This is a genomic window from Comamonas sp. JUb58, assembly GCF_004364775.1.
In the GTDB taxonomy this organism is placed as follows: Bacteria; Pseudomonadota; Gammaproteobacteria; order Burkholderiales; family Burkholderiaceae_C; genus Comamonas.
Window position 1 is genome coordinate 1 of the sequence record NZ_SOAL01000020.1, and the last position, 56,685, is coordinate 56,685.

At 64.2% G+C, this 56,685-nt stretch carries 52 protein-coding genes (1 of these 52 only partly in view); 30 read left to right on the top strand and 22 right to left on the bottom strand.

The features are described from left to right. Positions 1-130: 130 nt before the first annotated feature. From gshB to EDF71_RS19520, 7 genes are all read right to left on the bottom strand, one after another. Positions 131-1,084 (bottom strand): glutathione synthase, encoded by a 954-nt coding sequence (gshB, locus tag EDF71_RS19490; RefSeq protein WP_133858223.1) that lies wholly within the window; start codon positions 1,082-1,084, stop codon positions 131-133. Between the two features lie 98 nt (positions 1,085-1,182). Then, complete coding sequence (locus EDF71_RS19495; RefSeq protein WP_133858224.1) at positions 1,183-2,364, bottom strand: benzoate/H(+) symporter BenE family transporter; 1,182 nt, start codon at positions 2,362-2,364, stop codon at positions 1,183-1,185. Positions 2,365-2,433: 69 nt separating this feature from the next. Then, a complete protein-coding gene (locus tag EDF71_RS19500; protein WP_243854367.1) occupies positions 2,434-4,311 on the bottom strand; it encodes a potassium transporter Kup in 1,878 nt (625 codons plus the stop codon). A gap of 159 nt (positions 4,312-4,470) precedes the next feature. Continuing rightward, complete coding sequence (gene gshA / locus EDF71_RS19505; RefSeq protein ID WP_021026705.1) at positions 4,471-5,760, bottom strand: glutamate--cysteine ligase; 1,290 nt, start codon at positions 5,758-5,760, stop codon at positions 4,471-4,473. 116 nt (positions 5,761-5,876) lie between these two features. Then, a complete protein-coding gene (locus tag EDF71_RS19510) occupies positions 5,877-7,343 on the bottom strand; it encodes a potassium transporter TrkG (protein ID WP_133858226.1) in 1,467 nt (488 codons plus the stop codon). 9 nt (positions 7,344-7,352) lie between these two features. Then, entirely contained in the window at positions 7,353-8,843 is a 1,491-nt protein-coding gene (trkA, locus tag EDF71_RS19515; RefSeq protein ID WP_133858227.1) for a Trk system potassium transporter TrkA, read from the bottom strand. 120 nt (positions 8,844-8,963) lie between these two features. Further along, positions 8,964-10,244 carry a glutamate-5-semialdehyde dehydrogenase gene (locus EDF71_RS19520; protein ID WP_243854368.1) on the bottom strand — a complete coding sequence of 427 codons (1,281 nt, stop codon included), beginning with the start codon at positions 10,242-10,244 and terminating at the stop codon, positions 8,964-8,966. 126 nt (positions 10,245-10,370) lie between these two features. Here EDF71_RS19520 and EDF71_RS19525 point away from each other — a divergent pair, with 126 nt between their 5' ends. Further along, the gene (locus EDF71_RS19525) at positions 10,371-10,658 is read left to right on the top strand and encodes a hypothetical protein (RefSeq protein ID WP_230781124.1); all 288 of its coding nucleotides are present in this window, start codon (positions 10,371-10,373) and stop codon (positions 10,656-10,658) included. A 46-nt stretch (positions 10,659-10,704) separates the two neighbouring features. Here EDF71_RS19525 and EDF71_RS19530 read toward each other — a convergent pair whose 3' ends face one another. After that, positions 10,705-11,625: a phosphoribosylaminoimidazolesuccinocarboxamide synthase gene (locus EDF71_RS19530; protein WP_133858230.1), complete on the bottom strand. Its 921-nt coding sequence runs from the start codon at positions 11,623-11,625 to the stop codon at positions 10,705-10,707. A gap of 483 nt (positions 11,626-12,108) precedes the next feature. Here EDF71_RS19530 and raiA point away from each other — a divergent pair, with 483 nt between their 5' ends. From raiA to hprK, 3 genes are all read left to right on the top strand, one after another. Beyond that, entirely contained in the window at positions 12,109-12,441 is a 333-nt protein-coding gene (raiA, locus tag EDF71_RS19535) for a ribosome-associated translation inhibitor RaiA (protein WP_116927826.1), read from the top strand. 136 nt (positions 12,442-12,577) lie between these two features. Beyond that, positions 12,578-13,063: a PTS sugar transporter subunit IIA gene (locus tag EDF71_RS19540; RefSeq protein WP_021026711.1), complete on the top strand. Its 486-nt coding sequence runs from the start codon at positions 12,578-12,580 to the stop codon at positions 13,061-13,063. Between the two features lie 115 nt (positions 13,064-13,178). After that, entirely contained in the window at positions 13,179-14,135 is a 957-nt protein-coding gene (gene hprK, locus EDF71_RS19545; RefSeq protein WP_021026712.1) for an HPr(Ser) kinase/phosphatase, read from the top strand. A 24-nt stretch (positions 14,136-14,159) separates the two neighbouring features. On the opposite strand, the gene EDF71_RS19550 is transcribed toward hprK, so the two are convergent. The 3 genes from EDF71_RS19550 to fur form a co-directional block, all read right to left on the bottom strand. Further along, on the bottom strand, positions 14,160-15,368 hold the full coding sequence (locus EDF71_RS19550; RefSeq protein ID WP_133858231.1) for a DUF1501 domain-containing protein: 1,209 nt from the start codon (positions 15,366-15,368) through the stop codon (positions 14,160-14,162). Between the two features lie 12 nt (positions 15,369-15,380). Beyond that, a complete protein-coding gene (locus tag EDF71_RS19555; protein WP_133858232.1) occupies positions 15,381-16,991 on the bottom strand; it encodes a DUF1800 domain-containing protein in 1,611 nt (536 codons plus the stop codon). Between the two features lie 146 nt (positions 16,992-17,137). Continuing rightward, positions 17,138-17,560: a ferric iron uptake transcriptional regulator gene (gene fur, locus EDF71_RS19560; protein WP_021025553.1), complete on the bottom strand. Its 423-nt coding sequence runs from the start codon at positions 17,558-17,560 to the stop codon at positions 17,138-17,140. A 100-nt stretch (positions 17,561-17,660) separates the two neighbouring features. Between fur and EDF71_RS19565 the strand changes: the two genes are divergently transcribed. The 6 genes from EDF71_RS19565 (at position 17,661) to EDF71_RS19590 (ending at position 23,452) form a co-directional block, all read left to right on the top strand. Then, positions 17,661-18,227, top strand: coding sequence for an outer membrane protein assembly factor BamE (locus EDF71_RS19565; protein ID WP_133858233.1), 567 nt, complete (start codon positions 17,661-17,663; stop codon positions 18,225-18,227). A 115-nt stretch (positions 18,228-18,342) separates the two neighbouring features. Continuing rightward, positions 18,343-19,179 carry a 4-hydroxy-tetrahydrodipicolinate reductase gene (gene dapB / locus EDF71_RS19570; RefSeq protein WP_133858234.1) on the top strand — a complete coding sequence of 279 codons (837 nt, stop codon included), beginning with the start codon at positions 18,343-18,345 and terminating at the stop codon, positions 19,177-19,179. 46 nt (positions 19,180-19,225) lie between these two features. Further along, the gene (locus EDF71_RS19575; protein ID WP_133858235.1) at positions 19,226-19,960 is read left to right on the top strand and encodes a MotA/TolQ/ExbB proton channel family protein; all 735 of its coding nucleotides are present in this window, start codon (positions 19,226-19,228) and stop codon (positions 19,958-19,960) included. A 27-nt stretch (positions 19,961-19,987) separates the two neighbouring features. Then, positions 19,988-20,416 carry a biopolymer transporter ExbD gene (locus EDF71_RS19580; protein WP_133858236.1) on the top strand — a complete coding sequence of 143 codons (429 nt, stop codon included), beginning with the start codon at positions 19,988-19,990 and terminating at the stop codon, positions 20,414-20,416. A 190-nt stretch (positions 20,417-20,606) separates the two neighbouring features. Next, complete coding sequence (locus EDF71_RS19585) at positions 20,607-21,608, top strand: DUF2157 domain-containing protein (RefSeq protein ID WP_166656590.1); 1,002 nt, start codon at positions 20,607-20,609, stop codon at positions 21,606-21,608. Then, positions 21,608-23,452 (top strand): GDYXXLXY domain-containing protein, encoded by a 1,845-nt coding sequence (locus EDF71_RS19590; protein WP_133858238.1) that lies wholly within the window; start codon positions 21,608-21,610, stop codon positions 23,450-23,452. The genes EDF71_RS19585 and EDF71_RS19590 overlap by 1 nt, the downstream gene beginning before the upstream one ends. A 13-nt stretch (positions 23,453-23,465) precedes the next feature. Here EDF71_RS19590 and EDF71_RS19595 read toward each other — a convergent pair whose 3' ends face one another. After that, complete coding sequence (locus EDF71_RS19595; protein WP_243854369.1) at positions 23,466-24,728, bottom strand: mechanosensitive ion channel family protein; 1,263 nt, start codon at positions 24,726-24,728, stop codon at positions 23,466-23,468. A gap of 256 nt (positions 24,729-24,984) precedes the next feature. Here EDF71_RS19595 and leuS point away from each other — a divergent pair, with 256 nt between their 5' ends. The 8 genes from leuS (at position 24,985) to EDF71_RS19635 (ending at position 32,923) form a co-directional block, all read left to right on the top strand. After that, positions 24,985-27,684 (top strand): leucine--tRNA ligase, encoded by a 2,700-nt coding sequence (gene leuS / locus EDF71_RS19600; protein WP_133858239.1) that lies wholly within the window; start codon positions 24,985-24,987, stop codon positions 27,682-27,684. A gap of 5 nt (positions 27,685-27,689) precedes the next feature. Continuing rightward, entirely contained in the window at positions 27,690-28,202 is a 513-nt protein-coding gene (gene lptE / locus EDF71_RS19605) for an LPS assembly lipoprotein LptE (protein ID WP_133858240.1), read from the top strand. Between the two features lie 40 nt (positions 28,203-28,242). After that, complete coding sequence (gene holA / locus EDF71_RS19610) at positions 28,243-29,295, top strand: DNA polymerase III subunit delta (RefSeq protein ID WP_133858241.1); 1,053 nt, start codon at positions 28,243-28,245, stop codon at positions 29,293-29,295. Between the two features lie 163 nt (positions 29,296-29,458). Then, on the top strand, positions 29,459-30,277 hold the full coding sequence (locus tag EDF71_RS19615) for a MetQ/NlpA family ABC transporter substrate-binding protein (protein WP_133858242.1): 819 nt from the start codon (positions 29,459-29,461) through the stop codon (positions 30,275-30,277). A gap of 2 nt (positions 30,278-30,279) precedes the next feature. Beyond that, the gene (locus EDF71_RS19620) at positions 30,280-31,344 is read left to right on the top strand and encodes an ATP-binding cassette domain-containing protein (RefSeq protein ID WP_133858243.1); all 1,065 of its coding nucleotides are present in this window, start codon (positions 30,280-30,282) and stop codon (positions 31,342-31,344) included. Further along, a complete protein-coding gene (locus EDF71_RS19625) occupies positions 31,328-31,981 on the top strand; it encodes a methionine ABC transporter permease (protein WP_133858244.1) in 654 nt (217 codons plus the stop codon). The genes EDF71_RS19620 and EDF71_RS19625 overlap by 17 nt, the downstream gene beginning before the upstream one ends. A gap of 16 nt (positions 31,982-31,997) precedes the next feature. Further along, positions 31,998-32,516 carry an OsmC family protein gene (locus EDF71_RS19630; protein ID WP_133858245.1) on the top strand — a complete coding sequence of 173 codons (519 nt, stop codon included), beginning with the start codon at positions 31,998-32,000 and terminating at the stop codon, positions 32,514-32,516. An 11-nt stretch (positions 32,517-32,527) separates the two neighbouring features. Further along, positions 32,528-32,923, top strand: coding sequence for a VOC family protein (locus EDF71_RS19635; protein ID WP_133858307.1), 396 nt, complete (start codon positions 32,528-32,530; stop codon positions 32,921-32,923). Here the strand turns inward: EDF71_RS19635 and EDF71_RS25310 are convergent. Genes EDF71_RS25310 through EDF71_RS19660 form a run of 5 tightly spaced genes read right to left on the bottom strand, consistent with a single transcriptional unit; the run spans position 32,920 to position 36,830 of the window. After that, positions 32,920-33,537, bottom strand: a complete 618-nt coding sequence (locus EDF71_RS25310) for a hypothetical protein (protein ID WP_208301094.1) — start codon at positions 33,535-33,537, stop codon at positions 32,920-32,922. The two genes, EDF71_RS19635 and EDF71_RS25310, sit on opposite strands and share 4 nt — an antisense overlap. Continuing rightward, positions 33,537-34,055: a carboxymuconolactone decarboxylase family protein gene (locus EDF71_RS19645; RefSeq protein ID WP_133858246.1), complete on the bottom strand. Its 519-nt coding sequence runs from the start codon at positions 34,053-34,055 to the stop codon at positions 33,537-33,539. The genes EDF71_RS25310 and EDF71_RS19645 overlap by 1 nt, the downstream gene beginning before the upstream one ends. Before the next feature lie 15 nt (positions 34,056-34,070). Beyond that, positions 34,071-35,057, bottom strand: coding sequence for a tripartite tricarboxylate transporter substrate binding protein (locus tag EDF71_RS19650; RefSeq protein ID WP_133858247.1), 987 nt, complete (start codon positions 35,055-35,057; stop codon positions 34,071-34,073). Between the two features lie 30 nt (positions 35,058-35,087). Next, the gene (locus EDF71_RS19655; protein WP_133858248.1) at positions 35,088-35,921 is read right to left on the bottom strand and encodes an SDR family oxidoreductase; all 834 of its coding nucleotides are present in this window, start codon (positions 35,919-35,921) and stop codon (positions 35,088-35,090) included. 21 nt (positions 35,922-35,942) lie between these two features. Then, entirely contained in the window at positions 35,943-36,830 is an 888-nt protein-coding gene (locus EDF71_RS19660; protein WP_133858249.1) for an amidohydrolase family protein, read from the bottom strand. A 93-nt stretch (positions 36,831-36,923) separates the two neighbouring features. Here EDF71_RS19660 and EDF71_RS19665 point away from each other — a divergent pair, with 93 nt between their 5' ends. The 3 genes from EDF71_RS19665 to EDF71_RS19675 all read left to right on the top strand — a co-directional run bounded on the left by EDF71_RS19665 (position 36,924) and on the right by EDF71_RS19675 (position 41,335). Beyond that, on the top strand, positions 36,924-37,811 hold the full coding sequence (locus tag EDF71_RS19665) for a LysR family transcriptional regulator (RefSeq protein WP_133858250.1): 888 nt from the start codon (positions 36,924-36,926) through the stop codon (positions 37,809-37,811). A 266-nt stretch (positions 37,812-38,077) separates the two neighbouring features. After that, a complete protein-coding gene (locus EDF71_RS19670) occupies positions 38,078-40,516 on the top strand; it encodes a membrane-bound PQQ-dependent dehydrogenase, glucose/quinate/shikimate family (RefSeq protein ID WP_133858251.1) in 2,439 nt (812 codons plus the stop codon). Positions 40,517-40,651: 135 nt separating this feature from the next. Beyond that, positions 40,652-41,335: a TetR family transcriptional regulator gene (locus EDF71_RS19675; protein WP_133858252.1), complete on the top strand. Its 684-nt coding sequence runs from the start codon at positions 40,652-40,654 to the stop codon at positions 41,333-41,335. Positions 41,336-41,469: 134 nt separating this feature from the next. Here the strand turns inward: EDF71_RS19675 and EDF71_RS19680 are convergent, their stop codons facing one another. Then, on the bottom strand, positions 41,470-42,840 hold the full coding sequence (locus tag EDF71_RS19680) for a hypothetical protein (RefSeq protein WP_133858253.1): 1,371 nt from the start codon (positions 42,838-42,840) through the stop codon (positions 41,470-41,472). Between the two features lie 150 nt (positions 42,841-42,990). On the opposite strand from EDF71_RS19680, the gene EDF71_RS19685 reads away from it, so the two are divergent. The 8 genes from EDF71_RS19685 (at position 42,991) to EDF71_RS19720 (ending at position 50,272) form a co-directional block, all read left to right on the top strand. Beyond that, positions 42,991-43,908, top strand: coding sequence for a LysR family transcriptional regulator (locus EDF71_RS19685; RefSeq protein ID WP_133858254.1), 918 nt, complete (start codon positions 42,991-42,993; stop codon positions 43,906-43,908). A gap of 4 nt (positions 43,909-43,912) precedes the next feature. Next, complete coding sequence (locus EDF71_RS19690; protein ID WP_243854370.1) at positions 43,913-44,905, top strand: tripartite tricarboxylate transporter substrate binding protein; 993 nt, start codon at positions 43,913-43,915, stop codon at positions 44,903-44,905. 323 nt (positions 44,906-45,228) lie between these two features. Next, positions 45,229-45,954 carry an OmpW family outer membrane protein gene (locus EDF71_RS19695; protein WP_208301095.1) on the top strand — a complete coding sequence of 242 codons (726 nt, stop codon included), beginning with the start codon at positions 45,229-45,231 and terminating at the stop codon, positions 45,952-45,954. Positions 45,955-46,170: 216 nt separating this feature from the next. Further along, positions 46,171-46,755, top strand: coding sequence for a DJ-1/PfpI family protein (locus tag EDF71_RS19700; protein ID WP_133858255.1), 585 nt, complete (start codon positions 46,171-46,173; stop codon positions 46,753-46,755). A 69-nt stretch (positions 46,756-46,824) separates the two neighbouring features. Next, a complete protein-coding gene (locus EDF71_RS19705; RefSeq protein WP_133858256.1) occupies positions 46,825-47,262 on the top strand; it encodes a hypothetical protein in 438 nt (145 codons plus the stop codon). 109 nt (positions 47,263-47,371) lie between these two features. Then, on the top strand, positions 47,372-48,166 hold the full coding sequence (locus tag EDF71_RS19710) for a MetQ/NlpA family ABC transporter substrate-binding protein (protein WP_133858257.1): 795 nt from the start codon (positions 47,372-47,374) through the stop codon (positions 48,164-48,166). Between the two features lie 91 nt (positions 48,167-48,257). Beyond that, positions 48,258-49,037, top strand: coding sequence for an enoyl-CoA hydratase-related protein (locus tag EDF71_RS19715; protein ID WP_133858258.1), 780 nt, complete (start codon positions 48,258-48,260; stop codon positions 49,035-49,037). An 8-nt stretch (positions 49,038-49,045) separates the two neighbouring features. After that, positions 49,046-50,272, top strand: coding sequence for a CaiB/BaiF CoA-transferase family protein (locus tag EDF71_RS19720; RefSeq protein WP_133858259.1), 1,227 nt, complete (start codon positions 49,046-49,048; stop codon positions 50,270-50,272). On the opposite strand, the gene ftrA is transcribed toward EDF71_RS19720, so the two are convergent. Continuing rightward, positions 50,269-51,234 carry a transcriptional regulator FtrA gene (gene ftrA / locus EDF71_RS19725; RefSeq protein ID WP_133858260.1) on the bottom strand — a complete coding sequence of 322 codons (966 nt, stop codon included), beginning with the start codon at positions 51,232-51,234 and terminating at the stop codon, positions 50,269-50,271. The two genes, EDF71_RS19720 and ftrA, sit on opposite strands and share 4 nt — an antisense overlap. Before the next feature lie 92 nt (positions 51,235-51,326). On the opposite strand from ftrA, the gene EDF71_RS19730 reads away from it, so the two are divergent. After that, positions 51,327-51,725 carry a rhodanese-like domain-containing protein gene (locus tag EDF71_RS19730; RefSeq protein WP_133858261.1) on the top strand — a complete coding sequence of 133 codons (399 nt, stop codon included), beginning with the start codon at positions 51,327-51,329 and terminating at the stop codon, positions 51,723-51,725. Positions 51,726-51,791: 66 nt separating this feature from the next. Here EDF71_RS19730 and EDF71_RS19735 read toward each other — a convergent pair whose 3' ends face one another. The 3 genes from EDF71_RS19735 to EDF71_RS19745 all read right to left on the bottom strand — a co-directional run. Beyond that, entirely contained in the window at positions 51,792-52,772 is a 981-nt protein-coding gene (locus EDF71_RS19735) for an ABC transporter substrate-binding protein (RefSeq protein ID WP_133858262.1), read from the bottom strand. A 74-nt stretch (positions 52,773-52,846) separates the two neighbouring features. Next, on the bottom strand, positions 52,847-54,892 hold the full coding sequence (locus EDF71_RS19740) for a ligand-gated channel protein (protein ID WP_133858263.1): 2,046 nt from the start codon (positions 54,890-54,892) through the stop codon (positions 52,847-52,849). 395 nt (positions 54,893-55,287) lie between these two features. Continuing rightward, positions 55,288-56,685: the 3' portion of a ligand-gated channel protein gene (locus tag EDF71_RS19745; protein ID WP_243854371.1), read on the bottom strand. The gene runs 684 nt beyond the window's last position; only the last 1,398 of its 2,082 coding nucleotides appear in the window; its start codon lies beyond the right edge, outside the window; it ends in the stop codon at positions 55,288-55,290.

The following is a 56,685-nucleotide window of genomic DNA, read 5'->3' on the forward strand; positions in this document are numbered from 1 at the left end:
AAACAAACCTTGCGAACCGCCCTCTTTCGAGTCTGGCAGCTTTGCAAGGCATCGTGCTGTCGATAGACGCTATTGTATAGGCGTTTTCCCGGGGCTCCAGGAAAACGTCAGTGTTTTTTGCAGGCGTGTGTCAGACGGCTTCGGCAACGGCCTTTTCCAGCGCTTCGACGAACATGTCGCCGACCGGGAACCCGGCCTGCTGTTCGATCTCCTGGAAGCAGGTGGGACTGGTCACATTGATCTCGGTGATGCGGTGGCCAATGATGTCCAGACCGATCAACAGCAAGCCACGTGGCGCCAGGCGCGCGCCGATGTACTCGGCAATGGCACGGTCTTCCGGCTCCAGCGCCTGTGCCACACCCTTGCCGCCAGCGGCCAGGTTGCCACGCACCTCATTGCCTTGCGGAATGCGCGCCAGGCAGAAAGGCACGGGCTGGCCGCCAATGATCAGCACGCGCTTGTCGCCCTTGGTGATTTCAGGCAGGTACTTCTGCACCATCACGCTTTGGGCGCCGTCGAGGTTCAGGGTTTCGATGATGCTGCCCAGGTTCATGCCATCGGCACCGACGCGGAAGATGCCCATGCCGCCCATGCCGTCCAGCGGCTTGAGGATGATGTCCTTGTGCTCGGCATGGAAGTCGCGGATATCTTGGGCACTGCGGGTGACCAGGGTCACGGGCGCGTATTCGGCAAACTCCATCACCGCCAGCTTTTCGGGGTGGTCGCGCAATGCCGCTGGCTTGTTGAAGACCTTGGCGCCTTCGCGCTCTGCCTGGCCCAGCAAATGGGTGGCATAGAAGTACTCGCTGTCGAAGGGCGGGTCCTTGCGCATGACGATGGCGTCAAACTCGGCCAGCTCGGCACGGCGGCCGGGTGCTTCGTCAAACCAGCGCGATTCGTCGCCGGTCAGCACAATGTCGCGCACCTGGGCCGAGACCTTCTCGCCGCTGATCCAGCGGATATGCCGTGGCTCACAAACCGTGATGCGGTGGCCGCGCGCCTGGGCGCTGCGCATCATCGCGAAGGTACTGTCCTTGTAGATCTTGAAGGACTCAAGCGGATCGGCAACAAAGAGGATATGCATGGTGTGGGTTGGCGGCCTGGTGGCCGCCCTGTGTATTCAATGGCCTTGCATGCCCACCAGTGGGATATGCAAGCAGAAACGGACAGAACTAGGCGCGCTCAAGCCGAGCGGCGCTTGCCGTAATGTTGCACAAAAAGCGCAAGGCTGCCTGCGACCACACCCCAAAAGGCCGATCCCACTCCGGCTATTGTTACGCCGCTCACCGCCACCAGGAAGGTGATCAGCGCCGCTTCCCGGTACTGCTCGCCTTGCAAGGCCGTATGCAGACCGCCGCCGATGGTTCCCAGCAGCGCAATGCCGGCGATCGCCACCACCAGCTCATGCGGGAATGCGGTCAGCAGGCCTGCAATGACGACACCGAACCAGCCAATCAACACATAGATGACGCCGCAGACCACGGCAGCGGCATAGCGCCTGGCCTTGTCGGGGTGGGATTCCGGCCCCATGCAGATCGCCGCCGTGATGGCCGCCAGATTGATGCCAAAAGCGCCAAAGGGTGCCAGCAGCAAGGTGGCCAGACCCGTCATCGTGATCAGCTTGGAGATGGGCAGGTCGTAGCCGGAGCCCCGGATGATGGCCACGCCGGGCAGGTTCTGCGAGGCCATGGTGACAACAAACAGTGGCAGCGCCAGGCTGATGGCGGCCTGCCAGCTGAAGCTGGGCATGGTGAACACCGGCATCGTCAGCCCCGGCTGCACGGCAGACCACTGGATCTTGTGCTGCAGCAGCGCCACCACAATGCCAACGGCCAAGGTGAGCATGACCGCATAGCGCGGCAGCAGGCGCCGGCCCAGCAGGTAAGTAACCAGCATGGCCACTACCAGCCAGGTATTGGTCTGCGCAGCGGCGAAGGCATCCAGGCCAAACCGGGTCAGCACACCAGCCAGCAGTGCCGAGGCGATGGCGATCGGGATGCGGTTCATCAGGCGCTCGAACCAGCCCGTCATGCCCACCACCGCAATCAATACGGCACTGATGATGAAGGCGCCAATGGCATCGCCCATGGCGAATGCGCCGGTGGCACCGGCCGTGGCCAGCACGGCCGCCCCGGGGGTGGACCAGGCCACCACCACGGGCTTGCGCAGCAGGATGCTGGGCACCCAGCAGCACAGGCCCACACCAATGCCGAGCGACCAGACCCAGGATGAGACCTGCGCGGGCGTGGCGCCAAAGCTTTGCGCCGCCTGGAACACAATCGCGATGGAGCTGGTCAGGCCCACCAGCACCGTGACAAAGCCTGCGATGAGCGCCGATGCGCTCATGTCCTTGAAAAACCGCATACACCCTTTCGCGCCGCCACGGTGTTCGCTGGCTTGGGGTGCGCGCAGCGGATCCAAAGCCCTGGCTGGTTAAATTTCGATTTTGGAGCCCAGCTCCACCACGCTGTTGCTCGGCAACAGCAGGAACTCTGCCGCACCTGCTGCATTGTGGTGCATCTGGGCAAACAACTTCTGCCGCCAAGGTGCCATGCCGGCGCTGGCCTTGTCCGTAGGCACAAACACATCGCGCGAGAGGAAGTAGCTGGTCACCATCTGCCCGGTATCGCAGCCATGGCCGCGCAGCTGGTGCAGCGCATTGGGCACATCCACATCGTTCTTGAAGCCGTAGTTCAGCTGAACGCGCCAGCAGTCGCCGCCCAGCGGCTCGATCACGGCACGCTTTTCCAGGCCGATCCAGGGCACCTCGTGGTAGACGATGTTGACGAACATGTTCTGCTCATGCAGCACCTTGTTGTGCTTGAGGTTGTGCAGCAAGGCCGTGGGCACCACATGGGCGTCGGATGTCAGGAACACCGCCGTGCCCGGCACCCGCGTGGGCGGCGCCTGCAGCACCATCTGCAGGAAGGACTGCAGATCGATGCCATCGGCATGCAGCTTTTCGTAGACCAGCTCGCGCCCGCGCTTCCAGGTCATCATCACGACGAACAGGCACAGGCCAATGGCCAGCGGGAACCAGCCTCCATCAAACAGCTTGAGCAGGTTGGAGGCGAAGAAGGTGATATCGATGCAGAAGAAGAACACCGTCGGCGCCAGCGCCATCCAGAGCGCATATTTCCAGCCGTAGCGCAGCACAAAGAAGGTGAGCACCGTGGTGATGGTCATGTCCAGGGTCACCGCGATCCCGTAGGCCGCCGCCATATTGCTGCTGGACTTGAACAGGATCACCGCCAGAACAATGGTCAGGAACAGCGCCCAGTTCACGAACGGGATATAGATCTGCCCGGTATCGCGCACGCTGGTGTGCAGGATCTGGATGCGCGGCAGGTAACCCAGCTGGATAACCTGCTTGGTGACGCTGAAGGCACCGGTGATCAGCGCCTGCGATGCAATCACCGTCGCCATCGTCGCCAGCAGCACCAGGGGCAGCAACGCCCAGCCGGGCGCCAGCATGAAGAAGGGGTTCTTCACCGCCTCGGCGTTCTCCAGCACCAGCGCGCCCTGGCCAAAGTAATTCAGCACCAGGGACGGCATCGCAATACTGAACCAGGCCAGGCGAATGGGCTTGCGGCCGAAATGGCCCATGTCGGCATACAAGGCCTCTGCACCAGTCACACAAAGGACCACAGCACCCAGAATGATGAAGCTGATGCCGGGATGGCGGCCGATGAAGCCCAGCGCATGGTGCGGGCTGAGCGCCCTCAGCACTTGCGGGTGGTCCACGATGTTCCAGATACCCAGGGCAGCAATGCAGAGGAACCAGACCACCATGATGGGGCCGAAGAACTTGCCGATGCCCGCCGTGCCCCGCTTTTGCACCCAGAACAGCAGCAGCAGGACCACCAGGGTGAGCGGAATCACCCAGGACTTGAAGCCGGGCGAGACCACCTCCAGGCCCTCAACCGCCGAGAGCACCGAGATAGCCGGCGTGATCACGCCATCGCCATAAAAGAGGCAGGTGCCGAAGATGCCGACCAGCATCAGCACCGAGCGCAGTTTGGGTTTGTCTTTGACCGCTTGCGAGGCCAGCGCCAGCATGGCGATCAGCCCGCCTTCGCCGTTGTTGTCCGCCCGCAGCACCAGGACCACATATTTGAGCGAGACGATCAGGGTCAGGGTCCAGAACAGGATGGACAGGACACCGTAGACATTGTCGTGGGTGAAAGGCACATGGCCGGAGCCGAACACCTCTTTGAGCGAGTACAGCACGCTGGTGCCGATATCGCCATACACCACCCCGATGGCGCCAAGCGTCAGCCCGGGCAGTGCAGATTTATTGTTGTGTTGCACATCAAGCCTTTGTGCCATGCCGCATCAGGCATGCTTGTAGTGGATTGGTTTGCATTGTGCGCCTGTTGTTGCGCCCGCAGTGAGGCCGCGCATCCGGACAAGCCCGAATGGCGGATCAGCAGCGAGCGAATCAGAAGTTGCAGGAGAGCCGCAATCGGCTCAGTCGTAGATTTCGGCGTCCGGATCGGTCGCCTCCAGCTCATAGCTGGCCGCCAGCATCGCCAGGCGCGCCACCACACCATACATATAGAAGCGGTTGGGCGCGCTGGCCCCGACCGAGTCGCCCGGCGAGATACCGTGCTCGAACGACAGCGGGATGAAATGCGCGCCCGGCACATTGAGGTTGTCCTCGGCGCCCTTGTCGGAGTGGGCGCGGTAGTAGCCGCCCACCACATAGCGGTCAATCATGTAGACCACCGGCTCGGCCGCTTCCTTGTCCATGCGCTCCACGGTCTGCACACCCTCCTGGATGATCATGTCATGGACCTGCTGGCCGTCCTTGACCAGCGACATCTGGTTCTTGGTCTTGACCGACAGCTGACGCAGCTCCTTGGCGTCATGCACGCTCATCACGCCCATGCCATAGGTGCCGTTGTCCGCCTTGACGACGACAAAGGGCGTTTCCTTGATGCCGTATTCCTTGTATTTTCGGCGCACCTTGGTCAGCATCACGTCGACATCTTCACGCAACTCATCGAGTGCATGCTCGCTGCCATCGGTGAAGTCTACGCCCTTGCGGCTGCTGAACATGGGGTTGATCAGCCAGGGGTCGATCCCCATCAGCTTGCCAAAGCGCTTGGCCACCTCTTCGTAGCTTTGGAAATGGCGGCTCTTGCGGCGCACGCTCCAGCCCGCATGCAGCGGCGGCAGCACAAACTGCTCGTAGACCTCTTCCAGAATGCCGGGCGCGCCAGTGGACAGGTCGTTGTTCAGCAAGATGGTGCAGGGGTCGAAATACTTCAGGCCCACACGGCGGCCATGGCGCAGCGCCGGCTCAATCACCAGCTCCTTATTGCCGACCTTGAGCTTGATGGTCTCCTTGACCTCCGGGTCGATCGAGCCGATGCGCACATTCAGGCCCGCCATCGAGAAGATGTGCTGCAGCTGCACCAGGTTGGCCAGGTACTGGGGGTTGCGCGTCTGGTTCTCGGGAATGATCAGCAGGTTGCGCGCCTCGGGGCAGATCTTTTCAATCGCAGCCATTGCCGATTGCACGGCCAGCGGCACCATCTCTGGCGTCAGGTTGTTCCAACCGCCGGGGAACAGATTGGTATCAACCGGTGCGAGCTTGAAGCCGGCATTGCGGATATCCACCGACGAATAGAGCGGAGGCGTGTGCTCCATCCACTCAAGACGGAACCAGCGCTCGATCGCGGGCATGGCATCGAGCATGCGCTGTTCCAATTCGTTGATGGGCCCCGTTAGGGCTGTTATGAGATTCGGGACCATAAATGAATACTGTTTGAGGGCTCAAAAAAAACGAGCAAAAAACAATTGAGTACCAATTGTAGAGAGTTGAGGGCCAAAGTCACCAGAACTTTGCAGCCGCTCCACCTAGCAAGCCCTCACCTTCGCCAGAAAGCCGGCGTCAACAGGGCCAGAAAGCTGAGGATCTCCAGCCGGCCCATCAGCATGCCCAAGGTGGTCACGCTCAGCTGGAAGCTGGTCAGGCCGGCAAAATTGTTGCTGGGGCCCAGATCGCCCCAGCCTACACCGGCACAGTTCACGCTGGCAAGCACGGCGCCCAGCGCGTTCTGCAAATCCATGTCGGTGAACAGCAAGGCCATGGTCAGCACCGCAATGGTGGCGCAGTACACCAGCATGAAGGCCAGCACCGAGAAGATCACCCGCTCATCCACCGCCAGGCCGCCCACCGTCACCGGCTGCACCGCATTGGGGTGCACCAGGCGGCGCATTTCGCGCCGGGTTTGCTTGAGCAGCAGCAGCATGCGGATCATCTTGATACCGCCACCGGTCGAGCCCGCACTGGTGGCCACGCCCGACAGCAGCAGCATGAAGACCGGCGCAAAAGGCGGCCACAGCCCAAAATCGACGGCCGCATAGCCGGTGGTGGTGGCCACCGATACCGTATGGAAAACACCCATTCGCAGCGATTCCAACGGGCCATACACGCCCTTGAACCACAGCAGTGCCGCCACCAGCAGGCCACCACCCAGCAAGGTACCAATGGTGGCGCGGAACTCCGGCTGCCGGTACAGCACCCAGACATTGCGCTTGCGGATGGCCACAAAATACAGCGCGAAGTTGCAGCTGGCCAGCAGCATGAAGACGGTGCAGATGCCCTCGATCAGCGGTGAATTGAAATAGGCAAAGCTGGCGTCATGGGGGGTGAGGCCGCCCAGACTTACCGTGGTGAACATGACCATCACCGCATCCAGCGGCGTCATGCCGGCCAGCCAGTAGGCCAGCGCGCAAAGCACGGAGAACAGGCCGTACACGCCCCACAGCCCCTTAGCGGTTTCGGCCATGCGCGGCGTGAGCTTGGTGTCCTTCACCGGGCCGGCGGCCTCGGCACGAAAGAGCTGGCTACCGCCCATGCCGATCATCGGCAGGATGGCCACGGCCAGAATCAGGATGCCCATGCCGCCCATCCACTGCAGAAAGGTGCGCCAGATGTTGAGCGACACCGGCAAGGTATCCACATGGTTGAGCACGGTGGAGCCGGTGGTCGTGAGGCCCGAGACCGCTTCAAAATAGGCATGCTGCCAACTCAGCGCCCGGTCGATGCGCTCAAAGCCCAGGTAGAGTGGCAGCGCCGCAAACAGCGGGAACACCATCCAGACAAAGGCGACCAGCATGATGCCGTGGCGCGCCTGCAGCTCGCGCTGCTCATGCCGCGCCATCCACCACAGCACCGTGCCGCAGGCCCAGGTGATGCCCATGGTCAGCGGGTAGACGCCAAACACCCCATCGTCCGTCCACAGCGAGGAGATCGCGGGCACGGCCATCGTGCCGCCAAACATCAGCAGCAAAATGCCCAATACGCGCAGCACGGGTCGAAGATCAGTCATCGGCCGGGCCTAGAAAAAGGTCACCCCGACACGGAACAGGGCCTCGACCTCATGCACCAGGCGCTTGTTCGGCAAGAAGAGAATGACATGGTCATTGCTCTGGATGATGGTGCCGCTGGTGGGCACGATCACCTCCACCTTCTCGTCATCGCGTTCGTCTTCATCACGCTCGGCCGTCTCGCTGCCATTGGTGTTGCGCGCATCGGGCTCGGGCAGGCCGCGCACGATCATGCCGATGTGCACATCGCGCGGCAGGCGCAGGCTGCCCACGCGCCGGCCCACGGCCCGCGAGGTCTTGGCGTCGCCGCGCGCCACAATCTCGATCGCCTCGGCCACGCCACGGCGCAGGCTGTGCACGGCCTGCACATCGCCCTGGCGCACATAGGCCAGCAACTCACCCAGGGTGGCCTGGGCGGGCGACAGCGCAATATCAATCTGCGTGCCATGCATCAGGTCGGCATAGGTGCGGCGGTTGATCAGCGCCAGCACCCGGGTTGCGCCCAGCTTCTTGGCCAGCAGGCAGGACATGATGTTGTCTTCGTCGTCATCGGTGATGGCCACGAACAGGTCCACATCCTCGACGTTCTCGTTCTCCATCAAGGTCTCGTCGGTCGCATCGCCCTTGAGCACCAGCACATCGGACGGCAGGCGCGAGGCCAGATAGACGCAGCGGTCCTCGCTTTTCTCGATGATCTTGACCTGGAAACGCCGCGATTCCTTGGTCAGCGCGCGCGCCAGGCGCATGCCTACGCGGCCGCCGCCGGCCACCATCACGCGGCGCACCACCTCGGCCTGTTCACCCACCTGGCGGTTGAAGGCCGCCAGCACATCGCCCAGCTGCTCCTTGTCCGACAGCACAAACACCTCGTCGCCCGGCTCGATGCGGGTGCTGCCCTCGGTGGGCACCAGGCGGTCGGCCTCATGGTGAAAGCGGCGGTACACGCCCACCACACGCACCGTGCCATGGGGCAGGTTCTGGCGCACATCGGCCACGCTCAAGCCCACCACCGGCGCGCCGCCGCGCGCACGCACCGATGCCAGCGCCACATGGCCCTGGGCAAATTCGCGCACCTGCAGCGCCTCGGGGTAGGTCACCAGCTTGCCGATGTAGCCCATCAGCGCTTCTTCGGGGCAGAAGGCATGCGTCACCCCAAAGCCGGTGTCGGACAGCAGCTCGGCATGGCTTTTGAGCGCCACCGAGCGCACGCGCACGATGCGGGTGGGGATGTTGAACAGCACCTGCGCGATCTTGCAGGCGGTCAGATTGGTTTCGTCCTGGGAGGTGCAGGCGATCAGCATGTCCGTGTCCGCCGCACCGGCCTCGGCCAGCACTTCGGGGCTGATGCCATTGCCCACGACGCCGCGCAGATCGAAGCGGCCTTCGAGATCGCGCAGGCGCACACCATCCGTGTCGACCACGGTGATGTCGTTTTTTTCACTCAGCAAGCTCTCGGCGACACTCTCGCCCACGCGGCCTGCGCCGAGGATCAGAATTTTCATATCATGAGGCGCCAGCCGCTAGGGAGCGGCTTGGCATGGCCGCATCATAACGTGGGCGGGAGGCGGCCGGTCTGCAAAGATCGGCGCCCGGCCAGCCGCAGTGGCTGGCCGCTACCGGGCTCAGCCGCGCACTTCGCCTTCGCCCAGCACAATGTATTTCAGCGAGGTCAGGCCCTCGATGCCCACGGGGCCCCGGGCATGGAACTTGTCGGTGCTGATGCCGATTTCCGCGCCCAGCCCATATTCAAAGCCATCGGCAAAGCGCGTGCTGGCGTTGACCATGACGCTGGCCGAGTCCACCTCGCGCAAAAACCGCTGCGCATGCATGTGGTCGCGCGTGATGATCGCATCGGTATGGTGGCTGGAGTAGTGGTTGATATGGGCAATCGCCTCTTCCACACCGGCCACCACCTTGATGCTGATGACAGCGGCCAGGTACTCCTCAGACCAGTCCTGCTCGGTCGCCGCCTGCAGGCGGGCACCCGGCACAGCCTGCAGCAAGGCCAGGGCCTCGGCATCGGCCCGCATTTCCACGCCCTTGGCCGCAAACACGGCGCCAATGCGGGGCAGAAAATCTGCCGCCACCGCACGGGCCACGAGCAGGCTTTCGGTTGCATTGCAGGGGCTGTATTTCTGGGTCTTGGCGTTTTCGGTCACCTTGACGGCCATGTCCAGGTCGCAAGGCGCATCTATATAGGTATGGCAGTTGCCGTCCAGGTGCTTGATCACCGGCACCTTGGCATCGCGGCTGATGCGCTCGATCAGGCCCTTGCCGCCGCGGGGAATGATCACATCGACGAATTCGGGCATCGCAATCAGCTGGCCCACGGCCTCGCGGTCGGTGGTCTGCACCAGCTGCACGCCAGTGGCAGGCAAACCGGCCTCCAGCAGCGCCTGCTCTACCAAACGCGCCAGCGCCTTGTTGGAATCGATGGCTTCGGAGCCGCCGCGCAAGATGCAGGCATTGCCGCTCTTGATCGACAGGCTGGCCGCCTCGATGGTCACATTGGGGCGGCTTTCATAGATCATGCCGAAGACGCCCAAAGGCACGCGCATCTGGCCCACGCGGATGCCGCTGGGCATCTGCTTCATGCCACTCACCTCACCCACCACATCGGCCATGGCCGCCAGCTGCTCGCAGCCTTGGGCGCAGGTCTCCAGCACCTTGGGCGTCAGGCGCAGGCGATCAACCATGGGTTCCGACAGGCCATTGGCCTGTGCACGCGCCAGATCCTTGGCGTTGTCGGCCTGCAAGGCCTCGGTCTGGCTGCGCAGCAAACGCGCCAGCGCCAGCAAGGCCTTGTTTTTGATGGCCGAAGGTGCTTTGGCCATCTGGGCAGAGGCTAGCTTGGCCTGCAGCCCCAGGGCCTGCATGGTTTCCGAAATGTTCAGGGCATTCATAGGGGCTATTGTCGGGCATTTGCGCCCGGGCAGCGGCGCCACCACCAATGGCCCCTGGCAAATCCCAGGCACCAGCATGACAAATGTCTCTACACTGCTGCCATATTGAGCCACCAGGAGACCACGATGCAAACCGCTGCGCTGCGCCAGTTGGGCGCCTTACAAGACGGGCTGGACCATTTCGAAGCCGGCCACATGGATGCAGCGGCCCTGAGCCAGCAGGCACGCAGCTACACCGATTTGCTCGGCGCGCTGCCGCCGCAGTTCCAGGAGGTATTGCTGCAGCTGCTGGACCGTCTGGAATCCAGCGCGCTGTTTGATGAGGAGAGTTGCTCGTTCAGCCGCAAAGACCTGGTGGACAGCCTGCGCCTTTGGCTGAAAAAGGCGGATGCCAGGCTGAGCGCCACCGCCTGAGCGGGCAGCGGCGCAGTCTTCAAGTTATAACCAAGTCCTCAGACCATCAGGCCGTCAGGCGGTCCAGTGCTTCGCGGTACTTGGCCGCTGTCTTGTCGATCACTTCTTGCGGCAGGCGCGGTGCCGGTGCCGTCTTGTCCCAAGGCTTGCCGTTGACCTTGGCCTGCTCCAGCCAGTCACGCACAAACTGCTTGTCATAGCTGGGTGGGTTGGCACCGGTGGCCAGCGCATCGGCATAGCCTTCCACAGGCCAGTAGCGCGAGCTGTCAGGCGTCAGCACCTCGTCCATCAGCACCAGCTTGCCGTCTTCGTCCAGGCCAAATTCAAACTTGGTGTCGGCAATGATCATGCCCTTGGTCAGTGCAATCTCGGCAGCCTTCTTGTAGATGGCGATGCTGATGTCGCGGATCTGGGCGGCCAGCTCGGGGCCCACCATCTCGACGGTGCGCTCAAAGGTGATGTTTTCATCGTGCTCGCCGGCTTCGGCCTTGGCCGCAGGCGTGTAGATGGGCTCGGCCAGCTTGGCGGAGTTGATCAGGCCAGCGGGCAGAGGCACGCCGCAGACGGCTTGTGATTCCTGGTATTCCTTCCAGCCGCTGCCAGCCAGGTAGCCACGCACCACGGCCTCGATCGGCACGGGCTTGAGGCGCTTGACCAGCATGGAGCGCAACTGCACCTGGGCCACTTCATCCGGTTGCACGGCCGATTCGGGCGCCTCACCGGTCAAATGGTTGGGGCAGATATCGCCCAGCTTGTCGAACCAGTACAGCGCCATCTGCGTCAGCAAGGCACCCTTCCCGGGGATGGGCTCGCCCATGATCACGTCGAAGGCCGACAGACGGTCCGAGGCCACCATCAGGATGCGGTCATTGCCGACGGCGTAGTTGTCGCGCACCTTGCCGCGGGCCAGCAGGGGCAAGGAGTGGAGCTTGGAGGTGTGCAATGCAGAAGGTACGGACTGGGTCATGGTGATGCAGAACTATGGACAGGCACCCTGCGTAAAGACAGTAGGCACGGACAGCCGCGCAACCTCGGCAAGGCAAGCGCTCGATTGTAGTCGTCCACCCCCAAGGGCCCGTCTGCGCGCCCGGGATGCCTTGGATTGCAGTGCAGTATTGGAAGCTGCGCCGCCCCGAACACGTAGGCCCTTACGTGCTGACGCAGAGAATCACCACTGCTTGCCAGCCGTTGCAATTGCGCCGAAAGCGCCGGGACACGGCGCCTGGCCCCTCCGTTTTTTGCAGCAAGACGCGGGCTATTTGTAACCAAAGCGTCCGTCATCCAAGACCACAAAAGCCTAGAAACCTAGTACACCGGGTTGTCATAGACTTGCAATTTTGTAGGTCCAGGCGCATCATGGTTTACACGCATGCATGTGTTTCCCCCTCGGGGTGGCCTGGGTTCCAACAGACCCGGTCACTTTTCTTGGTTTGCAGAAGGAGACTTGTTCATGAACCTGACGATCAGCGGTCACCATTTGGCGGTGACCCCGGCGCTGCGCGAATATGTAACATCCAAGCTGATGCGCATAACGCGACATTTTGACCAGGTGGTGGATGCCAAAGTTTTACTTTCGGTTGAAAAGCAGAAGGAAAAGGAGAAACGGCAGCGTGTGGTGTGCAACCTGCGGGTGAAGGGCGACGAACTCTGTGTTCAGTGCTCTCACCACGATTTGTACGCCGCGGTAGATGCTTTGGTGGACAGGCTGGACCGTATGGTCGCCCGTCACAAGCAACGTGTTCAATCTCACTACAGCGATGCGTTGCGGCAAGCAATGGCGTAAACCCTCTGCTTTTTGCCGAGGAAAAAGATTCTGTTTGAGTACTGACCGATAATACGTGCAGCAACACTTGGATCCAGGTGTTGCTGCGTTCGTTTGATCATGCTCTCAGTAGCTAGCCATATTGCCGCACTTCACTATGAACTGTCTTGCCTCTATCTTGCCTCCAGCTCAAGTGCTAGTGAGTGTGGATGTTTCCAGTAAAAAACGTGCATTTGAAGAAGCGGGCCTGCTGTTCGAGAGCCTGCACGGCCTCTCGCGCGCCTTGGTGACCGACAGCCTGTTTGCACGCGAGCGACTGGGCTCCACCGGTCTGGGGCATGGCGTGGCCATTCCGCATGGGCGCATCAAGGGACTCAAGTCCCCGATGGCTGCGGTGTTCCAGCTGGAACGCGCCATTGGCTTTGACGCACCCGATGAGCAACCGGTCAACCTGCTGATCTTTCTGCTGGTGCCCGAAGCCGCTACCCAGCAGCACCTGGAAATCCTCGGCGAGATTGCCGAGCTGCTGTCCAATGCCAGCCTGCGCGAGCAGATGAAGGCCAGCACCAATGCCGAGCAGCTGCACCAGATGATCGACACCTGGCAATCGTCGGCCAACAATACCTCGACCGCCCACGCCTGAACGCAGCGCGCCTGCGCCGGCACCCGCTTCTACGCTGAACCCCGTTTTTCCTGCTAGTCTTTCAGACTGGCGGGTGGCTTCGCTGCGCGCGCTCTGGCTTTGAAAGGACTGCACCGTGAAACCCAATGTCGTAAGCGCAGATGTGTTGTTCGAGGAGTTCCGTGCCTCGCTGCGCTGGGAATGGCTGGCGGGCCTGGGTGCCTCCGAGCGCCGCTTTGACGAAGTGGCGGTGCGCAGCGCCCGCTCCAGCGCCGATCTGGTGGGCTACCTCAACTACATTCACCCCTACCGCGCGCAGGTGCTGGGCGAGCGCGAAATTGCCTACCTCACCAACTCCACCACCGAAGACTGCCGCCGCCGCATTGCGCGCATCGTGACCCTGGAGCCGCCGGTGCTGGTGCTGGCCGATGGCCAGGGCGCGCCCGATGAGCTGCTGTCCATGTGCGAGCGCGCGCACATCCCGATGTTCTCCACCAAGGAGTCGGCCGCCTTTGTCATCGATGTGCTGCGCGCCTTCCTGTCCAAGCACTTCGCCGACCGCACCACCATGCATGGCGTGTTCATGGACATCCTGGGCATGGGCGTGCTGATCACCGGTGAATCCGGCCTGGGCAAGAGCGAGCTGGGCCTGGAACTGATCACCCGCGGCAATGGCCTGGTGGCCGATGATGCCGTGGACCTGTACCGCATCAACCAGACCACGATCGAAGGCAAGTGCCCCGACCTGCTGCAGAACCTGCTGGAAGTGCGCGGCATTGGCCTGCTCGACATCCGCGCCATCTTTGGCGAAACGGCCGTGCGCCGCAAGATGCGGCTCAAGCTGATCGTGCACCTGGTTCGCAAGGAAACCATGGAGCGCGACTACGACCGCCTGCCCGCCGCACCGCTGACCCAGGATGTGCTGGGCATTCCGGTGATGAAGGTGGTGATCCAGGTGGTCGCCGGCCGCAATATCGCGGTGCTGGTGGAAGCGGCGGTGCGCAACACCATCTTGCAGCTGCGCGGCATCGACACCTACCAGGAGTTTGTGGACCGGCACCGCAAAGCCATGGCCAGCGGGCGCGAGTTTTAAAACGTCCCAGGTACCTTCGCAGCGTCAGACCAGCCGCAGGTCCTTGACCGTGCCCTGCGGAAACACCTGCTGCAGCTGCGCTGGCGACAGGCCGTACATGCGCGCAAACAGGCCGCCCAGCACGCCCCGATACTCATTGAGCACGGGGTAGTCGCGGTTCTGGAACAGCTTGGCCTCGCTCACCTCCATCTGCTCGCCCACAATCCGGCCACCGGCCTGTGCCGACAGGCCACCGCCCAAGATCCAGTACGCAGTGCCATGGCCATGGTCAGTACCCTTGTTGCCGTTTTCGCGGAAGGTGCGGCCAAACTCGCTGATCACCGCCACAACGGTGTGGCGCCAGGGCTCGGGGCCCATCTCCTGCGCAAAGGCGGCCAGGCCACGGCCCAGGTCGTCCAGCCGGTTGGCCAGGTTGCCGCTGGCATTGCCCTGGTTCACATGGGTGTCCCAGCCGCCCACATCGACAAAGCCCAGGTCGAACTGGTCGCGCATCAAGGTGGCCATGCGCTGCGCCACCAGGCTGAAGCCCTTGGCGCTGATGGCTTCGCGCCCGGCCTTGTCCATCTCCTCTTGCATGCCGCGCAGCACAGCCGCGCGCACCTCAAAGCCCTCGTTCACGGCGGGCGCCAGCGCGGTGCCCGCATACATGGCGGCAATGGCGCGGCTGCGGTTGGCATCCACACCGCCCTTGCCCACATTGGCCAGCGCCGTGTTGGCAATGCGCGCCGGCCCTCGCATGCACAGCGGCAGCTGCGCGGTAAACGCCATCGGTGCCAGGTCGCTGCGGCCCTGCAAGGTTTGGGCCAAGCGGTTCATGAAGCCGGTGCGAAAACTCTGGTGCGCATCCAGTGGCTGGCCCAGCTCGATCGAATCCTGGGTTTCAAAATGGCTGCGCGAGAGGTCATCGGTACCGGCAAAGGGCACAAAGCAGGCCTGCTTGCTTTGCCACAGCGGCAGCACACTGCCCTCCATCGCCGGGTGCAGGCCCCAGCGCGCATCCAGGGGCAAGGCGCCATTGGCCTCGCCCGGGCGTGCGATGGCAATCGTGGGGCGCGCGGCGTAGTAGAAATCGCTGTGCGTGGGCACCAGCAGGCTGTTGCTGTCGTAGGCGCCGCGCAGAAACACCAGCAAAAAGCGCGGTGTATCGCTGCGGGGCGCGGCTGCACGGGCCCGGGCCAGACTGAAGGCCAGCGGCAGGCTGGCGGCGGCGGAGAGAAAGTGGCGTCTTTGCATGGTGGACCTCGGTCAGCGAACCATCATTTCGGGAGCGGAGAGAAAGTAGGTGTTCCAGTCGGGCACATTGCGCGCCTTGGCCAGCGCTTCGCGGGATGCCGCGCTCCACTGGGCCACGCGGGCCTGGGCCGTTGCACGCTGCGCCAGGTCAGGGTAAGGCGGTTGTTCCAGCGCGGCCTGCGGTTCGGCACGGAACAGCACGGCACTGCGGGTCGCGATCTGGCGCGCCACATCAAAGCGCGCCGCCATCTGGCCCGAGCTGGCCCAGTCCGATTGCGAGGCGGGGTAACCATCGGGCGTTTCATGGCCGTAGATGGGCTGGCCCAGGCGGTTGATCCAGCCGATCACCGGGCGCACATCACTGGCCACGCGCTCGTCATAGCCCAGGCGCACGGCGCCCAGCACATAGTGCATGGGGTCCTTGAAGCGCTGGCCTTGCTGGGCCAGCGCCTCGGGCGCCGTCAGCAGGCTGCGCAAGGTGGCGGCAATATCGCCATGGCTGCGCGAAAAGGCCGCTGCCGTGCGCTGCACCAAGGCAGGCGGTGGGTTGTCGCTGATGAAGAACACCGCCAGCTTGCGCGCAATGAACTGCGCCGTCGCGGGCGAGGCCACGATGCGGTCGAGCGCCTCGTCCACCGCCGCCATTCCCTTGGCCCGCAGCGGCTGCCCCAGCAAGACCTGGGGCGCACAGTCGTGCCGCTTGGGGTTGAACTCGAAAAAGCCATCGCGGCGGTAATCGGCCTGCAGCGCGGGGGCCATGCGGGGCGGTGGCGCATCGGCATCGCGGGTGCTGAAGCCCACCCCCGTCAGCACATGGGCCATGGCCTGCACATCGGCCTGGGTGTAGCCGCTGCCCACACCCATGGTGTGCAGCTCCAGCAGCTCACGGGCGTAGTTTTCGTTGATGTGGCCCTGGGCGTTGCTGGCGTTGTCCAGGTAGAGCAGCATGGCCGGGTGGCGCATGCTGGCCTCCAGCAGGCTGCGGAAGTTGCCCAGCGCGTTGGGGCGGATCGCCCGCTCCTCATAGTCGCCAATCCAGAGCCGGGTTTCGGCCTTGCGCGTGCTGACGTTGAAGTGGTTCATCCAGAACCAGGTCATCTGCTCCTGCAGCTGGGCGGGCGAGTACAACGCACGCAGCACTTGGCGCTGCTGGGCCTGGGCGGCGAGCTGGTTCAGGTGGCGCTGCACCTCCTGGCGCAGGCGTGCGCCCTCGCCTTGCCCCTGGCCTTGCTCGGTCGCCGTGCGGGCGGCCTGGCGCTGCGCAGCAATGTCGCGCTGCAGCTCCAGCATGCTGCGCTGGCTGATTTCCAAGGCCGCAATCTGCTGCTGGGCCTGCTCCGGCAAGCGCGGCGGCTGCTGGGGAGCGAGCTGCTGATCCAGCCAGCGCTGCAGGCCCAGGCGCTGCAGCTGCTGGTCGGCGCTGTCGCTGGCACCCCAGCTGACGCGGTCCAGCCATTGCTGGCGCTGGGTGGCGCTCAGCGGCGTATCGGGCAGTGCAGTCTTCGCGCTGGCCGCGTCTGGTGGCGCATGGGAGGCGCAGGCGCTGAGCCACAGGGTGCCCGCCAAGGCAGCGGCGCTGAGGGTGAGCAGTGGGGGCAGTCGAAGCAGTCTGTAGGGGCGCATGGGAAGTCTGGAACCTGGTGCAGAGGGCTCCATGCTGCGCCTGTGCCGTCGCGCTGCTGTAAAGCTATGTATTCAAAACGTAAAAAGCGAAGCGTTTTAGGCGCTTCGCTTTTCAGGGGTTGGCGGGCAACAGTGGGGTGCCGTGCTTATTTGGCCTTGACTGCGCACTCCGCGCATTGGCCGTACAGGGCCATCGAGTGGTCATGCACGATCCAGCCCTTGCTCTTGGCAATGGACTGCTGGCGCTTTTCGATCTCGGGGTCATAGAACTCCTCAACCTTGCCGCAGCTGGTGCAGACAAAATGGTCGTGGTGCTGGCCTTCGTTGAGCTCGTACACCGCCTTGCCGCTCTCGAAGTTGCTGCGAATCAGGATGCCGGCTTGCTCAAACTGGGTCAGCACGCGGTAGACCGTGGCCAGACCGATGTCGGAGCGCTCTTCCAGCAGCACGCGGAACACATCTTCCGCCGTCATGTGGCGCTGAGCACCGTTCTGGAAGATATCCAGAATCTTCAGCCGAGGCAGAGTTGCCTTGAGGCCAGTGCTTTTGAGTTCTTCAATATTTTTCATAACAAGGTCTTTCAAGTGGGCCCGATTGGTATACGGACTTCTGGAGAAGGCCTGGAGACCAGCCGCTACAATGGCCGATCATATCGCTATGTCTAAAACCATGCCTGAATTTGTTCGTTCCGGTGTCCGCATGGCGGCGCTGTTGGTCCTGGGCGCCAGTGTGGCCGCTTGTGGCTCCTTCAATGAAGCCAGCCGTAAGTTCGCCAGCGCCATCACCCCCTACAAGGTAGAAGTGGTGCAGGGTAATGTGATCACCAAGGAGCAGGTCGACGCCCTGCAAAAAGGCATGAGCCGCCAGCAGGTCAAGGATCTGCTGGGCACCCCGCTGCTGGCCAGCGTCTTCCACGCCAACCGCTGGGATTACGTGTTCACCATCAAGCGCAAGGGTGTGCCTGAGCAGGAGCGCCGCTTTACCGTGTACTTCAACGACACCGGTCTGGAGCGCTTTGAAGGCGATGAAATGCCCAGCGAGCAGGAGTTCGTAGCCTCGGTCACGACCTCGATCAAGAACCCCAAGGTGCCGCGCCTGGAAGCGACGCCTGAGGAGCTGGCCAAGTACAAGGCGGAGCAGCCTGCCCCCGCCCCGAGCGCCGACACCAGCAGCAGCGACGTCAGCACCGCCGCGCCGCCTGCCAACTACCCGCCGCTGGAATCCCCCCAGCGCTGATGCCATGGCGCTGGCAACCACCCGTTTAGCTGCGGCAACGGGTGGCCAGCGCCGTCTTTGGGCCGTGTCCGATGTTTGCTGAGATGCCGCCCGTTTGAGCCCCAGGAACCGACCCATGACCGCCCCCCTCTCCCCCGACAACAGCCCCCGTATTGCCGTCGCCATTGCAGGCGCCAGCGGCCGCATGGGCCGCATGCTGATCGAAGCCGTGCTGGCCAGCACGGACCTGCAGCTGAGCGGCGCGCTCGATGCCGCAGGCAACCCCAGCCTGGGTACCGATGCCGGCGCTTTTCTGGGCCGCAACACCGGCGTGCAGATCACGTCCGACCTGGCCCAGGGCCTGCAAGGCGCCGATGTGCTGATCGACTTCACCCGCCCCGAAGGCACCCTGGCCCACCTGGCGCTGGCGGCTGAACGTGGCGTTGGCGTGGTCATCGGCACCACCGGCTTCAGCGAAGAGCAAAAAGCACAGATCCGCCAGTTTGCGGACAAGACGGCCGTGATGCTCTCGCCCAATATGAGCGTGGGCGTGAACGTGACCTTCAAGCTGCTGGAGATGGCGGCCAAGGCCTTGCAGGAAGGCGGCTACGACATCGAAATCGTCGAAGCGCACCACAAGCACAAGGTCGATGCCCCCTCGGGCACGGCCTTGAAAATGGGCGAGGTGATTGCCGAAGCCCAGGGCACGCAGCTGGCCGACCGCGCCGTCTACGAGCGTTTTGGCCACACCGGCGCACGCGTGGCCAACAGCATCGGCTTTGCCAGCATGCGCGGCGGCGATATCGTCGGCGACCACACCGTGCTGTTTGCCGGCGATGGCGAGCGCATCGAGATCTCGCACAAGTCCAGCAGCCGCGCCGGTTACGCCAATGGCAGCCTGCGTGCAGCACGCTACCTGGCGCGCCAGAAGGCTGGCCTGTTCGACATGTACGACGTGCTCGGCCTGAAATAAGCCTCGTCCGTCACACCCACCCAGCTTCTTAGAAGGACGGCCAACCATGACGATCTGGCAATGGCTCTCGCAAGCAGACGGCGTCGCCCGGGGCACCGCCCTGGTCTTGTTGCTCATGTCCGTTGCCAGCTGGGTGCTGATTCTCTACAAGGCCTGGTGGCTGGGCCGCGCCCATGGCTCCACCTTGCGCGCCACCGATGCCTTCTGGCAGGCCAGCAGCTGGGAGCAGGCACGGCTGGATCTGCCCCAAATTGACCGCACCGCCTTGCTGACCCCGGTGGCCGATGCCATTGCGCACATTGTGGCGGCCGAGCCCGCCGCCCAGCACAGCCTGGCCGTGGCCAGCGGTGCCCAGGTGCAAACCACCCGCGTGCTGCGGGAGGCGCTGCATGGCGCCAGCCACCGGCTGCAATGGGGGCAGACGGTGCTGGCCTCGATAGGAGCCACCGCCCCCTTTGTCGGTTTGCTGGGCACGGTCTGGGGCATCCACCAGGCGCTGGCGGCACTGGCCGGCGCGGACCATGTCAGCCTGGAGCAGTTGGCCGGCCCCGTGGGCGAGGCGCTGGTGATGACTGCCGCCGGCCTGGCCGTTGCTTTGCCGGCCGTGCTGGCCTACAACCTGCTGGGCCGCAAGCTCGCGCAGGTCGAGGAGCTGCTCGAAGGCTTTGCCCATGACATGCAGACCTGGGCCTTGCAGCAGGCCGCCCAGGCACCACAGGCCTATGCCGGCATGCAGGCCCACAACGCGGTGGATGCCATTGCCCTGGTCGGCAGCCGCTGAGCCGCCGCCCACCCAGCCCTTCGCACCATGGCATTCGGTCGCTTCAACAAAACCCCGGCCAGCGCGCCGATCAGCGCCATCAATGTGACGCCCTTGGTGGATGTGATGCTGGTGCTGCTGGTCATCTTCATCATGGCCGCGCCCTTGCTGGCTGCTTCCATTCGCCTGGACCTGCCCCAGGCCGCCAGCGCCACCCGGGCCAATCCGCCCGCTGCGATCGCCGTGCAGATCAATGCCCAGGGCGAGTTGTTTGCCGATGGCAAGGCCACCGACATGGACGCCCTCAAGGCCCTGCTCAAGCAGCAGGCCGAGCGCAACCCGCAGACCGAGGTGCAGCTGTCCATCGACCAGAGCCTGCCCTATGCCCGCGCCGTGGAGCTGATGGATGCAGCGCAGACTGCCGGCCTCAGCCGCATGGGCTTTGTCGCCCAACCGCAGGCCGCTGCAGCGCGCTGACCCCTACCGAATCCCGCCCCGGTCTCGCCGGACAGGGCCTGACAGTATCGTTTGAAGCTACCTGACCGGGCGCATGGCCAGGTCCGTACCCGTTTGGTTATATTGCTGGCTGTGCCGTCCACATCGGGCGGCAGCAACCGGGCCCTTGCTGCACCCGCGTGCACAGTGGCCCAGCAACGAGGAACAACGGATGGACTCCACCCTGTACCAGGTCAATGCCCAGTCGGCGCCCGGCGACCCGCGCATGGCGCCGCTATATGCATTGGCCGTCTCGGCCGGTGCGCCCGCCGATCTGGCCCGCAAGATCCGCGCCGGCTTGCTGCTGGTCGCCGCACTGTTGGTGGCCAGCGGGCTGATCTTTTGGGTGGCGGCCAACTGGCAAGCGCAGTCGCACTGGTTCAAGCTGGGCCTGATCGAAGGCACGCTGGCGCTGTCCGTGCTGGCCGCCTGCCTGTGGCCGCGCCTGCGGCTGGCAGCCCTGTTCTGCGCCACCCTGGTGCTGGGCGGCCTGCTGGCCTATGTGGGCCAGACCTACCAGACCGGCGCCGATGCCTGGCAGCTGTTTGCCGCCTGGGCCGCACTGGCGCTGGTCTGGGTGGCCTTGGCCGGCAGCGATCTGCTCTGGTCCGTCTGGGTGCTGATCGTCGCCGCGGCCATCGTCTTCTGGACCGGCAAGCTCGACCTCTGGCAGGTGCTGGTGGCCGACCGCGACAGCTTTGCGCAGCTGATGCTGCGCCTGGTGCTCTGGCTGGCCTTGGCGCTGGTACCGCTGCTGGTCTACTGCGTGCCGGCCTTGCGGGTGCGCGGCGGCATGGGCTGGTGGTCGCAGCGGCTGGCGCTGGGCGGCGCACTGGCGGCCTGGTCGGCCATTGCCACCGTGCAGCTGTTTGACGAGGCCACGCGCCAGACCGTGGCGGCCTTTGCGCTCAGCGGCACGCTGGTGGCCGCCAGCCTGCTGCTGTCGCTGTTCAGCCGTTTTCGCGACTTTATCTGCACCTGCCTGGCCACCGTGGCCGCCAATGTACTGGTGCTGTCGCTCATCGGCCGCTGGATCTTCGAGTGGCATGAGACCGAGGCCCTGCTTGCCTTTGCCGTCATCGTGATGGTCTGCCTGGGCATCTCGGTCAAGGCCTTGATCACCGCGCAGCACTACCTGCATGCCCAGCAACACGACCACCAGGAGGTGCTGTGATGGCTGCCATCCGTCCTTTGTCCTTTCTGCGCACCCAACCCAGCTGGTGGGCCCAGGCCCGCCAGCAAGGCCTGGTGCAAGGCGATGCGCCGGCGCCGGATCTGGAAGAACCACCCGTGCTGGTGCTGGCGCTGGCCATGGTCGGCGCCCTGGTCAGCCTGGTGCCGCTGGCCGTCTTTCTGGCATTTGCGCTGGGCGAGCATTTTGTCTTCGGCACCGGTGGCATGGTGCTGGGCCTGGTGTTCCTGGCCGCCGCTGGTGGCTTGATGCACCAGTCGCGCCAGGCCTTTGTCAACTGCGTGGCGCTGGTGCTGTGGTGCACCGGCGGGCTGCTGATGCTGGTCAACCTGGGCGATGTGGCCGACTCGCGCCTGGGCGTGCTGCTGATCGGCACGCTGTCAGCGCTGGTGCTGATGCTGGGCGCCACGCTGGCGCAGATGCGCTGGATCCAGTCGCTGATGGGCCTGGGCTGGGGCATGGCCGTGGTGGTCAGCCTGATGGCGCTGCAGTCCTGGCTGCCCGCCATGCTGCCGCTGCAGCTCGATGCACTGCTGCCCGCCCTGCTCTGGTGCCTGTGGCTGCGTGCCGAGCCTGCCCGCTTGGCGCAACCAGCGCAGCGCTGGTCCAAGCCACGCTGGGCCGCCTTTGCCGATGCGGCCATCGTCGGCGTGCTGATCAGCAATTTTGCCTCCGGCTATGTGGCCCGTGCCATCTTCTGGGAGCAGAGTGGCGGCTTTGTCCCCTGGGCCTTCCCAGCCGGGCGCGCGCTGGCCGTCGTCGTCGTGGCGCTGTCGACCTGGATGCTGGCCCGGCAATGGCGCGCACGCGGCACCACCAACCGCCAGGGCGAACACAGCCTGCTGCTGGCGGGTGCCGTGCTGGCCGTTGCCGCCTGGTTCAGCACGGGGCTGGCCGTTGTTGGCCTGGTAGCAGCGGGCGCCTTGCTGGCCGCACGCTGGCGCATTGCCGTGCTCTGCGCGCTGCTGGCGCTGGTGGCGCTGGCCCAGTTTTACTACCACCTGGGCTGGTCGCTGGCGGCCAAGGGCCTGGGCCTGGCACTGGTCGGCCTGCTGCTGCTGGCCTGTCTGTGGGTGCTGCGCCGCGCGGCCGATGCCGGCATGGCGGCAGCAGCTGCACAACCTGCAGCGCCGCAGCGCCGTCTGCAATGGGTGGGGCTGGTCGTGGGCGCCGTGCTGGCGCTGGGCATCGTGAACTGGGATGTGCGCGGCAAGGAGCAGGTCATTGCCCATGGCCAGCGCATTCTGGTGCCGCTGATCCCGGTGGACCCGCGCTCCCTGATGCAGGGCGACTATATGGCGCTGAACTTTGCACTGCCCTTTGAGATGCGCGAAAAGCTCAAGGACATCGTCAGCCCCAGCCAGCTGGTGCGCGCCAGTATCGACGAAAAGGGCATCGCCACCATCCAGGGCCTGCTGACCGCTAGCGAGCCCTTGCAACAAGGCGAGCTGGCCCTGCCGCTCAAACGCCTCAAGGGCCAGTGGGTGCTGGTGACCGATGCCTATTTCTTCCCGGAAGGCCAGGGCCGGCATTTTGAGCAGACGCGCTATGGCGACTTCCGGGTGCTGCCCGATGGCCGCGCGCTGCTGGTGGGCCTGGCCGATGCCGATGGCCAGCCGGTGCTGCCGCTGCCCGGCCGCTCGATCTGGGAAAGCCCGCTGGGTATCCACAGCCCGGAAGCGACCGAGGTGGACAGCGAAGTGCCGGCGCCAGAGCCCGACGAGCCGGTGGCCGTGGCGCCCGAGCCGCTGCCCGAAGCGGTAGCGAATGTGCCCTCACCGTCAGCATCTCCCGCGCCAGCACCGGCCCAGGACGTGCGGCGCTAGGCGGCAGACAGGCTTAGCGCTGCAGGGCCTGTACTTCGTGCTGGCGCAGCGCCACCTGCATGTCATTGCCCGAGGGCACCTGGAACACGCGCAGGCCGAACTCCGGCAGGATGGCGATCAGGTGGTCAAAGATATCGCCTTGGATGGCCTCGTACTCCAGCCAGGCGGTGGTGTCGGTAAAGGCATAGATCTCCAGCGGCGAGCCCTGGTTGGTCGGCTCCATCGCGCGGGCCATCAAGGTCATGTCCTTGCGCAGCTTGGGGTGGGCCTGCAGGTAGGCATTGCAGTAGGCGCGGTAGGTGCCGATATTGGTGAGCTGGCGCAGGTTGACGATTTCGTCGGCCATGTCCGGGGCCTTGGCAGAGAAATCCTGGTTGTAGGCGGTGATCTCGGCGACCTTGCCTTCCAGGTAGGGGCGCAGCAGGGCGATATGGCTCAGCTCGGCGATTTCAGCGCGGGTCAGAAAGCGCACCGAAGTGGTGTCGATGCACAGGGGCCGCTTGATGCGGCGGCCGCCCGATTCCGACATGCCGCGCCAGTTCTTGAAGCTGTCGCTCATCAAACGCCAGGTGGGAATGGTGGTGATGGTGTTGTCCCAGTTGCGCACCTTGACGGTGTTGAGCGCCATGTCCACCACGGCACCATCGGCGCCGACCTGGTTCATCTCCAGCCAGTCGCCCACGCGCAGGATGTCATTGCTGGCCAGCTGCACGCCAGCGGTGAACGACAGGATCGTGTCCTTGAACACCAGCATCAGCACCGCCGACATGGCGCCCAGGCCGCTGAGCAAAATCAGCGGTGAGCGGTCGATCAAGGTCGCCACCATCACGATGCCCGCGACCACCATCACCAGCATCTTGCCCAGCTGCACATAGCTTTTGACCGAGCGCGTGCTTTGGGCGGACTCCAGCTGGCTCTCATTGGCCTCCTGGATGCTGTCCATGATGGCGCAGAGCAGGCGTGCCACCTGCAGCGCCGTCACCGCAATCGCCACATTGCGGATCACCGTGCTGGCAATGACCGGCAGGTGCGGCACGGCGGCAATCCCCGTCTGAACCACCAGCGAGGGCACGATCTGCGCCACGCGCACGAGGATGCGGTTGTCGAGCAAGGTGCGCAGCCAGGCCGCGCCCAGGCTGGAGCGAAAGCGCGGCACGATCTGCAGCAGCGCCAGGCGCACCACCAGGCGCAGCGCATAGGCCAGCAACACCAAGGCCGCCAGTCCGGCGGCCGTTTGCATCCAGGGTTCGAATTGTTCCAGGGTTTCCCAGGTCACGAGGCAAGGTCCTTTCAAAGGGGGAGGATAAAGAGGGTGGAAATGGGGAATGCGGCTGGCACTGCCAAGGGCGGGCCGCCGTCACAAGATTGGCTATCGATATATAGACAACCATTTATTTTTACATGCGATGTATAACCGCACCCCAGCGTGCGGCACTCGCCATCCACGGGCTATGGCGATGGGCCTACAATCTTTGCCCAATTGACCTCGCCCCGGAAAGCCCGTGGGCGGCCGCTTTTTCCTGACCAGTTCCATGCAAGAAAAATACAACCACTCCGACGTAGAAGCCGCCGCGCAAAGCCAGTGGCAAGCCCAAGATGCCTACCGCGTGTCCGAGGACGCGGGCAAGAAAAAGTTCTACGCCTGCTCCATGCTGCCCTACCCCAGCGGCAAGCTGCACATGGGCCATGTGCGCAACTACACGATCAACGACATGCTCACGCGCCAGCTGCGCATGCAGGGCTACAACGTGCTGATGCCCATGGGCTGGGATGCCTTTGGTCTGCCGGCTGAGAACGCCGCGATCAAGAACAGCGTACCGCCTGCGCAGTGGACCTACGACAACATCGCCTACATGAAAAAGCAGATGCAGGCGATGGGTCTGGCGATCGACTGGAGCCGTGAGGTCGCCACCTGCGACCCCGACTACTACAAGTGGAACCAGTGGCTGTTCCTCAAAATGCTGGAAAAGGGCATCGCCTACCGCAAGACCCAGACCGTGAACTGGGACCCGGTGGACCAGACCGTGCTGGCCAATGAACAGGTGATCGACGGCCGCGGCTGGCGCACCGGCGCGCTGGTGGAAAAGCGCGAGATCCCGGGCTACTACCTGGCCATCACCCAGTACGCACAAGAGCTGCTGGACCATGTGCAGATGGGCAACGACAAGGCAACCTTGACCGGCTGGCCCGACAAGGTGCGCCTGATGCAGGAAAACTGGATCGGCAAGAGCGCCGGCGTGCGCTTCGCGTTCACGCATGACGTGAAGAACGCCGACGGCAGCCTGATCGGCGACGGCAAGATGTATGTCTTCACGACGCGCGCCGACACCATCATGGGCGTGACCTTCTGCGCCGTGGCCCCTGAGCACCCGCTGGCCATGCATGCCGCTGCCACCAACCCCGAGCTGGCCGCCTTCATCGAAGAATGCAAGAAGGGCGGCACTACCGAGGCCGAACTCGCCGTCAAGGAAAAGGAAGGCAAGCCCACGGGCCTGTTCGTCACCCACCCGATCACCGGCGCGCAAGTCGAGGTCTGGATCGGCAACTATGTGCTGATGAGCTATGGCGACGGCGCCGTGATGGGCGTGCCCGCCCACGACGAGCGCGACTTTGCGTTTGCCAACAAGTACAGCCTGCCGATCCGCCAGGTGGTGGCCGTGGAGGGCGAAGGCCCCTACGACCAGCAGCAATGGCATGACTGGTACGGCGACAAGGAACGCGGTGTCCTCATCGAATCCGGCGCCTTTGATGGCTTGCACTACAAGGATGGCGTGCAAGCCGTGGCCAAGGCACTCGAAGCCAAGGGCCTGGGCGAGCTGAAAACCACCTGGCGCCTGCGCGATTGGGGCGTGAGCCGCCAGCGCTACTGGGGCACGCCGATCCCGATCATCCACTGCGAAGACTGCGGTGCCCAGCCCGTGCCTGAGAAGGACCTGCCGGTCGTGCTGCCGCAAGACCTGGTGCCCGATGGCTCCGGCAATCCGCTGATCAAGAGCGAAGCCTTCCACGCCGGCGTGGTCTGCCCCTGCTGCGGCAAGCCTGCCCGCCGCGAGACCGACACCATGGATACCTTCGTGGATTCGTCCTGGTACTTCATGCGCTATTGCGATGCCAAGAACAGCGAGAAGATGGTCGCCGACGGCGCCGACTACTGGATGCCAATGGACCAGTACATCGGTGGCATCGAGCACGCGATCCTGCACTTGCTGTACGCACGCTTCTGGACCAAGGTCATGCGCGACCTGGGCCTCGTCAAGGTCGACGAGCCCTTCACCAAGCTGCTGACCCAAGGCATGGTGCTCAACCACATCTACAGCCGCCGCACCGCCAAGGGTGGCAAGGAATACTTCTGGCCCAAGGATGTGGAGCAGGTGTTTGACGAGACCGGCAAGGTCGTGGGCGCCAAGCTCAAGGTGGCCGTGGACAGCGCTGACGGCCTGCTGCCCGAAGGCACCGCGATCGACTACGAGGGCGTGGGCACCATGTCCAAGTCCAAGAACAACGGTGTCGATCCGCAAGACCTGATCGAGAAGTACGGCGCCGATACCGCGCGCCTCTATACCATGTTCACCGCGCCACCCGAGCTGACGCTGGAGTGGAACGAGTCCGCCGTTGAAGGCAGCTACCGCTTCCTGCGCCGTGTCTACAACTTTGGCAGCAAGCTGCATGCGGCTGAGTTCGATGCCGCACGCGCCCAGGCGGCCAGCGCTGCCGGCGCCGCCTTTGGCAAGGAAGCCAAGGCGCTGCGTCTGGAGATCCACACCGTGCTCAAGCAAGTGGCCTATGACTACAGCCGCATGCAGTACAACACGGTGGTGTCGGGTGCGATGAAGATGATCAACGCGCTGGAAGACTTCAAGGCCGTGGACAGCGAAGGCGGCCGCGCCGCGCTGGTCGAAGGCTTTGGCATTCTGCTGCGCGCGCTCTACCCGGCCACGCCCCACCTCACCCAGGTGCTGTGGGATGCGCTGGGCTACCAGCAGGCCTTCGGTGGCCTCCTGGATGCCGCATGGCCCGAGGTCGATGCCCAGGCGCTGGTGCAGGACGAGATCGAGCTGATGCTGCAGGTCAATGGCAAGCTGCGCGGCTCCATCATCGTGGCCGCTGGCGCCGACAAGGCCACGATTGAAGCCGCTGCGTTGGCCAATGAAGACTTCCAGAAAATCGCCAATGGTGCGGTGCCCAAGAAAGTCATCATCGTGCCGGGCCGCCTGGTGAACGTGGTAGTCTAAGCGCCATGCAAAAACGCACGCTGCTTACTGCCCTGGCAAGCGTGCCGCTGCTGGCGGCATGCGGCTTCAAACTGCGCGGATCGGTGGATTTCGCCTTCAAATCGCTGTATTTGAACGGCAACGCCAATTCGGGCTTCCTCAAAGAGCTGCAACGCCACCTGGAGGCTGCTGGCAGCCTGCAGGTGCTGCGCGACCCGACCCAGGCCACGCAGGCCGAGGCCATCTACGATGACCTGGGCCAGCGCCGCGAGCGCGTCGTCGTCTCGCGCAATGCGGCCGGCGAGGTGCGCGAGCTGCAGATCCGCCTGATCACGCGCTTTCGGGTGCGTGATGCCAAGGGCGCCCTCTATGTGCCCGATTCCGAGCTGATGCAGTACCGTGAAATCAGCTACCTGGAAACCTACGCACTGTCCAAGGCGAACGAAGAGGAAATGCTCTACCGCAACATGCAGACCGACATCGTTCAGCAGATCGTGCGGCGCCTGGCCATCGTCAAGTCCGTCACCCCTACCGAATGACAAGCGCTGCGGCCACGCAGCCCGGGAAGCGCCACCAAGCATGCAAGTGCCGTTGAATCAGTTGAGTGCCCAGCTGGGCAAGGGGCTCCGGTCTCTGTACACCGTGTATGGCGATGAGCCCCTGCTGGTGGAAGAGGCCGTGGATGCCATCCGGGCCAGCGCGCGCGCCAACGGCTATACCGAGCGCAGCAGCTTTACCGTCGCCGGCGCGCATTTTGACTGGAGTGCGGTGCTGGCCGCTGGTGGCAGCCTGAGCCTGTTTGCCGACAAGCAGATCATCGAAGTGCGCATCCCCAGCGGCAAGCCCGGCAAGGATGGCAGCACGGCGCTGCAGCAGCTGGTCAGCAGCAGTGTGGACAACGACAGCACCCTGACCATCGTGGTGCTGCCGCGCCTGGACAAGGCCACCAAGACCGGCGCCTGGTTTACCGCGCTGGACTCGCATGGCATTACCTTGCAGGTCGACAGCATCGAGCGCGCCGCGCTGCCCGCCTGGATCGCCCAGCGCCTGCAGCAGCAAAAACAGCATGTCAAAGCCGGTGAAGAAGGCCAGCGCACCCTGGCCTTTTTTGCCGACCGGGTCGAGGGCAACCTGCTCGCCGCCCACCAGGAAATTCAAAAGCTCGGCCTGCTCTACCCGGCAGGCGAGCTGGGCTTTGAGCAGGTCGAGCAGGCGGTGCTGAATGTCGCCCGCTACGACGTGTTCAAGCTCTCGGATGCCGTGCTCTCCGGCCAGGTGCTGCGCACCGAGCGCATGCTCAACGGCCTGCAGGCCGAGGGCGAGGCCGAGGTGCTGGTGCACTGGGCGCTGGCCGAAGACATCCGCGCGATGAAGCGGGTGAAGGACGCACTGCGCAACGGCCGGCCCATGCCGATGGCCCTGCGCGAGAACCGCGTCTGGGGCAACAAGGAGCGACATTTTGAGCGCGTGCTGCCCCGCATCAACGATGCCACCGTCGCCCGCCTGCTGCACTCGGCCCATGCGGTTGATGGCATCGTCAAAGGCCTGAAGGTGCCCGAATGGCCGGCCAACGGCTGGCAGGCGCTGCACCGCCTGGCCTTGCAAACCTGCAAGGCCTGCAGCAGCCGCTGAGAACCGTTCTCAACCACCGCTGATGCTTATTCCCTTGATCGATAGGGAATGCAGGTTCCTGATGACCGCCGCATGACACCGCTGTGCCAAGCCTGGCGCATGCTGCACTGCAGCAAACGATGGCGTACACTGCGGGCTGTTTTTGTAAAACAGGTTTCATGTCATGAACAAGCGCGCGTTTCTCCACACCAGCCTGGCCGTCCTGGCCGCCACCTCCTCCGCCTTTGTCTGGGCGGCGGATGCCAGTGCGCCCAAGCTGATCAAGGTGGGCATTCGCGGTGGTGTGGCAGAAGACCTGTGGACCGAAGTCGCCAAGGTCGCCAAGACCAAGGGCCTGAACCTGGAGCTGGTGGTGATGAGCGCCTCGGTCAGCCCCAATGAGGCGCTGAACAATGGCGACCTGCAGGCCAACGCCTTCCAGCATCTGCCCTTCCTTGAAGAACAGGTGCGCCAGCGCAGCTACAAGATCAGCGCCGTGGGCACGACGATGATGTCGCCGCTGGCCTTCTACTCGCGCAAGCACAAGCGCCTGGAAGACCTGCCCCAGGGCGCGCACATCGGCATCACCGATGACGCCAGCAACCAGGCACGGGCGCTGATCGTCTTGCGCGACCATGGCCTCATCCGCCTGCGCGATGGCTTTGACCCCTTCAGCCCCAAGGCCGGCCCGGCCGACATCATCGACAACCCGCGCAAGCTGCGCTTTACCGAGGCGCATGCCGTGGTGCTGGCGCGCTCACTGCAGGACATGGATGCGGCGGCCATCACCAGCAACTTCGCCTTCCAGGCCGGCCTGCGCCCCTTCATCGATGGCATTGCGGTCGAGAAGAGCGAAGGCAACCCCTACGCGGCCCTGATCGCCGTGCGCAGCCAGGACAAGGATGCGCCCTGGGTGAAGCAACTGGTCGCCTCGTTCCAGAACGACACGATCCGCCAGCTCATCAACACCAAGTTCAAAGACATGTACGCACCGGCCTTCTGAGCATGGCCGCGCACATTGTTTTTGAGCAGGTCGGCAAGCGCTATGACGGCGCAGACGGCCAGCCCGGCGCCATGCAGGCGCTGGCCGATATCAGCTTCGAGATCCGCCGGGGGGAGATCTTCGGCATCATCGGCCGCAGCGGTGCGGGCAAGTCCACCTTGCTGCGCACCATCAATGCGCTGGAGGTACCCAGCCAGGGCCGCGTGCAGGTGCAGGGCATCGACCCAGCCCGCCTGCCCGAGGACGACCTGGTGCAGCTGCGCCGCAAGATCGGCATGATCTTCCAGCACTTCAACCTGCTGTCGTCCAAGACCGTCTGGGAGAACGTGGCGCTGCCGCTGCGCGTGGCCGGCGCCAGCGCCAGCCAGATGCAGGAGCGCGTGGGCAAGCTGCTCGATCTGGTCGGCCTGTCCAACAAGGCCCAGGCCTACCCAGCACAACTGTCGGGCGGGCAAAAGCAGCGCGTGGGCATTGCGCGGGCGCTGGTGCATTCGCCCGAGGTACTGCTCTGCGACGAGGCCACCTCGGCGCTGGACCCGGAGACCACGCAATCGATTCTGGACCTGCTGCGCGACATCAACCGCCAGCTCGGCCTGACGGTGGTGCTGATCACCCATGACATGGCCGTCATCCGCGCCATCTGCGACCGCGTGCTGGTGCTGGACCATGGCCGCATGCAGGAACTGGGCGAGGTCTGGTCGGTGTTTGGCGCGCCACAAAGCGCGGCCTCCCAGGCCATGCTGCATTCGCTCAAGCAAGGCCTGCCGCATGAGGTCGCCCAGCAGCTGCAGCCCACGCCCGATGCCAGCCACAACCAGGCACTGATCGGCCTGCGCTTTCATGGCCTGCCACCCGGCCAGGGCCTGCCGCTGGCTGCGCTGCAGGCGCTGGAGTCGCTCTGCGGCGGCGCCCAGCTGATCCATGGCGGGCTGGACCATCTGCAAGGCCACAGCGTGGGCCAGCTGATCGTGCGCCTGCCGGCCAGCCCCTTGCCGGCTGTGGAGACCCTGCGCCAGGCCGCAGGCGCCGATACACTGGAGATTCTTGGCTATGTCCAGCCCCATTGATAAATACCTGCAGGCCCTGGGCCAGACCCTGCTGATGGTCGGCGTGTCCTCGGTCATCGCCATCAGCTGCGGCCTGTTGCTGGCCATTGTGCTGACCGTCACCGGCCCCAAGGGCCTGTATGCGCGCCCGCTGTTCTACAAGGGCCTGTCGGTGCTGGTGAACATCTTCCGCGCCATCCCCTTCATCATCCTCCTGGTCGCGCTGCTGCCGGTCACCCGCGCGCTGGTGGGCACCACCTTGGGCACCTGGGCCGCCGTGGTGCCGCTGTCGGCCAACCTGATCCCCTTCTTCGCCCGCATCGCCCAGGTCAGCCTCAACGATGTGGACCATGGCCTGATCGAGGCCGCGCGCGCCATGGGTTGCAAACGCTGGCACATCGTGCGCCATGTGCTGCTGCCCGAGGCCCTGCCCGGCATCATCGGCGGCATGACGGTCTGCGTGATCGCCATCGTCAACGCCTCGGCCATGGCCGGCGCCGTGGGCGCGGGCGGCCTGGGGGATCTGGCCATCCGCTATGGCTACGAACGCTATGAAACACGGGTGATGTTTGAAGTCATCGTCATCCTCGTCGCCCTGGTCTCGGTGCTGCAATTTGCGGGCGAATGGCTCGCACGCCGCGCCAACCACAAACACTGAATCTGAAGGAGTTGCCATGAGCCTCAACGAATTTCTGGTCCACAAGCGCAAGGCGGTTCTGGCCCGCGACCAGCGCATCACCGATGGCGAAGTGGGCCCCAGCCCGCTGCATGCCAAGGTGACGGCCGAGGGCCGCACCGGCCTGCGCCGCATGCGCATCCGCGACCACCAGATCATCAGCGACAGCGCCAACGGCTTTGCCGGCTACGACCTGGGCCCCAGCTCGCCCGAGCTGCAACTGGGCGTGCTGGGCACCTGCATGGTGCACATTTTCGAGATCCAGGCCGCCGCGATGCAGGTGCCGCTCGATAGCGTCGAGGTCGATGTCTGGGGCAGCATGGACGCGCGCGCCGGCACCCCCGGCTTTGAATCCCTGCCCCGTGGCCTGCAGGGCATCCGCTATGAAGTGCGCCTGGGCTCGCCCGCCAGCGATCTGCAGATCGATGCGCTGTATGCATCGGTGGAAAGCACCTGCCCCATCCTGAGCCTGCTGCGCAACCCGCAGGAGGTGCATGGCCAGTTGGTGCGCGTATGACGATGCCCGCACTGCAGTTCGGTTACACCATCGTCTATGTGCCCGATGTTGCCGCATCGCTGGCCTTTTTCTCGCAGGCCTTTGGCCTGGCCACCCGTTTTCTGCACCCCTCGGGCAGCTACGGCGAACTGGAAACCGGCGCCACCACCTTGGCCTTTGCCGACCATGCGCTGGGCCACGCCAACTTCAGCGGCGGCCATGTGGCAGCCTCGGAATCGGCCCAGCCACTGGGTGTGGAGATCGCCCTGGTCAGCGGCGATGTGGCTGCGGCCTACGAGCGCGCACTGGCCGCCGGTGCGACTGCCTTGGCAGCACCGACCACCAAGCCCTGGGGCCAGATGGTTGCCTATGTGCGCTGCCCGGATGGCAGCCTGGTGGAACTGTGCTCGCCGGTGGTTAGTGCCTAAGGCAACGCCTGCGTATCAAACATGGTGCGCCGCGTATTCGTGAAATGCGGCCGCACCCGCGCACTCCAATCTGTCCCCCGCACCGCCAGCCAGGCCGGGCAGCCCATCACCTCGGCATCGACCAGGTCATAGCAGGCGAGCGACAGCGGCCCATGGTCCAGGTTCAGGTAGCGAAAGGCCTGGGCGGTGCCGGCCACGCTGGCCAAGCCGGGCAGATGCTCCTGGTCATACCAGGCAAATAGATCGTCCTGCCAACCAACCTCGGGGTCCATCTCGACGGCGTAGTGCACGGGAGTGGCCTCGCCCTGGGCGGGGCCGATGCGCTGCATCACCAGCTGCAGGCGCGATAGCTCGCAAGCCGCCAAGCCGGCGCTGCCCGCGCCCTGCAAGCGGCGCTCGGCCTGCAGCGTTTGATCGGTGCTCAGCGGCTGCGGGTTGCCGAGTGCAAAGTACAGATAGGCGATGCCTTGGGGCTGCTGGGCCACGCGCAGCAAACGCAGATCGGCCAAGTCCTGGCGCAGCAGCGCCAGGGCGGTCTGCGCCAGCGTGGTGGCGGTTTCATGCGCCGCCGGCGTGCAGCGCAGCAGCAGGCTGTCGATGACAGGTGTGGACATCAGTGGCCAATCTCAAAGGCGTTCAAGAAGCGCGACACCATGTTGTAGGCGCCGATGGTGGCAAACAGCTCCACCTGCTCTTGCGCATTGAAGCGGGCGGCCACCTGCGCAAACAGGGGCTCGGGCACCTGCAGATCGCGGGTCAGTGCATCGGTCACGGCGATGGCAAGCTGCTGCAGGCCGTCCCAGGCCGGGCTGGCGCTGGTGCCGGTGTCGCGCGTCGCATCGATGGCGGCCTGCGTCACACCGGCCTTGAGCGCATGCGGCACATGGGCATCGAACTCATAGGCGGCCTGGTTGAGCATGGCCACCCGCAGGATGATCAGCTCGCGCAGCCCGGCATCGATGCTGCTGTAATTGCGCACGGCAGAGAGCATCTGCTCCCAGCCCTTGGCAATGGCGGGGCTGTGCAGCAGCACCTGGTAGAGCGGCGAGATGCGGCCACGCTCGGCCTGGATCTGTTGCTCCAACTCCGCCAGGGCACTGCGGGTGCCTGGCTCAATCGCTTCAATGCGCATGGCAGTCTTTCAATCTCAATCGGGGGTGATGCGGTTGCGGCGGATGATGGCGGTCCACTTTTCCGTGTCGGTCGCCAGCTGCTGGGCCAGCGCTTCAGGGCTGGAGCCCACCACCTCGGCACCCGAGGCCTCGATCTTGCGCTGCACATCGGGTGCATGCAAGGCCGCATGAATGGCGCGGCTCAGGCTGGCCGCCACCTGGGGGCTGGTGCCCTTGGGTGCAAACACCGCATACCAGTTGTTCGAATCGACGCCCTTGTAGCCCAGCTCGTCAAAGGTGGGGACATTCGGGTAGCGGGCGCTGCGCTTGGCAGCGGCGATGCCCACGGGCCGGAACTTGCCGCTGTCGATGGCGCCCACCAGGCCCGGAATATCGCCAAAGAAGCCATCGACATGGCCGGCCATCAGGTCGGTGATGGCGGGGGCGGCGCCCTTGTAGGGCACATGCATCAGGTTCAGGCCAGCCGATTCATTGAGCTGGATAGCAGCCAGATGCGGCACGCTGCCGGTACCTGACGAGGCCATGGTCATCGGCTTGTCCTTGCGCTGGCTGGCGGCCTGCACAAACTCCTTGCCGTCCTTGAAGCTGGTCTGCGCGTTGACCACCATGATCTCCACGTTGTTGACCACCAGCGAGACGGGCACCAGGTCGCTGGCGGGCTTGTAGTTCAGCTTCGGATAGAGCGCGGGGTTGATGGCCACCGCGCCTACGCTGGTCAGCCACAGGGTCTTGCCATCGGGTGCGGAGCGGATCACGCTGTCGGCGGCAATCGCGCCGTTGGCGCCGGGCTTGTTTTCCACAATCACCGGATGGCCCAATTCCTTGGCCAGCTGCTGCGACATGCTGCGCGCAATGAAGTCCACCGGGCCGCCTGGCGGAAAAGCCACCAAGAGGCGCGTCATATCGCTTTGCGCCATGGCGCTGCTGGCGCAGCCCAGGGCCGTGCCCAGCAAGGCGGCGTGCAGCCACTGGCGGGCGGAGGGAAAGGCTTGGAATCGCATGGTTGTCTCCTTGTTTAGTCTTGTCTTGCTTTATCCGCAGCGCACGGTCATACCGCCGTCCACCACAATCTCGGTGCCCGTCACAAAGCGCGATTCGTCACAGGCCAGGAACAGCGCGGCATTGGCGGTGTCACGCCCATCGCCCATGAAGGGCAGTGGAATACGCGCCTGGCGCTGGGCCAGCAGCGCCTCGACATCGCCACCCGCGCGCTGGCCGGCCAAGCGGGTCTCGACCATGGGCGTGTGCAACTGGCCGGGCACGACGGTGTTCACGCGGATGCGGTGCGGCGCATACTGCACGGCCAGCACCTTGGAAAACTGGATCACCGCGGCCTTGCTTGATGCATAGGCGATCTGCGCTGCACCGGTCCAGCGCATGCCCGAGGTCGACGAGATATTGACGATGCTGCCTGCGCCCTGCGCCTGCATCAGCGGCAGCACCGCCTTGCAGCACAGAAACACGCTCTTGAGGTTGTAGTCCAGCTGGGCATCCCAGACCGCTTCGTCCATCTCCACCGGCCCGCCCTTGGCCGAGCCGCCCACGTTGTTGACCAGCACATCGATGCGCCCCAGCGCCGCCTGGCAGGCCTGCACCGATGCGGCAATCGACGCCGGGTCCATCACATCGCAATGGCCCGCGACAAACTGGCCACCGGCACCGCGGATGCTGTCTTCGGTCTCGCGCAGCGCCTCGGCATTGCGGTCCACGCCAAACACCAGTGCGCCTTCCTGCGCAAAGCGGATCGCGGTGGCGCGGCCATTGCCCCAGCCGGCGCCTGCGGCCCCGGCACCGGTGATGTAGACCACCTTGCCGGCCAGCCGGCCTTGCGGGTTGACGGGGGTGTGGGCATCAAAAATCGGCATGCTTTATTCCTCGTGCACGGTTCAGGCGGCGAAGCGGTAGAGGCGCTGGGGGTTGTCCACCAGCAGGGCCTGCAGATGCGCCGGGTTGGCGCTGAACTGCGCCAGCGCATCGACCAGCAGGCCGTCATCGGGCACATGGGTGTGGTTGGGGTGCGGCCAGTCACTGCCCCAGAGCACGCGGTCGGGCACATGGGCCACCAGCTCCTGCGCCCGCGCAATGCCGTGCTCGTAGGGCGGCGTCGCATCGATGCGGTCGATACCGCTGACCTTGACGTGGAACAGCGGCTGCTCCAGAAGCCGCAGCAGTGCCTGGAAATCGGCACCCTCCCGGCCCAGCGTCGCATCGACACGGCCCATGTGGTCGATCACCACCGGGCAGGCCGATTGCTGCAGCACGGGGCCCAGGCTGTGGATCAGCGCGCTCTCAAAATGGATCTGCAGGTGCATGCCCAGGTCGGCCAGCATCGGCGTCAAGGCCACCACGTCCTCGACCGAGGCGCCGGTGTTCAGGTGCTTCATGAAGTTGAAGCGGATCGCCCGAAAGCCGGCCGCCGCCAGGCGCTGCAGCTCGGTACGCGTGACCGACAGCGGCACCAGGGCCACACCCAGGTAGCGGCCGCCGCCATGCGCAATCGCATCCTCGACCACGCGGTTGTCATAGCCATGGCAGGCCGATTGCACGATAACGCAGCGGCTGATACCCAGATGGCGGTGCAGCGCAAACAAGGTGTCCTTGCCGGCATCGGCGGGGGTGAAGCTGCGCGGCTCGGCATACGGAAAGGCATCCACCGGGCCAAATACATGCACATGGCTGTCACAGCTGCCAGCGGGCAGCACCAGGCTGGGCTTGGAGGGCGCCAGCATATAGGTCTGTACGGGTTGCTGGAGGTCGGAGGTCGGGGCGTTCATGCAAGGCCATCAAAGAGTCGTCTTGAGCGCATTGTGGAACTGCCGCATTTTTGATCACCTATAAAATCCAAATATCAGATATAGAGGTGATGCATGGATTTTCTGCGTTTGCAGTACTTCATGGCGGTGGCCCAGGCCCAGAGCTACAGCAAGGCCGCTGCGGCGCTGAACCTGAGCCAGCCGACCTTGAGCCGCCAGGTGCAGCTGCTGGAGGCCGAGCTGGGCCAGCCGCTGCTGGAACGCCATGGCCGGGGCGTGCGGCTGACCGAATCGGGCAAGGCCATGCTGGCCCATGGGCGCAGCATCAGCGCAGCCGTGGATGCCGCCAAGGCTGACATGGCCGACCGCCTGCAAAGCCCGCGCGGCAAGGTGCGGCTGGGCCTGCCGCCGCTGGTGGCCAGCCTCATCACGCCCGATGTGGTGCAGCAGTTTTTGCAGGCCTGCCCGGATGCCTCGATCATTGTCGAAGAGAGCCTGAGCATTCGCCTGCGCGAATGGTTGCTGGCCGACCGCCTTGATGTGGCCGTGCTGTTTGACCCCAGCCCCACCCCGCAGCTGTTGACCGAGCTGCTGACGCGCGAGCCCCTGGTGCTGATCAGCACCCGCCCCTTGCCCGAGCGGGTCAAGGTCGCCCAGCTGGTGGACTACCCGCTGGTGCTGCCCAGCCGCCCGCAGGCACTGCGCATGATTTTTGACGACGCGGTGGAAGACCAGCAGCTGCCGCTGCGCATCGTTGCCGAGGTCGATTCCATCAAGATGGTGCTGTCCTTGGTCGCCCGCAATGTGGGCTGCTCGGTGGTGCCCGCCAGCGCTGTGAAGACCTGGCCGGGCAGCGCGCCGGTGTTCACCGCCCAGGTCAGCCATCCGGTGATCCGCAACCGCATCGTGCTGGCCACACCGGCAGCCCGGCCGCACAACCGCCTGGTCAAGGCCGTGCACGGCATTCTGAAGCCGCTGATGAAGCAGCACTTCAGCACATAAATCCTCACCGTTGCAGCGCACGCCCCAGCGGCATCTGCAGCCGCCAGAGGCTGCTCGGCGGCTATTTATTTCAGAAATTCTTGAAATGTCCGGTACACATCAGGCAGCGATGGACTTTATTTCTCACCACAATGGACATTTTTTCTCACACAAGACAAGGCCTGTAGCAAGGACCGCCCAGGACCTTCTGCACAGCACCCCATCCCGGGCGTTGTGCAGAGGGTTCTCCGCCGTCTGCCCAGGCCCACAACCATTCGAGGATCGATATGACTCAACAAGCACGGTCACCGTCACTGGCGGTGCGCCTGCTGCTCGGCATTCTGGGCGCAGTGCTGGCCATAGCCGGCCTGGCCTTTCTGGTCGGCGGCGGCAAACTCATCAGCCTGGGTGGCAGCTGGTACTTTTTGCTGGCGGGCCTGGGCTTGCTGCTGTCGGGCGTGCAGGTGCTGCGCGGCCGCCGCTCGGGCGGCTGGCTGTACCTGGCTACCTTTGCGGCCACGGTGCTCTGGGCCCTGGCTGAAGTGGGCCTGGACTACTGGAGCCTGGTCTCGCGCCTGCTGGCGATGACCTTTGGCGCAGCGGTGGTCAGCGCCTGCCTGCCGCTGCTGCAAGCGGGTACGCCGCGTGCGCGCAGCAACAAGGGCCCGCTGGCTTTGGCAGGGGTGCTGTTGCTGGTGGGCCTGGTCAGCTTTGCCTCCATGTTCCAGATCCATCCTGAGGTGCAGAACCAGGCCGCCATCAGCCGCAAGCCGGTGGATGCCGCCAGCGCGCAAAAGGACTGGAGCCACTACGGCAATGGCAGCAATAACGACCGCTTTGCGGCGCTGGACCAGATCAATGTGGACAACGTCAACCAGCTGCAAGTGGCCTGGACCTTCCACACCGGCGATGTGCCCAAATCCACCGGCGCCGGTGCCGAAGACCAGACCACGCCGCTGCAAGTGGGTGACAAGGTCTTTGTCTGCACCCCCAGCAACAACGTGATTGCGCTAGATGCCGATACCGGCAAGCAGCTGTGGCGCCACGACACCAACTCGCATGTGGGTGGTGTCTGGGAACGCTGCCGAGGCCTGGCCTACTTTGATGCCAATGCGCCGCTGCCGGTGCCGCAGGTGGCGGGCTCGTCGCCCGTGCAGCCCGTCGCGCTGCCCGCTGGCGACCAGTGCCAGCGCCGCATTGTGATGAACACCATCGACGCGCGCCTGTTTGCCATCAATGCCGACAACGGCGAGCTCTGCGCCGGCTTTGGCAACCAGGGCATTGTCGATCTGAAGCAAGGCCTGGGCAGCATCGCCAACCCCGCTTACTACACCCTCACATCGGCCCCCACCGTGGCCGGCACCACCATCGTGATCGGCGGCCGCGTGGCCGACAACGTCCAGGTCGATATGCCCGGCGGCGTGATCCGTGGTTTTGATGTGATGACTGGCGCGCTGCGCTGGGCCTTTGATGCAGGCTCCAACACGCCCAACGAGGTGCTGGCCCCTGGTGCCACCTACACGCGCTCGTCCGCCAATGTGTGGGCCGGTACCACCTACGACCCCAGCTCCAACACCGTCTACCTGCCCATGGGCTCGCCCTCGGTCGATCTGTACGGCGTGCCCCGCTCCGCAGCCGATCTGAAGTACGGCGCCTCCATCCTGGCGCTGGATGCCACGAGCGGCCATGAGAAATGGGTCTACCAGACCGTGCACAACGATCTCTGGGATTTTGATATTCCGATGGCCCCGACCCTGATCGACTTCCCCAAAAAGGATGGCAGCACCACGCCCGCACTGGTGGTGGGCACCAAGGCCGGCCAGATCTTTGTGCTGGACCGCCAAAGCGGCCAACCGCTGACCCAGGTGGACGATGTGCCCGTCAAGCCCGCAGGCATTGCCGGCGAGAAATACGCCCCCACCCAGCGCGTCTCCGTCGGCATGCCGCAGATTGGCACGCAGACCCTGACCGAAGCCGACATGTGGGGCGCCACGCCGCTGGACCAGCTGATCTGCCGCATCAAGTTCAAATCGATGCGCTATGAAGGCCTGTTCACGGCGCCGTCCACCGATGTGTCGCTGAGCTTCCCCGGATCGCTGGGCGGCATGAACTGGGGCGGTATCTCGGCCGACCCAAACAACCACCTGATCTTTGTCAACGACATGCGCCTGGGCCTGTGGGTGCAGATGATGCCGCAGCAAGCCAAAGCCACACTGTCTGACGGCGGCGAGCAACCCAACACCGGCATGGGCCAGGTGCCGCTGGGTGGAACACCTTATGCGGTGATCAAGGACCGCTTCATGTCGCCGCTGGGCATCCCCTGCCAGAAGCCCCCGTTTGGCACGCTCTCCGCCATCGACATGAAGACCCAGCAAGTGGTCTGGCAAGTACCCGTGGGCACCGTGCAGGACACCGGCCCGATGGGCATCAAGATGCGCCTGCCTTTGCCAGTTGGCCTGCCCACCTTGGGCGGCAGCCTGTCCACCCAGGGCGGTCTGGTGTTCTTTGCCGGCACGCAGGATTACTACCTGCGCGCCTGGAACACGGCCAACGGCCAGGAGATCTGGAAGAGCCGCCTGCCGGTGGGCAGCCAGGGCGGCCCGATGACCTACCAATCGCCCAAGACAGGCAAGCAGTATGTGTTGATCTCCGCCGGCGGCGCGCGCCAGTCGCCCGACCGTGGCGACTATGTGATCGCCTACGCCTTGCCTGACAAGGCCCGCTAAGCACGCAGGGTCCAGCCTGCCCCCGACCCGAAAAGCGCCATGGCCTGCACTGCAAGCCATGGCTTTTTTGTCCCCCGGTCTGGGCGGGGAGCGCGCATGTTACGCTTGCCCGCTTGTGTCCACGGAGATCCGGCAGTGAGCAAGCAGCAAGGCCAGCAAGAGCCAACCCCTCAAGACCCCCAGGCAGATGAGACCGGCGCATCGGCAGGCATGCGCCAGGCCTTGCTCGATGCCGGCAAGACCGAGTTTGCCAACTATGGCTATGACGGCGCCCGGCTCGAACGCATCGCAGCCAAGGCCGGCTGCGCCAAGCGCATGCTGTACTACTACTTCGGCAACAAGAAGGATGTGTACCTGGCCGTCATCGAGCAAAGCTACACCGACATCCGGGCCTCCGAAGAAAGCCTGAACCTGGACGCGCTAGAGCCGCTGGAAGCCCTGCATGCGCTGGCCCAGAAAAGCTTTGACTACCACGCCAACAACCAGGCCTTCACCCGCCTGGTATTGCAGGAAAACTTCCAGGGCGGCGAGATGCTGGGCCAGGTCTCCAACAACGAATCGCTGCGCCGCGCGGCCCTGACCCCTCTGGAGCGCATCCTGGAACGCGGCGTGGCCCAGGGCCTGTTCAAGCCCGACGTCACTGCCACCGATGTGCACTACCTGATCTCCGCCCTCAGCGGCTTTCGCATCGACCATGCCGCCACCTGGCGCAGCCTGCTGCAGGTGGACTTGCTGGGCGACGCCTTGCGTGAGCGGCATCTGCAGATGCTGCTGGACCAGGTGGATGCGCTGGTGTGTGTGCGGGCGGCACCAGGCTGAGGATGGACGCAACAACACGGCCCGATGCGCCGTGTTTTGCCGCAAGTTTTGCACCGGCCTCAGCGTGGGCCAGTGCAAAAATCATTGCTCCCTTGCCTGTGGCACCCGAGCACCAGGGCCAGCGCCATCAGAGATCACTGCGGACGCTGACGTGCAGCGACACGTGTGGACAGTGCCGGTGACGTGTAGCTCGCATCAAAGCTACAACCCTTGCCGTAGGTCGCTTCCAACGTCAGGCAGGCACTGGCGATGCCGGAAGGCGTGGGCTTGGTATCGTTGTTCACCCACTGCAGCAGCGCGTCCATCAGCGCAGGATAGGTGGGATCGCTGATGAAGCTGTGGGTGCCGTTTGTCGTGAAGGTCTGCACCAGACGAGCAGCACTGCCGCCTTCTTGCATCACCTCGCGGAAACGAGAATCGAGCTCCACAAACGCGGTCGGGTCGCTGATCCATTTGGTGGACAGCACCGGCACAGGAATCTTGCCGACCGGGTCGGTGTCGGTGGCGAACGTCTGGTACGCGGCGGGATTGGCTTTGTAGCGCAGCACGCCGGCGTTCAGGGCCGCATCGTCGGCAGAGCCGGTGTAGACCGCGCCTTCATTGCCGAAAGGGCTCTCGCCGCCGGTGCGCTTGGCGGAGATATCCTGGAAGTGCATGGTCGCCCAGTTCATGTGCGACTGGATGGCGCTCTCCGGAATCTTGATCACATTGACGATGGTCTGGATTTTGGCCTTCTGCTCGGGGGTGCGCTCGGCAGCGGGCTTGTTGAGCGCCAGGCATTCGTTGACGCGCAGCGCCACATCCGCCTGCTTCATCGTGACATTGGCGGGCAGGCCGAGGTTGAGTGCATAAGGCTGTTCGCTGGGGCGCGGGTGGTTGCCACACAGGTACTGGTAGACCACGCGCAGGTCGAGCCGGAAATCATAGGAACGTGTGCCCCCACCCAGCACTCCGCTGGTGAGCAAAACACCATCGTAGGGACGCTCGCCCACGGTATCTAGCGTGAACATCTCCGCGCCCTTGGCGGCCACACCAGCGCCCCAAGACTGGCCATGCAAGATGGTCTTGCTGGGGATCGCCACATGCTTGCGAAAGATGCCGCGCAGACGTTCCGTGTCTTCAGCGGCAGCGCGCACTTCCACCCCGCCCTGGCGGTAGGAAGAGCCCGCCCATGCGTAGCCTGACTTCACCATGATGGACCAGCGGGTCAGGTCTTCCATGGAGCGGTCCAGATCGGGCGCGGCGAGATCGGGCCCTCCATGCGCATGCATCACCAGGATGCCATTCCACTTTGCCGGCACTGCAATCATGTAGAACGCGCCCTTGGAGTCGCGGCCGGACAGGCATTTCGCGTCGGTGGGCACATCGGCAGGGCAGGTAGCCGTCACCGGTGCTGCCTCGTTGGAGGTGGAAGGCCCTTGCAACACCAGGGAGCCGTCGCCGCAGCCGCTGAGCGCGAGCAGCGCCAGCAGGGGCAGGCCGAGTTTGGGAAGGTGTGATTTCATGGTTTGTCTCCTATCAAGCGTTTTTTATGTGTGCGGCTCCTCGCCAGGCTGGCGGACCAGCGCTTGGGCTGCGAGGGCTTTCCTATTCTTGGTCGGCTTGCGAAATATTTCAAAGATTTCTAAGATATCAACTGCATACTTTTTAAATATATGGAACTGCGTCATCTCCGGTACTTTCTTGCGGTGGCCGAATGCGGCCATATCACGCGTGCCGCAGAGCGCCTGGGTATCCAGCAGCCGCCGTTGTCGCAGCAGATTCTGGCGCTGGAGAACGAGCTGGGCAGCGCGCTGTTTCGTCGCCATCCCAAAGGCGTGGACCTCACCGATCTCGGTCATGAGTTGCGCGCAGAAGCCGAGCGTCTGCTTGGCGACTTTGGCGCCATGCAGCAGCGCATCGAGGCGTTTGCGCGCGGTGAGCGCGGCCATCTGCGCATTGGCTTCACCAGCTCGGCGGCGGCACATGCCTTCACCCCGGAGGTGCTGCGCACCTGCCGCAAGTCACACCCCGATATCGTGCTGAGCGTCAGCGAGAACAACGCCGCTGAAATCACCGAAGCCGTCGCTGCGCAACGTCTGCATTGCGGCTTTTTGCGCGTTCCGGTGGCACACCCGGAGGGATTGGCGTTCGAGCCCCTGCTGCGGGAAGAAGCGCTGCTGGCCATTCCGGTGGACCACCGGTTGGCGCACAACAACGCCCAGCCCGTCATGCTGGATGAGCTCGATGGCGAGAAACTGGTGCTGGTGCGCAGGCCCGGTGCGCCGGGCCTGTATGCCAATCTGCTGGCGCTGTGTGCACAACGCCATGTCCATGTGGAGGTGGCCGCCGAAGTCGAACGCATGATGACCAATGTGAACCTGGTGGCTGCAGGCGTGGGCTTGTCCATTGTTCCGGCATCGATCAAAGGATCACATCGCCATGCCGTGGTGTATCGCTCGCTCGATCCGTCCCTCGACCTATGGGCGCCGTTGACCCTGGTGTACCGCGCGCATGACTGCGATGGCCCGCTGGGCACGGTGATCGCCTTGGCCAAGAAGCTGGCCAAGCGCCATGCCGCCAAAAGCAGGTGAATCGATGTCCGCATGGTCCAAGCTGAACCCCGCAAACGTCCAACGATGGTCGCGCAGGGCCATGCTGCTGAGTGGCTTGGTGGGCACATCGCTCCCGATCCCCAAGGGTTGGGCCGCCCAGAGTAGGCCAGGCGTGGGCCTCAAGATTCTGGTGGCCTATCCCCCCGGCGGTGTGAGCGATCTGGTGGCGCGCGCCTTGGCCAAAGCCATGGCCGACCAGCTCCAGGCGCCGGTGATCGTCGAGAACCGGCCCGGCGCGAGTGGAACCTTGGCGCTGGAACTTCTGCAACGCAGTCCGCCCGATGGCCAAACGCTGGTCCTTACCGCCGCCGCTGCCGTGGGCCTGGTACGCCACGCGGCTGCGCGGCGTGCCTCCAATAAAGCGGCCGCGGCACCATTGCCGGTGCAGCCCGTGGCGGGTGTCATGCGCACGCCGCTGCTCCTGGTGGGCACCTCCGCGCTCGCACCCTCTGCTTTCGCCGACATGGTCGAAGCGGCGCGCAAGCACCCCGGCATGCTGCGCTGGGCGACAACGGGTGAAGGCACGACGGGGCACACCGTCTTGCAACGCGTCAGTCAGCTTGCGGGCGTGCGCATCACGCACATTCCGTACAAGGGCGGCGGGCAGCAATTGACCGATGCGCTCGGTGGCCACTTCGAGCTGCTGTCGACCAACGTCGCACCGAGCCAGCTCAGCGCCTTGCGTGACGGGCGCTTCAAGGCCTTGGCGGTAGGCGCACCACATCGCCTGCCCGTGCTCCCCGATGTGCCGACCCTCGCAGAGCTGGGTTACCCATCCGCCAATCTGGATTCCTTGTTCGGGCTCTTCGCCCCACCGGCTACGCCCTCCCAGGTGGTGCTGCGTCTGCACGCAATGGTCGAGCAAGCGCTGCGCTCGCCTGCCCTTCGCCAGAGCTTGCTCGATGCCAACAACCAGCCCTACGAGGGCTCGGTGCAGGACTTTGCACGGCAGGTGGAACACGAAACCGATCGTTGATCCAAGCTGGTTGGTATGAGATGTTTGGACCGGTGCATGGGGGTTACCCATCCGGATCTGTCGAGGTTTACACCCCATCCATATCGACAATCCCGGCCGCTGATCCGCAGATGCGGCTGTAAGAAAGGTGTGCTTTTACAACAAACTCCCGCCTTTTCCCATCTGCGTTTTCCCCAGGTCGGCACAAATTAGAACGAGTGTGCTTTTTTTGCTGAAATTCAGCGCTAACCCTGTCGACATTGCCTGCCCAGCTTCCTATGCTCTGTCTTCGAGACAAGCCAGATTTGACGATCGTTCAAACAGCAACCCAAGGAGACAAAGCAATGAAACAAGCCAAGAAATGGATGTGGCTGGCGGCCACCGCCTTGCTCGCAAGCAGCGCTTACGCCCAAAAGGCAGGCGACTGGGTGTTAGGTGCCGGGGCGCTCAATTATTCGCCCCAGGACAAGAGCAAGCCGCTGACCTTCACGGAGCCCTTTGAACGCCAGATTCCTGGCTCAGGCGCCGATCTGAAAAGCTCCACCACCTTGGGCTTGAACGTGCACTACTTCCTGACCGACAACTGGGCGGTCGAAGGCGTGCTGGGCATTCCACCGCGCCTCAAGCTCAATGGCGCGGGCACCTTGGCCCCTATTGGTGAGCTGGGCAATGCGCGCCTGTATGCACCTTCCCTGCTGGGCAAGTACTTCTTCGGCAATGCCGATGACAAGTTCCGCGTTTCGCTGGGTCTGGGTGTCACCTACTCGCAGTTCCGCAGCGTGCGCCTCAGCAGCGGCCTGCAGAACACGCTGGGCGGCGCCATCGGTGCGCCTCCAGGGGTTGCCAAGACCACCGCCAAGATCGACAGCCAGTGGGCGCCCGTCTTCAACATCGGTGCCAACTACGCGATCGACAAGAACTGGGGTATCACCTTCTCGGTGTCCTATGTGCCAATGAAGACCGACGCCAAGCTGACCACCACCGTCAATGGCAACAAGGTGGCATCGTCGCAGACCCGCCTGACCCTGGATCCGATCATTCCGTTCCTGTACGTCACCTACAAGTTCTGATTTTCCGTGAGGAGAAGCCCGTAGCGCATGCGCTGCGCCCAACAAGTGGCCTGCATTCGATGAACGCCACAGCATGCGGTGGCTCCAAGCCATCTTTTGCCACCCTGCTCCATGAGCAGGGTTTTTTTTGCCCGCGCGGGGCGCCCTTGGCATCTCTGCCTGCTCGGCCCACAATGGCGCAGGCAGACCCGCCTGAACCCAACCTTTGGAGACCCTATGCCGGCCAAGAAAATCCTGATGATCTGTGGTGACTACTGCGAGGACTACGAAACCATGGTGCCCTTCCAGACCTTGTTGGCCGTGGGCCACCAGGTGCATGCGGTCTGCCCGGACAAGAAAGCCGGTGACCATATCAAGACGGCGATCCATGACTTTGAAGGTGCGCAGACCTACAGCGAAAAGCCCGGCCACAATTTCACCCTGAACGCGAGCTTTGCCGACATCAAGGCCGAAGACTATGACGCGCTGGTCATCCCCGGCGGCCGTGGCCCCGAGTACCTGCGCAACAACGAGGCGGTGCTGGCCGCCGTGCGCCATTTCTTCACGGCCAACAAGCCGGTCGCCGCCGTCTGCCACGGCGCGCAGCTGCTGGCCGGCGCCGGTGTGCTTAAAGGCCGGACCTGTTCAGCCTACCCCGCCTGCAAGGCCGAGGTGGTGCTGGCCGGTGGCAGCTATGCCGATATTGCGGTGGACCAGGCCTACACCGATGGCAACCTGGTGAGCGCCCCGGCCTGGCCCGCCCACCCGCAGTGGCTGGCGCAGTTCTTGGCTCTGCTGGGCACCCGCATCCAGCACAGCTAAACCGTCCCTGCGGTGGCAAGTGCTGGGCCGCCTGCAAGCCCTTGCCATCGCTGCTACCATCGCAGCCCCATGACCGCAGACAGCTACAGCCACCACCTCGCCGCCGGCAAGCACTTCGTTGCCGATGCACAAAAGATTGCCACCACCGATTTTGCTGCCGCCCGCGCGCTGTGGCAGCAGGCGGGCCAGGCCTTTTACCGCGCCCACCAGGCCGACCGCGAGCAGCCCGAAGCCGCCCTGCGCCTGGCCCAGGCCTGGATGGCCGAGGCCCATGCGCTGCAGAAGGAAGGCTCGCCCAATGCCACGGTGATGTGGCAAAACGCGGCCGCCCAGAACGAGCTGGCCTTTGACCTGGATCCGCGCAATGCCCGCATCGCAATGGCTGCCGCCAGCTGCCACCACTTTGCTGGCGATGACGAAGCGGCACAGGCCTGGATGCAGATCGGCCAGCACCTGGCATCGGACGGCGACCAGGCTCCGGAACCTGCGGATCCGACAGGCGACTAAGCCGCTCCATATAGCGAATGGCGTCTTTGGTTATTCGATAATATTATTTTTTAATCTGAGTGATCGAACGTAGCATGTGGGCCCGTCTACTTGTCCCTGACTGCCTTCCATGCTCAAGCGCCATTTCACCCTCGCCGCCCTGCTGGCGGTTTCTGCCGCCTTTGCCGCGCCCGCCTTTGCGCAGGACAAGCCCATCAAGCTGGGCGTGACGGCCGGCCCGCATGCGCAGATTGCCGAAGCCGTCAAACAGGCAGCCGCCAAAGAAGGCCTCACGGTCCAGGTGATCGAGTTCAGTGACTTCATCCAGCCCAATGCCGCCCTGGTGGCCGGCGATCTGGATGCCAATGCCTACCAGCACCACCCCTATCTGGACCAGCAGGTCAAGGACCGCGGCTACAAGCTGGTCGCAGCCGCCAACACCGTGGTGCTGCCGATTGCGCTGTACTCCAAGAAAGTGAAATCGCTGGGCGACCTGCCACAGGGCGCTCAGATCGGTCTGCCCAACGACCCCACCAATGGTGGCCGCGCGCTGCTGCTGCTGCAGGAGCATGGCCTGATCAAGCTGCGCGCATCGGCCGGCATCAAGGCCACGCCGCTGGATGTGGTCGAGAACCCCAAGAAGCTGCGCCTGCGCGAGTTGGATGCCGCGCAGCTGGTGCATGCGCTCAATGACCTGGATGCCGCCGTCATCAACACCAGCTACGCGATTGCCGCCAAGCTCAACCCCACCAAGGACGCCATTGCGCGCGAGTCGGCCAAGTCGCCCTACACCAACCTGATTGCCGTGCGCCAGGGCGACAAGGACAAGCCCTGGGTGGCGCGTCTGGTCAAGGCCTACCATTCGGACGAGGTGCGCCAGTTCATTGACAAGGAATTCCAGGGCTCCATCGTCCCCGCGTTCTGACAGGGGCTAACACGGCCCTTCACACCCGTTCAACGCCAGTGGCGCGCAGATTAGCGCGCCTTTTTCCATCACCCTTTGACAAAGCCAGCCCATGAGTGGACAGATCACCCTTAGCCGCGACGGCCATGTCGCCACCTTGTTGATCGACAACGTGGCCAAACGCAACGCGATCAGCCACCAGATGTGGATCAGCCTGGCTGAGCAGCTGGATGTGCTGGTGGCAGACAGCGATCTGCGCTGCATCGTGCTGCGCGGCGCAGGCACCCAGGCCTTTGGAAGCGGGGCTGATATCGATGAGTTCGAATCGCTGCGCTCGTCCAAGGAAAAAGGCATTGCCTTTGCCGAACAGGCGCACCGGGCCATGGCCCTGCTGCGCAGTTGCCCCATCCCCACCTTGGCCGCCATCCGTGGCGCCTGCGTTGGCGGTGGGCTGGAGCTGGCGGCCTGCTGCGATCTGCGCCTGGCCAGTGATGATGCCCGCTTTGGCATCCCCATTGGCCGCCTGGGCGGTGTGCTGGCCTACCCGGAGCTCGAGGCACTGGTGCATGTCGCCGGCCCGCAGGTGGCGCTGGAGCTGCTGCTTGAAGGCCGCCTGCTCGATGCGCAAGAGGCGTGTGCCAAAGGCCTGGTGACCCGCGTGGTGCCGCAGGCGGAATGGGAGGAGGAACTGGCCCAGACCATCGCCCGCATCAGCGGCCTGGCGCCGCTGTCAGCGCGCTGGCACAAGAAATTCATCGCCCGGCTGCAAAGCGGTACGCCCTTGACGGATGCCGACCAGCAAGAGGGCTACGCCTGCTTTGACACGCAGGATTTCATCGAAGGCTACCGCGCCTTTTTGGACAAGCGCAAGCCGGTATTCACAGGAAAGTAAGAGCGTTCATGCAGCCATCCCCTTCCCCGCGCACAGGCCCGCTGTCGGGCCTCGTCGTTGTTGAGTTAACCAATGTCATGGCAGGCCCTGTGGGCGGCTTGCTGCTGGCCGACATGGGCGCCGAGGTGGTCAAGGTCGAGCGCCTGCCCGGCGGCGACGACACCCGCCGCGCGATCCCGCCCGAGATCCAGGGCGAGTCCGCCACCTTCATGATCGTCAACCGCAACAAGCGCGGTATCGCCGTCGACCTCAAGCACCCCGATGGCCTGCAGGTGGTGCGCCGCCTGATCGACAAGGCCGATGTGGTGATCGAGAACTTCCGCCCCGGCACGATGGAAAAACTCGGCCTGGGCTATGAGGTACTGCGCGCCAGCAACCCCGGCCTGATCTACTGCAAGATCACCGGTTTTGGCCTCAATGGCCCCTATGCCAAGCGCGCCGGCTATGACCTGATTGCGCAGGGCATGTCCGGCATCATGAGCCTGACCGGCGAAGGCCCGGGCCGCCCGCCCGTCAAGGTCGGCGTACCGATTGGCGATGTGACCGCCGGCATCCTGGCCTCGACCGGCGTGCTGGCCGCCTACATCGAGCGGCTGCGCACGGGCGAAGGCCAGTATGTCGACACCTCACTGTACGAGGCCTCGCTGGTCCACACCTACTGGCAGGTGGCCATGGCCTTTGCCACCGGCGAATCGGCGGGCCCCATGGGCTCGGCACACCCGGTGGCTGCGCCCTACCAGGCGATACCGACGCAGGACGGCTGGATCAACATCGGCGCGGTGAGCCAGGCCACCTGGGTCGGCATGACCCGCGTGCTGCAGCTGGAGCACCTGCTGGAAGACGAGCGCTTTGCCAGCAACCGCGAGCGCATGGCCAACCGCGATCTGCTGATCTCCATCATCTCGGAGGCCATGCGCAGCAACACAACCGACTACTGGGTCGAGAAGTTCGAGCAGGCCGGTGTGCCTGCCGGCCCGGTGCGCAAGATCAAGGACATGCTGGAAGACCCCCAGACCCTGGCGCGCGACATGGTCATCGAGGTTGACCACCCCGTCGCCGGCCAGGTGCAGGCCCTGGGCCTGCCGATCAAGTTCTCGCACGGCAATGGCGTCACGCGGCGCGGCGCACCCCAGTATGGCGAGCACACCGCCGAAGTGCTGCAAGAGCTGGGCTACAGCAGCGACGATATCGCTGCGCTGGCTGCCAGCCAGGCGGTGCAGCTGCACGGGCGCTAGGGCGCAGTGAAGGATGCGCGGTAGGCTTTTGGCGACACGCCCACACTGCGCTTGAACTGATCCCGCAATACCTGCACGCTGCGATAGCCTGCCTGGTCCGCAATCTGTTCCACACGCAGGCTGCTGCTCTCCAGAAGCCGCCGCACCTCCTCGACCCGGGCCAGCGCCAACCAGGCACTGGGCGCCATGCCAGTGCCGGCCGTGAAACGGCGCAAGAAGGTGCGCGGGCTCATCGCCAAGACCTCGGCCATCGCAGCCACCGTCCAGTCCCGCCGCAGATCCGCGCGGACCCGGTCCAGCAACTGCGCCAACTGCCCCGATGCATCTTTTACCAGTGGCTGCTCAATGAACTGCGCCTGGCCACCGCTGCGGTGCGCGGCGACCACCAGGCGCCGCGCCACGCTGTTGGCCACCTGCACGCCAAAATCGCGCCGCACCAGATGCAGCATCAGGTCGATACCTGCCGCACTGCCCGCTGAGGTAAACAGGCGCTCATCCTGCACATACAGCACCTGGGCATCGACTTCAATCGCCGGGTAGCGCTGCGCAAGCGCTTGGGCGTAGCGCCAGTGGGTGGCAGCACGACGGCCGTCCAACAGGCCAGTCGCAGCCAGCACAAAAGCGCCCGAGCAGATGGAGGCCACGGTGGCGCCCCGCTGCCAGGCACGCTTCAAGGCTTGCTGCAGCGCCATGGGGACAGGCTCGTTGATACCTCTCCAGCCCGGCACCACAATCAGGTCCGCCTGCTCCAGCAGGGCCAGGTCGGCACTGGCTTGCACGGACAGGCCGCCTTGCGCCCGCAGCGGTCCCGGCTCCACCGCCACGCTCGCAAACCGGTACCAGCCATCGCCCAGCTCGGGGCGCTCCAGCCCGAACACTTCGGCCACGATGGAGAACTCGAAGGTGCACAGTCCGTTGTAGACAGGGGCAACGACCAGCGGACCAAGCAAGGGAGCAGACATTGGCGCAAATCCTTCCATTTATGTCTTTCGCGCCAATTGTAGGCAGAAGCATCGATCCGCAAAATCGCTGCCATGTCTACCAGGAGTTCTTCATGAGCAGCTATGTCAGCCAGATCCCCGCCGCCGCCAGTGCCGATGCCGTGGCGCATTTCTCCCGTTCATTCACGTTCGAAACCGACTGCTGGGATGTACACGATGCCCTCCAGCAGGGCCACCCCGACTTTGTGCTGCTGGATGTGCGCAGTGCCGAACTGTATGCACAGGGACATGTTCCCGGCGCGCTGCATCTGCCGCACGGCAAGATCGTTGAGAGCAAACTGGCGGCCTGGCGTGCCGACACCTTGTTCGTCACCTATTGCGCAGGCCCCCACTGCAATGGAGCAGCCCGGGGCGCCTTGCGTCTGGCGCAGCTGGGCCGGCCCGTCAAGGTCATGGCTGGCGGCATCACCGGTTGGCTGGATGAGGGGTTTGCGCTGGCAACTGCCGCCTGATCGCGTGTCGAAAAAAGGGGAGGCATGACATGCCGCCCCCTGCAAGCGTCTTACCGCGTCAAGACCTCAGCGTGGGCTCCAAACGGCCTTCAGCTGCGCCGTCGTCTGCAGCATGGCCTGCGGGCCGGCCACCCCCAGCAGGTACCAGACCTGCGGATCCAGGAACACCACTCGGCCCTGCTGGCCAGCGGCGCTGTTGCGGATGGCTTCGTTGTTGAACAGCTCGGTGCTGGCAACGACGGGCTTGCCATCACGCCCGGTGGTGCTGCCAGTGCCGGCATTGCGGTCGATCACATAGAGCCAGGCGGGGTTGAGCTGGCTGATGTCTTCCATCTTCATCGGCACGCCGCGTGGCTTGCTGGCATCGGCGGGGATGGCAGGTTTGACGCCCAGCACATCGTGCAGCAGGCCAAAGCGTGCACCGGGGGGCTGGGCATTGATCATGGTGCTGATGGCCAGCACCAAGAGGCCGGGTGCTTGCTGCTGGGCCAGTGCGCGGGTGCTCTCTACCTCGCTGCGCACGCGCTGCATCAGCTGCTCGCCCTGGGCCTGCTTGCCCCACAGCGATGCCAGCGCCATCACATTGCGCTGCATATCGGCCAGCAGCTGCTGGTTGTTGACGCTCAGGTCCACCGTGGGCGCAATCTTGCTCAGGATGTCGTACTTGCCGGCACTGCGCCCCGCCACAACGATCAGGTCCGGACGGATCTGGCTCAGCGCGTCAAAATCGGGCTCGAACAGGGTGCCCGCTGGCAGGTAGCGCGCATCGGCATAGGCCTGCATATAGCGGGGGAAGTTGGCCTTGGCCAAAGCGGTCACCGGCAGGTTCAGCGCCTGCATCGTGTCCAGGGATGCCAGGTCATACACCACCACGCGTTGGGGCGCCAAGGGCACCACCGTGCTGCCCTTGGCATGTTGCACGGTGATGGTTGCCGGGGCTTTGGGACTTGGGGTTTGCGCAAAGGCTGCCGGGGCAGCAAACAGCGACGTGGCGAGGGCGGCAGCGGCGCTGGCGCGCCAGCAGGCCGGGGTCAATGGCTGGGTCATGTCTTTCTCCAAGGGATGTGAATAAATGCGAGGGGCGCGGCGCCGCCAGCAATGCCGGGCGCCGCGCGCTGGCGTTAGAACTTCAGGTTCATGCCCACCCAGTAACGGCGCCCGTCCTGCACGGTGGCGTAGTCTTCGTAGTACACGTCCTTGTCGAACAGGTTGTAGATACCGGCGAAGAAGGTGGTGTTCTTGTTGTAGTGGAACGAGCCACCCACATCGAACATGGCATAGCTGCCAGCGACCCAGGTGCGGGCCGAGCGGCCGCCGGTGGGCTGGCTTTCCTTGCCTCGGTAGGACAGCTTGGTCCAGCCGTTCCAGCGGTCCGACGGCTTCCAGTCCAGTGCGACATTGAGCATGTGGCGCGGCAGCTGCGACAGCGGCTGGCCGGCAAACTCGCCGCTCTTTTGCTCCGACTTGGTGAAGGTGTAGCTGGAGTTCAGATCCAGGCTGCGCGCCAGCGGCATGGTCAACGTGGCCTCGATACCGCGCGTCACCGCCTTGTCGATATTGATGTTGGTGGTGGGCGTGTTGCCGGACGAATTCAAGGGACCGCATTCCGGGCAGGCAATGCGGGTGATCTTGTCGCGGAAGTCGTTGTCAAACACGGTCAAGCCCGCCGACAGGCCGGCGCCATCGTTGTAGAGCACGCCCACTTCCTTGGACAGCGATTTCTCCGGCTTCAGGTCCGGGTTGCCGTAGATATTGCCGCCCCGGCTGGCCTGGCCCCAATCGCCCAGCGTCTGGCGCAAGGATGGCGCGCGGAAGCCGGTGGAGACACCGCCCTTGACGGTCCAGCGCGGGTTCAGGTTCCACACGCCGTAGAGGCGCGGGCTCCATTGCGATCCGCCCTTGCTGTCGTCGTCAAAGCGCAGGCCGCTGGTCAGCGCAAAGTCCTCGCGCAGGCGCCATTCATCCTCGACAAACCAGGCGTACTGGGTGCGGTCGGCGGTGGTGCGGTTGCTGCCGGGCAAGGTGTTGGTCGTGGTGTCGGTCAGGTCCTGCTTGTTGTAGTACAGGCCGGTGCTGACGATGTGTGCCTCGCCCACCGGAATCACCCAGCTGCTGTTGGCCACCGTGTTCTTAATGGTCATCTCGCGCGAGATGTTGCGGGTCTTCTCATGCTGCACATAGGTATCGGACGAGGCCCAGCCCCAGCGGCCCTTGTGCTGCAACGAGTAGTTCTCACGCTCGAACTTGCGGTCGGACAGCGCGCCGGTCTCCAGCAGGGTCTTGCCGGGGGTGGAGATGAAGTGCTGCTTGGCCGATCCCAGCTCGGCAATGATGTCGTGGTCCTTGTTGGGGGTCAGCGCAATACGGGCGTTGAGCGCCTTGGTGTCGCTGTCGTTGTAGCCCTGGTAGATGCGGTCTTCATCGCGCTTGCTGTAGTTGCCGTAGAGGCTGATGCCCAGCATCTCTTCCTTGATCGGGCCCGAGAGGTAGAAGTTGCTCTGGTAGGCATTGCCGGATTCGGAACGCTCCTGCAAGGTGGCATCGGCACGCAGCGAGCCATGCCACTGCTTGGCCACCTTGCGCGTGATGATGTTGACCACACCGCCCATCGCGTCCGATCCGTAGAGCGAGGACATGGGCCCGCGCACCACCTCGATGCGTTCGATAGCTTCGAGCGGTGGCACCCAGCTTTGGTCGGTGCCCGTCGAGCCATTGGTCTGCGTCTCGCGCGTGCTCATGCGTTTGCCGTCCACCAGGATCAAGGTGTAGTTGGCGCCCATGCCGCGCAGGCTGATGTCGTTGGAGTTGTTGTCCGACGGGGTCATGATGACGCCCGGCACATCGCGCAGGGCATCGTGCAGGTTGCTGTAGGCGCCCTGCTCCAGCTTCTCGCGCGGAATCACGGTGATCGAGGCCGGTGCCTGGGTCACCTCCTGCTCGAAGCCGGCGGCGGTCACCACAACGGTGCCCAGCGTTTTGTCGCTGGCAGCCGGCTCTTCGGCGTCGGCCGCCTGCGCTGCTGCTGCGCCATGGACCAGCATGCCAGCAACCACGCCCGCGATGGCGCGCAGTGCATGCTGCTGGGCTGCCGATGGCAGCCGGTGGAAATCAAGACGCAGAGGCCGTGCTGACGCGCGACCTGCTGCCAAGGAGGCAGAGGAGGACATGGAAATACTCGGTGTTCAGGTGACAACAACCCGCCTCAGGCACCCGCAGATGGTGGCCACCGGCAGGTGCTGGCGGCGGGCCAGCGATGCTTCGCTTGTTGTGCAGGTCTGCGGTCACGGCGCTTGTCAGGGCACCGTCCCGAGGAGGCATGGCTGCCGCATTCAGCGATGGGCAGCAAGGGGGAACGCGAGACGTTTATATGCGAATAGTTCTCATTATAGAGATTGATGAAGAATTGTTACGGTTTGCGAAGTTTCGCAACTGTAAAGTTATTTCGGGCGCAACCATGCCGCGCCACATGACTTTCGTGTGAAAGCCAGGGATGGCGCGGGTTTGCCAGCACTGGCGCCCTCCATCGGCACCAGCGCTGGGCTATGGTTTAAAAGCTACAAGCTTAGAAACCCACCGTCACCTTGGCCCAGTAACGGCGGCCGTCATACACCGCGTCATAGGTGGCGCTGTCCACCCGCTTGTCGAACAGGTTGTAGATGCCGGTGCTGAAGCGCACATCCTTGCTGTAGGCGTAGTTCAGGCCCAGGTCCATGAACGTAAAGGACGGCGTGCCCTTGGCCATCGAGGTGCGGCTCAGGTAGTCCGAGCTCTTGCCGCGGAAGTTGAGGCGGCTCCAGACGCCCAGCTTGTCCGTGCCCTGCCAGTCCAGGGTGGCGTTGAGCATGTGCTTGGGCATCTTGTTGAGTGGCTGGCCGGCAAAGTTGCCGCTCTTTTGCTCCGAGCGGGTGAAGGTGTAGTTGGCCGCCAGGCGCAAAGCCTCGCTGGCCTTCCAGGTGGCGGTCGCTTCCACCCCGCGCATATTGGCTTCATCCACATTGGTGCGGTCGCTGATGAACTTGTAGGGCGTGCCCAGTACCGTGCAGTTGCCGGTGACGATGGCGCGGCCCGCGCCCTCGGTGTCTTCACAGCTGCGCACCTCGGTGATCTTGTCCTTGAAGTCGGTGTTGAACAGGGTCAGGCTGCCGGTGAAATCGCGGCGGTTGTCCCAGATCACGCCCAGCTCCTGGCTGGTGCTTTTCTCGGGCTTGAGGTTGGGATTGCCACGGATGATGGCCGGGTCGCCACCGCCGCCGGTGATTTGGCCCCAATCGGCCACCGCAGCGCGCAGGCTGGGCGATTTGAAGCCGGTCGAGATACCGCCCTTGACGCTCCACTCGGGCGTTGCATGCCAAACGCCATAGACGCGCGGCGTCCAGTCGGTGCCGTAGTTCTGGTCATGGTTCATGCGCAGGCCGGTGGTCAGCGCAATCGCATCGGTCACCTTCCATTCGTTCTCGGCAAACAGCGCCCACTGGTAGCGCTTGAGCATGTTGATGGGGTTGTCCACCTTCATCTGGTTGCCGTTGTCCATCAGCTTTTCATGCTTGTAGCTCAGGCCCACGGTGGTCAGGTTGCGCTCGCCGATCGGCATCACGATCTGGCTGTTGAACTCGGTGTTTTTCAGGTTCATCTCGCGGCCAGGGTTGTCGATCTCCTCGTGCTGCAGGTAGGTGGTCGAGGTGCCAAAGCCCCAGCGGCCGGTGTGCGAGATCGCAAAGTGGTTGCGAGAATAATCCGAGAAGCTGGAAGCGCGGCTCGCGCTCTTGCCGGCCGTTGCATAGCGGTCCTGCAAGGTGCGGCCCACTTCCAGCGCCAGGTCGTGGTCCTTGTTGGGGGTCAGGGTCAGCTTGGCGGTGCCCGAGCTGCTGTCCTGCTCATTGAAGCCGCCAACAAACTTGTCCTCCAGGCGGCGCGATTTCTGGCCATAGATCTGCAAGCCCAGCACATCGCTCTTGATCGG

Excerpts from the sequence above, each read along its gene's own strand:
- EDF71_RS19495 (WP_133858224.1), bottom strand. The coding sequence starts at position 2,364 with ATGCGGTTTTTCAAGGACATGAGCGCATCGGCGCTCATCGCAGGCTTT.
- EDF71_RS19715 (WP_133858258.1), top strand. The coding sequence starts at position 48,258 with ATGAGTGGACAGATCACCCTTAGCCGCGACGGCCATGTCGCCACCTTG.
- EDF71_RS19530 (WP_133858230.1), bottom strand. The coding sequence starts at position 11,625 with ATGACCCAGTCCGTACCTTCTGCATTGCACACCTCCAAGCTCCACTCC.
- EDF71_RS19735 (WP_133858262.1), bottom strand. The coding sequence starts at position 52,772 with ATGACCCAGCCATTGACCCCGGCCTGCTGGCGCGCCAGCGCCGCTGCC.
- EDF71_RS19580 (WP_133858236.1), top strand. The coding sequence starts at position 19,988 with ATGGCATTCGGTCGCTTCAACAAAACCCCGGCCAGCGCGCCGATCAGC.
- EDF71_RS19695 (WP_208301095.1), top strand. The coding sequence starts at position 45,229 with ATGAAACAAGCCAAGAAATGGATGTGGCTGGCGGCCACCGCCTTGCTC.
- trkA (WP_133858227.1), bottom strand. The coding sequence starts at position 8,843 with ATGAAAATTCTGATCCTCGGCGCAGGCCGCGTGGGCGAGAGTGTCGCC.
- gshA (WP_021026705.1), bottom strand. The coding sequence starts at position 5,760 with ATGGTCCCGAATCTCATAACAGCCCTAACGGGGCCCATCAACGAATTG.
- leuS (WP_133858239.1), top strand. The coding sequence starts at position 24,985 with ATGCAAGAAAAATACAACCACTCCGACGTAGAAGCCGCCGCGCAAAGC.
- EDF71_RS19685 (WP_133858254.1), top strand. The coding sequence starts at position 42,991 with ATGGAACTGCGTCATCTCCGGTACTTTCTTGCGGTGGCCGAATGCGGC.
- EDF71_RS19525 (WP_230781124.1), top strand. The coding sequence starts at position 10,371 with ATGCAAACCGCTGCGCTGCGCCAGTTGGGCGCCTTACAAGACGGGCTG.
- EDF71_RS19705 (WP_133858256.1), top strand. The coding sequence starts at position 46,825 with ATGACCGCAGACAGCTACAGCCACCACCTCGCCGCCGGCAAGCACTTC.
- fur (WP_021025553.1), bottom strand. The coding sequence starts at position 17,560 with ATGAAAAATATTGAAGAACTCAAAAGCACTGGCCTCAAGGCAACTCTG.
- EDF71_RS19680 (WP_133858253.1), bottom strand. The coding sequence starts at position 42,840 with ATGAAATCACACCTTCCCAAACTCGGCCTGCCCCTGCTGGCGCTGCTC.
- EDF71_RS19670 (WP_133858251.1), top strand. The coding sequence starts at position 38,078 with ATGACTCAACAAGCACGGTCACCGTCACTGGCGGTGCGCCTGCTGCTC.
- ftrA (WP_133858260.1), bottom strand. The coding sequence starts at position 51,234 with ATGTCTGCTCCCTTGCTTGGTCCGCTGGTCGTTGCCCCTGTCTACAAC.
- EDF71_RS19630 (WP_133858245.1), top strand. The coding sequence starts at position 31,998 with ATGAGCCTCAACGAATTTCTGGTCCACAAGCGCAAGGCGGTTCTGGCC.
- EDF71_RS19590 (WP_133858238.1), top strand. The coding sequence starts at position 21,608 with ATGGCTGCCATCCGTCCTTTGTCCTTTCTGCGCACCCAACCCAGCTGG.
- EDF71_RS19575 (WP_133858235.1), top strand. The coding sequence starts at position 19,226 with ATGACGATCTGGCAATGGCTCTCGCAAGCAGACGGCGTCGCCCGGGGC.
- raiA (WP_116927826.1), top strand. The coding sequence starts at position 12,109 with ATGAACCTGACGATCAGCGGTCACCATTTGGCGGTGACCCCGGCGCTG.
- holA (WP_133858241.1), top strand. The coding sequence starts at position 28,243 with ATGCAAGTGCCGTTGAATCAGTTGAGTGCCCAGCTGGGCAAGGGGCTC.
- EDF71_RS19700 (WP_133858255.1), top strand. The coding sequence starts at position 46,171 with ATGCCGGCCAAGAAAATCCTGATGATCTGTGGTGACTACTGCGAGGAC.
- EDF71_RS19555 (WP_133858232.1), bottom strand. The coding sequence starts at position 16,991 with ATGCGCCCCTACAGACTGCTTCGACTGCCCCCACTGCTCACCCTCAGC.
- gshB (WP_133858223.1), bottom strand. The coding sequence starts at position 1,084 with ATGCATATCCTCTTTGTTGCCGATCCGCTTGAGTCCTTCAAGATCTAC.
- EDF71_RS19730 (WP_133858261.1), top strand. The coding sequence starts at position 51,327 with ATGAGCAGCTATGTCAGCCAGATCCCCGCCGCCGCCAGTGCCGATGCC.
- EDF71_RS19660 (WP_133858249.1), bottom strand. The coding sequence starts at position 36,830 with ATGAACGCCCCGACCTCCGACCTCCAGCAACCCGTACAGACCTATATG.
- EDF71_RS25310 (WP_208301094.1), bottom strand. The coding sequence starts at position 33,537 with ATGTCCACACCTGTCATCGACAGCCTGCTGCTGCGCTGCACGCCGGCG.
- EDF71_RS19690 (WP_243854370.1), top strand. The coding sequence starts at position 43,913 with ATGTCCGCATGGTCCAAGCTGAACCCCGCAAACGTCCAACGATGGTCG.
- EDF71_RS19720 (WP_133858259.1), top strand. The coding sequence starts at position 49,046 with ATGCAGCCATCCCCTTCCCCGCGCACAGGCCCGCTGTCGGGCCTCGTC.
- EDF71_RS19540 (WP_021026711.1), top strand. The coding sequence starts at position 12,578 with ATGAACTGTCTTGCCTCTATCTTGCCTCCAGCTCAAGTGCTAGTGAGT.
- EDF71_RS19615 (WP_133858242.1), top strand. The coding sequence starts at position 29,459 with ATGAACAAGCGCGCGTTTCTCCACACCAGCCTGGCCGTCCTGGCCGCC.
- EDF71_RS19655 (WP_133858248.1), bottom strand. The coding sequence starts at position 35,921 with ATGCCGATTTTTGATGCCCACACCCCCGTCAACCCGCAAGGCCGGCTG.
- EDF71_RS19520 (WP_243854368.1), bottom strand. The coding sequence starts at position 10,244 with ATGAATGCCCTGAACATTTCGGAAACCATGCAGGCCCTGGGGCTGCAG.
- EDF71_RS19645 (WP_133858246.1), bottom strand. The coding sequence starts at position 34,055 with ATGCGCATTGAAGCGATTGAGCCAGGCACCCGCAGTGCCCTGGCGGAG.
- EDF71_RS19565 (WP_133858233.1), top strand. The coding sequence starts at position 17,661 with ATGCCTGAATTTGTTCGTTCCGGTGTCCGCATGGCGGCGCTGTTGGTC.
- EDF71_RS19710 (WP_133858257.1), top strand. The coding sequence starts at position 47,372 with ATGCTCAAGCGCCATTTCACCCTCGCCGCCCTGCTGGCGGTTTCTGCC.
- EDF71_RS19665 (WP_133858250.1), top strand. The coding sequence starts at position 36,924 with ATGGATTTTCTGCGTTTGCAGTACTTCATGGCGGTGGCCCAGGCCCAG.
- EDF71_RS19625 (WP_133858244.1), top strand. The coding sequence starts at position 31,328 with ATGTCCAGCCCCATTGATAAATACCTGCAGGCCCTGGGCCAGACCCTG.
- dapB (WP_133858234.1), top strand. The coding sequence starts at position 18,343 with ATGACCGCCCCCCTCTCCCCCGACAACAGCCCCCGTATTGCCGTCGCC.
- lptE (WP_133858240.1), top strand. The coding sequence starts at position 27,690 with ATGCAAAAACGCACGCTGCTTACTGCCCTGGCAAGCGTGCCGCTGCTG.
- EDF71_RS19620 (WP_133858243.1), top strand. The coding sequence starts at position 30,280 with ATGGCCGCGCACATTGTTTTTGAGCAGGTCGGCAAGCGCTATGACGGC.
- EDF71_RS19650 (WP_133858247.1), bottom strand. The coding sequence starts at position 35,057 with ATGCGATTCCAAGCCTTTCCCTCCGCCCGCCAGTGGCTGCACGCCGCC.
- EDF71_RS19740 (WP_133858263.1), bottom strand. The coding sequence starts at position 54,892 with ATGTCCTCCTCTGCCTCCTTGGCAGCAGGTCGCGCGTCAGCACGGCCT.
- EDF71_RS19585 (WP_166656590.1), top strand. The coding sequence starts at position 20,607 with ATGGACTCCACCCTGTACCAGGTCAATGCCCAGTCGGCGCCCGGCGAC.
- EDF71_RS19550 (WP_133858231.1), bottom strand. The coding sequence starts at position 15,368 with ATGCAAAGACGCCACTTTCTCTCCGCCGCCGCCAGCCTGCCGCTGGCC.
- EDF71_RS19510 (WP_133858226.1), bottom strand. The coding sequence starts at position 7,343 with ATGACTGATCTTCGACCCGTGCTGCGCGTATTGGGCATTTTGCTGCTG.